Genomic DNA, 56,849 nt, shown 5'->3' with positions numbered 1-56,849 from the left:
GCTCAATCCCAAGAGCATCACGTTTTTCGTGGCTTTCCTGCCGCAGTTCCTCGATCCGAACCTGGATTTCATGACGCAGCTGGCGATCTTCGAGGCGACGTTCCTGGTTCTGGCTTTCGTCAACGCGTTCGGTTATGCGCTTGCGGCGACGCGGGCGCGGAGCGTCTTCCGCAGTCGGCGCGCCATCGGCATCTTCAACCGCGCCGGCGGAACGCTTTTGATCGGCGCAGGCGTTGCCACCGCCACGATGCGTTCATCTTGAAAACCGATCACGCGGTGAAGCCGCCGCGCTTCAACCTGTTAATGGCGAGGTCGAGCGCGGAGAGAAAGGCAGAACGGTCGCGGGCGGCAAAGGGCGGCGGGCCGCCGGTGATCTGCCCCGCGGAGCGCAGTTCCTCCATCAGATTGCGGGTGGCGAGCGTGTTGCCGATGGAGGCCTCGGTGAAGGCGCGGCCATTGGGCGCGATTGCCGCAGCGCCCGCATTGACGACCCGGCTGGCCAGCGGAATATCAGCGGTGACGACGATGGCGCCAGGACCCGCGCGCTCGGCAATCCAGTCGTCGGCGACGTCGAGACCGCTCGGCACGATCACCCGCTCGATCAGCGGATCGCGGGGGACTGCAATGAAGGCGTTGGCGACGACATAGACTTTCACCCCATGGCGTTCCGCGACGCGGTAGATCTCTGCCTTCACCGGGCATGCATCGGCATCGACATAGATGGTGATGGGGCGGGATCGATCACTCATGCGCCACCAGATGGCAGAGGCGGGCGGGTGTTGCAAGGCGCACGTTATTCTTCAAATGAATGCTGCGATCAAAATAATGAACTGGCCTGCAGGGCCGGAGCGGAATAAAGGCAGGGGCGAATCTCTGGAAGAAACCATGCCCGTCAAATATTTCCCCGCGCTTTTCGTCCTGCTCTGGGCCACCGGCTTCATCGGCGCCGGTTATGCGATGCCCTATGCTGAACCATTCGGCTTCATGACGGTGCGGTTTGCCATCGCGGCGGCCATTCTGGGCGTGTGGGCGCTGGTCGGCGGCAGTCCCTGGCCAAACCGCCGCGGTGCGTTTCATGCCGCTGTCGCCGGCTGCCTGATCCACGGCATCTATCTCTCAGGCGTTTTTTGGGCGGTGCACCGCGGATTGCCCGCCGGCATGTCGGCGCTGGTCGTCGGGCTGCAGCCGCTCATCACCACGCTGATCGCCGGTGCGACGCTCGGCGAAAGGATCGAGCGGCGGCATTGGATCGGTCTCGCCATCGGCTTCATCGGCGTCGTCATGGTGCTGTGGCCGAAATTCTCGCTCGCTTCCGGCGGGATCAACGCCGTCACCATTGGTGCTGTGTTCCTGTCGGTGCTTGCCATCAGCACGGGCACGGTGTGGCAGAAGCGCTTTGTCGGGCAGGTCGATCTGAAAACCGGCGCGACCATCCAATATCTGGCCGCCGCCGTTCTGACCGGCATCGCCTCATTCTTCCTGGAGGACCATCAAGTCATCTGGTCGCCCTGGCTGCTTTTCGCCATGACCTGGCTGGTGCTGGTGCTGTCGATCGGTGCGGTGCTGCTCTTGATGGTGCTGATCCGGCAAGGCGCTGTGTCGAAAGTCGCCTCGCTGTTCTATCTCGTGCCGGGAACGACGGCGCTGATGGCCTATCTGCTCTTCGGCGAGACGCTGAGCCTTGTCCAGTTCATCGGCATGGCGATCACGACTTTCGGCGTGGCGCTGGCTACCGTCCGCGCATCGGCCCGAAAACCGGTGCCGGCTTTCGGAAAGCACGATGCGCAGATTCAATAAAGCTACAGCGCCCTTTGCGCGCCAAAGGGCGCGCGGCGCTGTAACGGCAATTTTCAATTCTTCCGTTTTGCACGCCAGGCCATGCGGTTGCGATAGCGCAGGATCGCGGCGTTGATTTCGGCGCCGAGGATGAAGATCGCCGCGATGATGTATAAGAAGACGATCGCCACCATGATCGATGCGAGGCCGGCATAGGTCGAGACGTAATTGGCGAAGCTCTCGAGATATTTGGCGAAAAGAATGGAGCCGGCCAGCCAGGCGAGCAATGTCAGGCCGATGCCCGGCAGGATATCGAGAAGACCGCGCTTGCCCGCGGGCAGCCAGATATGGACGCAGAGAAGGCCGGTCACCAGGACCGCAACCGCGATCACATAGCGCCAGATGCCGATGCTTCCGGTGTAGGGGGCAATGGCCGGAAACCATTGTTCGGCAAGCCGGACCGCGAGCGGGGCTAGAATGAGAAGCACGCTGATGGCCATCAGGCCGAGCGTGGCGATGATGACGAAGCCGAGGCTTTGCAGGCGGCAGAAGATGATCGAACGGGTATCGTTGACGCGATATGCCCGGTTGAGCGCGATGCGCAGCGCCTCGATGCCGTTGGAGGCGAAATAGGCGGCTGCGATGACGCTGACGGTCAGAAGGCCGCCGCGCTGGACGGTCAGCACGTTCATCACCTCGTGTGCGATCGGCCGGGCGATGGCTTCCGGCCAGGTGTCGAAAATGACGTGGACGGCGGTGTCGGCGAAGGCATTGGCGCCGAGGAAGCTGGCAAGCGAGGTGGCGAAGATCAGGAAGGGAAACAGCGCCATCAGCCCGGAAAGCGCTATATGACTGGCAAACGCCCAGCCGTCATCGGAACTAAAATGGCCGAATGCATCGCATAAAACCTGCCACAGGAACGTCCTTACTTTGCTCATTGGCAGATTTTTCCTTTCAGGTCGGCAATTGGGAGGCCGGCAACAGGGATGCGCAGATTGCAACGGGTGTTGCGATATGGGAAGCCTGCAATAGCTCCATCCACGCGAGATGCAAGAGAGGGTCCGGTGCACCAGACGATATCGACGCCTGAAGCGATCCCCAGAACGATCATTGTCACGGGATGTTCCTCCGGCATCGGGGCGTTTTGCGCCCGCGCACTGAAGGAGGCCGGATGGCGGGTCTTCGCCACTGCGCGCAAGCCGGAGGACCTGGAGACATTGCGGCGCGATGGCCTGGAGGCATATTACCTCGATTATCGCGAGCCCGAATCAATCGAGGCGCTGGTCGAAGCCGTCCTGACCGAGACGGGAGGCAGGCTCGACGCGCTCTATAATAACGGCGCCTATGCGCAGCCGGGCGCGGTCGAGGATCTGCCCGTCGACGCGCTGCGTGAACAGTTCGAAGCCAATTTCTTCGGCTGGCACGATCTGACGCGGCGGATCATTCCGGTCATGCGGGGGCAGGGGCATGGCCGCATCGTTCATTGCTCCTCCATTCTGGGGCTGGTGCCGATGAAATGGCGCGGCGCCTATGTCGCCTCGAAATTCGCGCTGGAAGGGCTGACGCTGGTCGAGCGGATGGAACTCGAGGGATCGGGCGTCCATGTCTCGCTGATCGAGCCGGGGCCGATCGAATCACGCTTTACCTACAATGCGGCGCAGTGGGTCGAGAAGAATATCGATACGGCGAATTCCGTGCATCACGCCGATTACGAGCGGCAGCTGGCGAAGCTGAAAAGCGGCGGCACGAAATCGAAGTCGAAGCTTGGCCCCGAGGCGGTTTATGCGGTATTGCGTGACGCGCTGGAAAATCCACGACCGCGGCCCCATTATCTGGTGACACGGCCGGCGAAATTCGGCGCGCTGGCGCGGCGGCTGATGCCCGCCCGCATGTTCTACCGGATGCTTGCGGACCAATCCTGAGCGGCAATGCATAACGGCTTCCAGAAATACTGGCCGGAAGTACTGAAAGGAAACGGAAATGGACTTCCTGTTCAAGATCGCAGCGATGGTCGCCATCGTCGCCGTCGCAGGCGTTCTCTTTGTCGGCTTGCGCAATATGATGCGCGGCGGTGACGCCAATTTTTCCAACAAGATGATGCAGCTGCGCGTGCTCCTGCAGTTCATCGCCGTCGTGCTGATCGTCGCTGCGATCTATTTCGGACGCCATGTGAGCGGTTGAGCCACGGAGGGGAGAGGGCAGATGGTCAAATTGAACAAGATCTATACGCGCACCGGCGATGACGGGACGACGGGGCTGGGCAATGGCGAGCGGCGCGTCAAAAGCGATCTGCGCGTTGCAGCCTATGGCACGGTCGACGAGGCCAATGCCTGTGTCGGCCTGGCGCGGCTTCATACGGGCGAGAGCCATCCGGAGCTCGACGCCATGCTGTCGCGCATCCAGAACGATCTGTTCGATCTCGGAGCCGATCTTTCGACGCCCGATGACGGCATTGCCCTCGATTACGAGCCGCTGCGCATCATCGAGGCGCAGGTGCTGCGGGTGGAAAGCGAGATCGACCAGCTGAATGCCGGCCTCAGTCCCCTGCGCTCCTTCGTCCTGCCGGGCGGCACGCCTGCCTCCGCCGCGCTGCATCTGGCGCGTACCGTTTCGCGGCGCGCCGAGCGCATCATGGTCGAACTCGCGCAGAAGCCGGGCGAGCGGGTGACCACGGAAGCACTGCAATATATCAACCGCGTTTCCGATTTCCTTTTCGTCGCCGCCCGCGTGGTCAACGACAATGGCGCGCGCGACGTGTTGTGGGTGCCCGGCCAGAACCGGTGAAGCCAGCAAAAGAACGGTGATTGACGTGCACGTCAATCACAATTACGGTCCCGCCCGGTTCAAACACGGATTGAGGGGCACGGATACATTCAATGTCGCATCCGCACCCCAGGACGGTCCATTTTCGGTGCCTTCATGTCGGCTTCCGGCAAGTGGGCGGTTGTCCAGGACGGTATATCCGTCAAAGAGTTCATTCGAGAGGGTCAGACGCATGAAGGTGCTCGTCGCTGTTAAGCGTGTAGTTGATTACAACGTCAAGATCAGGGTGAAGGGCGATGGTTCGGGCGTCGAGCTGGCCAATGTCAAGATGTCGATGAATCCGTTCGACGAGATCGCGGTGGAAGAGGCTATCCGCCTGAAAGAGGCCGGCAAGGTCGAGGAGATCGTGGCGGTGTCGATCGGACCGGCGCAGTCGCAGGAAACGATCCGCACCGCGCTCGCCATGGGCGCCGACCGCGGCATCCTGGTCAAGGTCGACGATGTGGTCGAGCCGCTGGCGGTGGCGAAGATCCTGAAGGGCGTCGTCGAGGCGGAACAGCCGCAGCTGGTGATCCTCGGCAAGCAGGCGATCGACGACGACGCCAACCAGACGGGGCAGATGCTTTCGGCGCTGCTCGGCTGGAGCCAGGGCACGTTCGCTTCCAAGGTCGAGATCACAGACGGCTCGGCGAAGGTCACCCGCGAAGTCGACGGCGGCCTGCAGACGGTCGAGATCAAGATGCCGGCCATCGTCACGACGGATCTGCGCCTGAACCAGCCGCGCTATGCCTCGCTGCCCAACATCATGAAGGCGAAGAAGAAGCCGCTCGATGAAAAGACGGCGGCCGATTACGGCGTCGATACCGCGCCGCGCCTGAAGGTCTTGAAGACCGAGGAGCCGGGCGGCCGCAAGGCGGGCGTCAAGGTCGCCTCCGTCGCCGAACTGGTCGACAAGCTGAAGAACGAAGCAGGCGTTCTCTAGGGAAACCCGTGAGGCCCGCCTGCAAATGGTGTGGCGCTGCGCTTCCGGTGCTCACGTACCAAAAGTACGCTCCGCTCCGGTTCTCGCGCCCCACCATTTTCGGCAGGCCCTGACAGGTTTCCGGGACAGAGCAATTTAAAGGATAAAACAATGGCCATTCTTCTTTTTGCCGAACACGACAACCAGCACCTTTCCGACCAGACCGCCAAGGCGCTGACCGCGGCTCTTGCCATCGGCTCCGACGTGCATGTGCTGGTGGCAGGCCGGGGCGCGAAAGCCGTTGCCGACCAGGCGGCGAAGCTCAAGGGCGTCACCAAGGTTCTGCTTGCCGACAGCCCCGAGCTGGAAAACCGCCTGGCCGAGCCGACCGCGGCGCTCATCGTTTCGCTCGCCGGCAATTACGACACGATCATCGCGCCGGCGACCACCAACGGCAAGAATATCCTGCCGCGCGTCGCGGCCCTTCTCGACGTGATGCAGATTTCCGATGTCATCGAAGTGGTGTCGTCAGACACCTTCAAGCGTCCGATCTATGCCGGAAACGCCATTCAGACGGTGCAGGCAAATGACGCCAAGAAGGTGATCACGGTGCGCACATCGTCGTTCCAGTCCGCGGAGACAGGCGGCTCTGCTGCGGTCGAGAGCGTCAGCGCTGCCGGTGATCCGGGTCTTTCGTCCTTCGTCGAGGCAAAGCTTTCCGGCGGCGACCGTCCGGAACTGACATCGGCCAAGATCATCATCTCGGGCGGGCGTGCGCTCGGCTCGTCGGAGAAATTCAAGGAAGTGATCCTGCCCGTCGCCGACAAGCTGGGCGCTGCCGTCGGCGCGTCGCGCGCCGCCGTCGATGCGGGCTATGCGCCGAACGACTGGCAGGTCGGCCAGACCGGCAAGGTGGTTGCGCCCGACCTCTACATCGCCTGCGGCATCTCCGGCGCGATCCAGCATCTCGCCGGCATGAAGGACAGCAAGATCATCGTCGCCATCAACAAGGACGAGGAAGCGCCCATCTTCCAGGTTGCCGATTACGGCATTGTCGGCGACCTCTTCGAAATCCTGCCGCAACTCGAAAAGGCGCTTTAGGGGCGCGCTTTAGCGCAAGCCTTGGGAAAACCGCTTCACACTTTTCCTGGACTTGCTTTGAGGCTTTAATAATCGATCGATTAAATTATGATGGCCGGGGTAGACGAACTCTACCCCGGCCATTTACTTTGCACTGCACAAAACAAAACAAGATGGGTGGAAATATGGGCGCGACAATCAAGAAGATCGGGATCATCGGCGCGGGGCAGATGGGTAGCGGCATCGCCCATGTCTGTGCGCTTGCCGGCTATGACGTGCTTCTGCACGATGCTTCATCGGAACGGCTGGAAAACGGCATCGCGACGATCAACGGCAATATGGCCCGGCAGGTTTCCTCCGGCAAGCTCGACGAGAAGGACCATCGCGAAGCCATGACGCGGATCCGCATGGCGGACCGCATGGAGGATCTCGCCGGCGTCGATCTCGCCATCGAGGCGGCGACCGAGGACGAGACCGTCAAGCGCAAGATCTTCGCGCAGCTTTGCCCGAGCCTCAATCCGGAAGCGTTTCTGGCCACCAACACCTCCTCCATCTCGATCACCCGCCTTGCCTCCACGACCGATCGCCCCGAACGCTTCATCGGCATCCATTTCATGAATCCGGTTCCGGTGATGAAGCTGGTCGAACTGGTACGCGGCATCGCCACCGAGGATGTGACATTCGAAGCCGCCCGCGCCTTTGTCGCCAGCCTCGACAAGACGATCACGGTTGCCGAGGATTTCCCGGCCTTCATCGTCAATCGCATCCTGCTGCCGATGATCAACGAGGCGATCTATACGCTTTATGAGGGCGTCGGCTCGGTCGACGCTATCGACACGGCGATGAAGCTGGGCGCCAACCATCCGATGGGGCCGCTGCAGCTCGCCGATTTCATCGGGCTCGACACCTGCCTGTCGATCATGCAGGTGCTCTATGAGGGACTGGCCGATTCGAAATACCGGCCATGCCCGCTCCTGGTGAAATATGTCGAGGCCGGATGGCTTGGCCGCAAGGCCGGCCGCGGCTTCTACGACTATCGCGGCGAGCACCCCGTGCCGACGCGATAGGGGCCGCTGACGGCATTCACGATATTTTAACCCTCCGCGTTCACGCCGTATTCACCTTTATCCGTTAAATTTGTCTTTAAATCAGTCTTGGAGCCAGCCGCTCCAAGACGGCAGATATGAATTACAAATTTCAGGTACAGGCCGATGAGCATTCTCGTTCAACTGCGTCACAGCGCGACCCTCATTCGTGAATTTCTGGTGCCGACTTATCGGCCCGAGCGCCACTATATGCGCGGACCGGGCCCGGCCTGCGCCGGGCGTTTGCGTCACTGAGCGGAGCATCCCGACGGAATAAAGTGGAAAAAGGCCGGAGCGGCAATGCTCCGGCCTTTTTCCATGAGAGCGGTTCCTGCTTTGGTGGAATCGTCTAGAGCAGTTCATTTTCAGGCGGAAACGATGCGTTCAGGCGTTCCTTACTCTTGACGGTGGCAAACACCCTATTCCAACCGTAGCAACAGCGGCATCGGTGAGGCATGGATTCCTGTGACAAGCACAGGAATGACGGAAATGAGATGTTTTTGTCCCTAGAAGCAACCGTTCTGCGGGCGGAAACGCCTGCAATTGATCGCCAATAACTAAACTGCCGCTGCTCCAGCGGTCAGCTATCCAGCCCCTCGAACAGCGCGGTCGAGAGATAGCGCTCGGCGAAGGAGGGGATGATGACGACGATATTCTTGCCCTTGTTTTCGGGACGTTTGCCGACCTCAACGGCGGCCGCAAGTGCCGCGCCCGAGGAAATGCCGACCGGGATCCCTTCCAGGCGGGCGAGAAGCCTTGCATTGGCGAAGGCATCATCGTTGGAAACCTGGACGACTTCGTCATAGACGGACGTGTCGAGAATCATCGGCGCGAAACCGGCGCCGATGCCCTGGATCTTGTGCGGGCCGGGATTGCCGCCGGAGAGAACCGGGGAATCCTTCGGCTCGACCGCCACCACCTGGAAGGAAGGCTTGCGGGCCTTGATGACCTGCCCGACGCCGGTGATCGTGCCGCCGGTACCGATGCCGGAAATCAGGATGTCGGCCTCGCCATTGGTGTCGTTCCAGATTTCTTCCGCCGTGGTGCGGCGGTGGATCTCCGGGTTGGCCTGGTTCTCGAATTGCTGCGGGATGATGGCATCAGGATTTTCCGCAACCAGTTCCTCCGCCTTGGCGATGGCGCCCTTCATGCCCTTGGCGCCTTCGGTCAGCACCAGTTCCGCGCCGAGCAGCTTGAGCAGTTTGCGCCGCTCGACCGACATGGTTTCCGGCATGGTCAGAATCAAATGATAGCCTTTGGCGGCGGCGGCAAAGGCAAGCGCGATACCGGTATTGCCGGATGTCGGCTCGACAAGCGTCGTCTTGCCGGGGATGGCCTTCCCCGCTTCTTCAAGCGCCTCGATCATCGCCAGACCGATGCGGTCCTTGACGCTCGCCAGCGGATTGAAGAATTCGAGCTTGGCAAGCAGATTGGCCTCGACGCCTTTTTCCCTGGCGAATTTGTCGATGCGGACGAGCGGTGTGTCGCCGATCGTGTCGAGAATGGAATCATAAACGCGGCCGCGACCCGGTACGCGCGCATTTTTTGAGGCTACGGGCTTGTTCATGAGGTCGTCTCCCTGATTTTTTCTGTTCCGATAATATGGCGAATGCGCGGAAAAACCTAGTTGCGGCTGTTCGCATGTGAAGCATCCTTTGGAATAAAAATCCAAAAGATGGTCCAGATGAAAAAAGAACGCTGAGTTGACGAGACAAGAACGGTCTCAGCTATTTTGCGGGACCAGTCGCCCCTGCAGGGAATTTCCCATTTTCCTGCCGAGCGCGATCATCGGCGTTTCCAGAAGCCGGAACGGCATTGGTGGAGCTGAGGGGGATCGAACCCCTGACCTCGTCATTGCGAACGACGCGCTCTCCCATCTGAGCTACAGCCCCGTCCACCGATGCGAGCGGCATTTAGGGGCGGTGACGGGGCGCTGTCAAGAATGATGTGTGTCGATCGGGCAGTGGCGGAGTGAATAGTGAGTAGGGATCGGCGAGCCGTGTTTTTGCTCTACTCATTGATCGCAATTCCCTATCTGCCTTTCCCGCGGGCTTTAATTTCCCGATAAGCGTTCTCTCCGTTTGGCCTTGTCCTCGAAACCCGCAGCCGCTACATGTCGATGACTTCAAGGAGATATTCATGCTCGCACTGATCCGCACCGTCGACCTGGCTCTCAGCATCTATACCTGGATCATCATCGCCAGTGCGGTGTTTTCGTGGCTCTATGCCTTCAATGTCATCAATTCCAGCAACCGCTTCGTGGCATCTATCGGTGATTTCCTCTACCGGGCGACGGAGCCGGCGTTCCGGCCGATCCGCAATCTCCTGCCCAATCTGGGCGGGATCGATATCTCACCCATCGTCCTTCTCCTGATCATCTTTTTCATCCGCCAGCTTCTTTGGACGACGATCGCGCCGATGCTGATTTGACGGAAAGCTGCTTCCGCGCGACAAAGGACGGCATCACCGTCTTCGTGCGGCTGACGCCGAAATCAGCCAGGGATGCGGTGGAAGGGGTCGGAGAGGCCGCGGACGGGCGGCGCCATATTCTGGCGCGGGTCCGCGCCGTGCCCGAGGACGGCAAGGCGAACAAGGCGCTGGAAAAGCTGCTCGCCAAGGCGCTCGGCGTGGCCGGCGGCAGCGTCGCGGTGACAAGCGGGGCGACGTCCAGGCTGAAACAGGTGCGTGTGACGGGGGATTCCGCCGTGTTGCTCCGGAAGCTTGAGGCGCTTGGCTTGACCGAAGCAGCAAGGAATCAAACAGGCTGAAAAAGCGAAAAGCCCGTCGTTAGACGGGCTTTATACAAATCAGCCGACAAGAACGCTCAGGCCTGCTTGGTCTTGGCGCGCTCGATGGCTTCGGTGATGAACTGGCGGGCATAATCCTCATCGCCCCAATCGCCGATCTTGACCCATTTGCCGGGTTCCAGATCCTTGTAGTGCTCGAAGAAATGAGCGATCTGCTTGAGCGTGATCTCCGGCAGATCGGTATAATTGTGCACCTTCTCATAGCGCTGCGTCAGGTGCGGCGCGGGGACGGCGATGATCTTCTCGTCCTTGCCGGAATTGTCTTCCATGACGAGCACGCCGATGGGGCGCACATTGATAACGCAGCCCGGCACTAGCTGGCGCGTGTTGCAGACCAGAACATCGATCGGATCGCCATCTTCGGAAAGCGTATGCGGCACGAAGCCGTAATTTCCCGGATAAGTCATCGGGGTGTAGAGAAAGCGGTCGACGATGAGCGCGCCGGCCTTCTTGTCCATTTCGTACTTGATCGGCTGACCGCCAACCGGCACTTCGATGATGACATTGACGTCATCGGGAGGGTTGGAGCCGATTGAGATGGCATCGATATTCATGGAGACATCCTTTCGTTTCGCGCCCTGATAACGGGTTTCATGTCGCGGCGCAACAAAAACGAAACGGGCTGGAAAGGGGATAAAAAGGGATTAGGGGCATAGGGGAGTAAGGGAATAGGTTAAAAGAAATATACTCCCTTAATTCCAGACGAAAGCGATCTTCTTCAGCGTCTTGCCGTCGAAGCATTCGACACCTTCGGCAATATCGCGGCCGCCGGCGCCGCGATAGAAGGAAAGGGCGAGCGTGTTGTCCTCGAGCGCCCAGACGACGGTGCCTTTGAGGCCCATATCGGCAAGGCAGCGGCGGGCGGTGCCGAGCAGCCGGCCGCCAAGGCCGATGCCCTGATATTCGGGCTTGATGTAAAGCTCGTAGATCTCGCCCTTCTGGGCGAGCTGGCGCGCCCGGTTCGGGCCGAGCGTCGCGTAGCCGACGACTTCGCCGCCGACCTCGGAGACCAATATCTGCGTGGAACGGCGGATGGCGCGCGCCCACCATTCCGCCCTGCGGCGCTGCAACATGGTGTTGAGCGCCTTGTGCGGGATGATTCCGGCATAAGCGCCGCGCCAGGCTTCAACGTGCACGTCCGCGATCGCTATCGCGTCGTTGAGGGCGGCTCGCCTTATATCGATGGACAGTGTCGTCATGGCTCCTAACCATACGCACAGCCGCCATGAGCGGCAATGAAAAAGACAATGCAATCCCCAAGCTGGTGAAGCTGCCGTAAAGCAGGGACGGTATCGGGACAAAAGAAAACGGCGCCGGATCATGGCGCCGTCGTCTCTTATTCATGTCGTCATGCTGCGATTTATGCGGCGCCGGCGGTGCGGCTCTTTCCGAAGCGCTTGCGGTCGTTGGCGTCGAGATAGGTCTTGCGCAACCGGATGTTCTTCGGCGTCACTTCCATCAGTTCGTCATCCTGAATCCAGGACAGCGCACGATCGAGCGTCATGCGGATCGGCGGGGTCAGCCTTACGCTCTCGTCCTTTCCGGCAGAGCGGATGTTGGTGAGCTGCTTGCCTTTCAGCACGTTGACTTCGAGGTCGTTGTCCCGGCTGTGAATGCCGATGATCATGCCGGCATAGACCTTTTCGCCCGGCTCGATGATCATCGGGCCGCGATCTTCCAGGTTGAACATGGCATAGGCAACCGCCTCGCCCGACGCGTTGGACAACAGCACGCCGTTGCTGCGGCCGCCGATCGGGCCCTTATAGGGCTGATAATCGTGGAACAGACGGTTCATGATCGCCGTGCCGCGGGTGTCGGTCAAAAGCTCCGACTGGTAGCCGATCAGGCCACGGGTCGGCGCGAAGAACACCAGGCGAACGCGATTGCCGCCCGAGGGGCGAAGCTCAGCCATTTCGGCCTTGCGTTCGGACATCTTCTGCACGACCACACCGGAATGCTCTTCATCGACATCGATGACGACTTCCTCGATCGGCTCCATCAGCGTGCCGTTTTCGTCCTTGTGCATGACGACGCGCGGACGGGAAACGGCGAGCTCGAAGCCTTCGCGGCGCATGGTCTCGATGAGAACGGCCAACTGCAATTCGCCGCGCCCGGAAACGTAGAACGAATCCTTGCCCTCGGCTTCTTCGATCTTCAGCGCGACATTGCCTTCGGCTTCCTTGAACAGGCGGTCGCGGATGACGCGGCTCGTCACCTTGTCGCCTTCGGTGCCGGCCAGCGGGCTATCGTTGACGATGAACGACATGGTGACGGTGGGCGGATCAATCGGCTGGGCATGAAGCGCCTCAGTGACTGTAGCGTCGCAGAACGTGTCGGCGACGGTGCCCTTGGACAGGCCGGCGATGGCGACGATATCGCCCGCGTGCGCTTCATCGATCGGCGTACGCTCGATGCCACGGAAGGCGAGAATCTTGGAGATACGCCCGGTTTCGACGGTCTTGCCGTCCTGGGCCAGTACCTTGACCGGCTGGTTCGGCTTGATGGAACCGGAATGGATGCGGCCGGTAATGATACGGCCGAGGAAAGGGTTGGCCTCGAGCAGCGTGCCGATCATGCGGAACGCGCCGTCTTCGTCGCCGACATCAGGCTCCGGAACGTGCTTGAGCACGAGATCGAGCAGCGGGGCCAGGCCCTGGTCCTTCGGTCCCTCGGGGTTGACGTTCATCCAGCCATCGCGGCCCGAGCCGTAGAGGATCGGGAAATCGAGCTGGTCGTCGGTGGCGTCGAGATTGGCGAAGAGATCGAAGACTTCGTTGATGACTTCTTCATGGCGGCCGTCCGGACGGTCGATCTTGTTGATGGCGACGATGGGTTTCAGGCCGACCTTCAGCGCCTTGCCGACCACGAATTTGGTCTGCGGCATCGGGCCTTCGGACGCATCGACCAGAACGATCGCGCCATCGACCATCGAGAGGATACGCTCGACTTCGCCGCCGAAGTCGGCGTGGCCGGGGGTGTCGACGATATTGATGCGCACACCCTTCCACTCGACCGAAGTCGCCTTGGCGAGGATCGTGATGCCGCGCTCCTTTTCCAGATCGTTCGAATCCATGACGCGTTCTGCAACGCGCTGGTTCTCGCGGAACGAGCCGGACTGTTTCAGGAGCTCGTCGACGAGGGTGGTTTTCCCATGATCGACGTGGGCGATGATCGCGATGTTGCGCAGTTGCATAAAGGTTCTCTGTATGGGGTTAGGACGCCGCCATGCGAACGCCATTGTCATTTGCCGCGCTGCATACAGGGTTTTACGCGTCTGCGAAAGGGGGCGGCGCATTTATAGGTTAGCGGGAACTTGCCCGGCGCATGGAGCATCCGGGGAGATCGGGTTTTTTCTTGGGTAAGATCCCCCTGGGGGAGCCGTTCCCGCTTTTCCTGAACTGACCTTAAAGTAATGTGCCGGACAGAAAGATCAAGGCCACGCTGAAATAGATGACCAGTCCGGTGACGTCGACCAGCGTCGCGACGAAGGGCGCCGAAGCACTTGCGGGATCGAAACCCAGCCTTTGCAGGATGAAGGGCAGCATCGATCCCGACAGCGAGCCGAAGGTGACGATGCCGACCAATGCTGCGGCGATGGTGGCGGCGATCAGCATCCAGTGCGGCCCGTAATCATAGAAGCCGAGCATCTGCCATGTGGCGATGCGGATCACGCAGATGATGCCGAGCAGCGCACCGAGCGCGACCCCGGTCGGCAGTTCCCGCAGCGCGACTTTCCACCAGTCGCGCAATTTGATGTCCTGAAGCGCCAGCGCGCGGATCAGCAGCGACGTCGCCTGGGACCCGGAATTGCCGCCCGAGCTCATGACGAGCGGGATGAACAACGCCAGCACCACGGCTTTTTCCAGCTCCACCTCGAAATATTGCATGGCGCTCGCGGTAAGCATCTCGCTGAGGAAAAGCACGCAGAGCCAGCCGCCGCGCTTTCTCAGCATCTCGACGAAGCCGATCTCCATATAGGGCTTGGTGATCGCCTCGAGACCGCCGAACTTATACGCATCCTCGGTCATCTCCTGGGTCATGGCGTCGAGCACGTCGTCGACGGTGACGATGCCGATGACATGATTGTCGTCACCGACCACCGGCACGGCGAGCAGATCATGCTTGCGGAAGAGCCGGGCGACGTCCTCGCGATCGGTCAGGGGCGAAATGGCAACGGGCTTCTCGTCGCGTCCAACCGAGATGATGGGAGCATCCGGTTCGCTGGTGATGAGGCGGCGCAATGTCACGACGCGCTGCAGCACCTTGGTCTCGGGGTCGACGACATAGATGGCGTAAACCGTCTCGCGCGTGCGCTCCACCTCACGGATGTGTTTCAGCGTCCGGGAAACCGTCCAGATGGCGGGCACGGAGATGAATTCGGTCGTCATCAGGCTGCCGGCGGTATCGGGCGGATAGTGCAGCAGCTTTTTCAGCGCGGCCTTGGTCTCCGTGCCGAGAATGGCGAAAAGGCGCGTGCGGGTAGGGTCCTCCAGTTCCTGGAAGATATCCGTCACGCGGTCCGCCGACATGGCGTCGAGAAAACTGCCGGCCAGATGCAGCGGCAGATACTCGAGGATTTCGCCGGTCCTGCGAAGCTCCGGCTGGTCGAGCAGGCGTACGGCCTGCTCATGTGGCAAATGGGCGATTGCCGCGATGGCGACGTCGATGTCGAGATCATTGAGGATCTCGATCGCATCGGCGGGACGCATTCCGGCGAGGCGGTGTGCCATCGCCGCCGCCGGAAGATCGGCGATATCGCGGAATTCCGGTGGGGTGACGTCCGGGGAGAAGCTATTTGGGGTCATCGGGTTGCCTTTCCGTCGATCCGCCGTCATGGGCAGATCGTGACAAACCGATCGCAGGCGATCAGATCACATCTGCCGATGACGGCTGAGACAATCGACTGTGACTGTCGCTTGGCATGAGAGTCGAACTCCGGTTAAAAAACGGCCACCACGGAACGCAGCGGCAGCACCGGCTTGATTTGCTCCCGAGCCCCGTCAAAGTCAAGGGTCGCATATCTGCCTGATGCTGCGGCATCGGGGCCTCGCGCGGCAGGCGTCCCATCTTGTGGCAGGGCCCAATCCGTTTTCAAACAGACTCTGAGATGGTAAAGCGCATCATATCCGCCGAACTGATTGGAGTCTCGCCCCATGTCCGACACGAAAGCCGCCGTCAATACCGCTCTCTCCAATTGGTCCGGGCCTCTCGGCCTTCCGGATTTCACCGCCTTTTCCGACGATGATTTCGGGCCTGCCTTCGATGCCGCACTTGCCGGGGATCTGGCCGAGATCGAAGCGATTGCCGCAGCCACGGAAAAGCCCGATATCGATAATACGCTGAAGGCGCTGCAGCTTACCGGCAAGGCGCTCGAACACGTCTCCGCGATCTTCTGGCTGCGCGCCGGGGCGTATACCAACGAGACAATCCAGGCCATGGAGCGCGAGATCGCGCCGAAGCTTTCACGGCATTATTCGAAGATCATGATGGACAGCCGCCTGTTCGGCCGCATCGATGCGCTTTACGCGGCGCGCGACACGCTCGATCTCGATGAGGAAACGCTGCGCGTCCTGGAAAAGATCTGGAAGCGCTTCGTGCGCAGCGGCGCGAAACTCGACGATGCGGGCAAAATGCTGCTCGCCGATATCAACGAGAAGCTGGCGGCGCTCGGCGCGCAGTTCGGACAGAATGTGCTGAAGGACGAGGCCGATTGGGCCTTGTTCATCACCGACGAGGCCGATCTTGCCGGGCTGCCTGACTTCGTGCGCCATGCGATGCGCGGCGCTGCCGAGGAGCGGGGACGGCCGGATGCCTGGGCGGTGATATTGGCGCGCTCCATTATCGAGCCGTTCCTGTCGTTTTCGGAAAACCGCACATTGCGCGAAAAGGCGTTCCATGCCTTTGCCAAGCGTGGCGAGAATGGCGGTTCATCGGATAACCGCGCCATCGTGGCTGAGACGGTGGCACTGCGGGCCGAAATGGCGAAGCTGCTCGGCTATGAAAGCTTTGCCGCCTACAAGCTCGACGACACCATGGCGAAAACGCCCGAAGCGGTGATGGAACTGCTCGAACCGGTGTGGGAAAAGGCGCGGGCACGCGCAGCGCAAGACGAGGCCGAACTCGAACGGCTGATCGCCGCTGAAGGCCGCAATCATAAGGTGGCGCCGTGGGACTGGCGCTATTATGCGGAAAAGCGCCGCGCCGAACGTTTCGCTTTCGATGAGGCGGAACTGAAGCCCTATCTCCAGCTGGAAAAGATCATCGAGGCGTCGTTCGCCGTCGCGACCCGGTTGTTCGGCATCCATTTCGAGGAAAAGAAGGACATCCCGACATGGCACCCGGACGTGCGTGTCTGGGAAGTGAAAAACCCCGACGGCAGCCGCCGCGGCCTGTTCATGGGCGATTATTTTTCCCGCCAGTCGAAGCGGTCGGGTGCGTGGATGAGCGCGCTGCAGTCACAGCACAAGCTCGATGGCTTTGCTGAGCCGATGATCTACAATGTCATGAATTTCGCCAAGCCACCGAAGGGCGAGCCGGCCTTGCTGTCGCTCGACGGGGCGCGCACGCTGTTCCACGAATTCGGCCACGCGCTGCACGGGCTGTTGTCCGATGTGACGTGGCCGGCCATATCAGGCACCGCGGTTTCGCGGGATTTCGTCGAACTGCCGTCGCAGCTTTACGAGCATTGGCTGACAGTGCCGGAGGTGCTGGAGACATACGCGCTGCACTACCGCACCGGCGAGCCGATGCCCAAGGCGCTTCTCGACAAGATGCTGGCGGCGAAGACATTCAATGCCGGTTTCGACACGGTGGAGTTCACCGCGTCGGCGCTGGTGGACATGGCGTTTCATGCGGGCGGCGAACCGGTGACGGACCCGCTGGCCTTCGAGGCCGAGACGCTGAAGAAACTCTCGATGCCCGATGCGATCATCATGCGCCACCGCACGCCGCATTTCACCCATGTGTTTTCCGGCGGCGGTTATGCGGCGGGCTATTATTCCTACATGTGGTCGGAGGTGCTCGACGCCGACGCGTTCAGCGCCTTCGAGGAGACCGGCGACGCTTTCAATCCGGAACTCGCCGCGCGGTTGAAACAATATATCTATTCGGCTGGCGGTTCACGCGACCCCGAAAACCTCTACAAGGCCTTTCGCGGCAAGATGCCGACACCGGACGCGATGATTGCGAAACGTGGGTTGGGTTGAGGGCGTAATGCCCTTCACCCTCGTGGTTCGAGGCTCCGCTTCGCTTCGCACCTCACCATGAGGGTGAAGGAAGGCGGCGCTCCAAGTAGCTCTCATCCTGAGGTGCGTAGTGGAGCGAAGCGAAATGAAGCCTCGAAGGACGAGGGCGCTCGGCGCCATTCTAACTTAATATTCGCCCAACCTAATCTCCGGCGTATAATCGACACCTTCGACTTCCTTCATCACGGCCTGGCCGCAATGCAGCGTGCCGGTTGCGGCGTTGAAGGTGTAGGCCGGCGTTCCATGCAGTTGCCAGCCCTTGTTCAAGGCCGCCGTGACGCGGTGGCAGAACTGGGAATCGTCGGGTCCGGTGATAAATCGGTAGAGCTTCATCTTCTCTGGATATCCTTATCTGGCGTTGCGATCATATTTGCCTTTGCCAGGAGCCTTTCGGCCTGGGCGAGATGCAGCCGCTCGACCATCCGGCCGTCGAAAGACAGGACGCCCTTATCGGCGTTTTCCGGCCGCATGAAAAGTTCGACGATGGCGCGGGCCTCGGCGATCTCCGTTTCATCGGGCGAGAACGAACGGTTCGCCGCATCGACCTGCGAGGGGTGGATGAGCGTCTTGCCGTCAAAGCCCATCGCGGCACCCTGCCGGCACTCGCGCGCGAAACCTTCGGCATCGCCGAAATCATTGTAGACGCCATCGAGGACATCGAGCCCGCCGGCGCGCGCGGCCAGCACGATCTGCATCAGCCAGGGCACCAGGAACATGCGCCCGCCGGTGAGATCCACGCCTGTCTCGCGGGCGATATCGTTGGGACCGATGACGAAACAGCCAAGCCGTGCCGAGGAATGCGAGCCGAGCCGCGCCACCTCGTCGGCGTTGAGTATGCCGCGCGGCGTCTCGATCATCGCCCAGAGCTCCATCGTGTAGGCGGCATCGGCTTCGTCGAGTGCGGTCGCCGCCTCGATCAGGTTGCGCGGATGATCGACCTTGGGGAGCAGGATCGCATCCGGATTGCAGGCGCGCGCGGCGAGAATGTCTTCCCCGCCCCATTGCGAGACAAGGGGATTGATACGGATGATGCGCTCAAAGGCAGCGACGGGGTGCTCGCGGAAATGCGCCCGCAGCGCTTCGCGGGCCTCGGCCTTCGCTTCGGGCGCCACCGAATCCTCGAGATCGAAGATGATGGCATCGGCCGCAAGCGTGACGGATTTCTGCATTGCCCTTGGATTGGAAGCTGGAACATAGAGCACGGAACGGCGCGGACGCGAAATCTTCTTCATCATTGCTTTTTGCCTTCATCCGTCGTGCTGCGCAAGCGTCGAGCCGATGGATTCCGCTCTCTTGAAAGCGTGCGCCTGTTCGTCTATCTGACCGTGGGGCGGGAAAGCGCCCGCCGCCGGACCCCACGAATCCTCGCCAGCGTTGCCGCCGGGCGCTTGGGACTTTTACTCCGCGCCAAGCTGGTGTAAAGCGTTGCGCTTGGAAAGAATATCAAGCCGACAGGTCAGATTATGGACAAGTTCACCAAGCTCACCGGCGTTGCCGCTCCGTTGCCGATCATCAATGTCGATACGGACATGATCATCCCCAAGGATTACCTGAAGACGATCAAGCGCACCGGGCTCGGCACGGGGCTTTTCGCGGAAATGCGTTATCTCGACGACGGTTCGGAAAACCCGGATTTCGTGCTCAACAAGCCCGCCTACCGCAAGGCGCAGATCCTTGTCGCCGGCGATAATTTCGGTTGCGGCTCGTCCCGCGAGCATGCGCCATGGGCGCTTCTCGATTTCGGCATTCGCTGTGTCATCTCGACCTCGTTCGCCGATATCTTCTACAATAACTGCTTCAAGAACGGCATTCTGCCGATCACCGTCACCCAGGACGATCTCGACAAGCTGATGGACGATGCCTCGCGCGGCGCCAATGCAACGCTGACCATCGATCTGGAAACCAAGGAAATCAGCGGCCCCGATGGCGGCTCGATCACATTCGATCTCGACGATTTCAAGCGCCATTGCCTGCTCAATGGTCTCGACGACATCGGCCTGACGATGGAAAAGGCGCCCAGCATCGCCCGGTTCGAGGTGCAGAACGCCGAAAAACGGCCTTGGGCCTGAGTTTGGGGCCTGAGCTTGGGGCCTGATTTTTTGGCATGAGCTTTTCATCGCCACATTCCTGGCACCGCCACCGATATGTGAGCGGTGCCAGACGAAAAGGAGAATACATGGCCCGCTCCGATCAGACCGGCGATTGGGCTAAGCGGTTTTCACCCTCGCTCGATGAAATGGAATCATTGACGATCGAGGCTTTGGCGCATCTGCCCGAGCAGTTTCGCAGCCTTTGCGGCGATATCGTCATCCAGATCGCCGATTTCCCCGAAGACCAGATCGTCGACGATATGGGGTTGGAGACGCCGTTCGATCTCCTGGGCCTTTTCGAAGGGCGCGGCATCGGCGAACGCTTCACGATGATGACCGGCGACGACCCGAACAAGATCACGCTCTATCGCCGCGCCATCCTCGACTATTGGGCCGAAAACGAGGAGGCCCTGGGCGATATCGTCACGCATGTGCTGATCCATGAGATCGGCCATCATTTCGGCCTTTCCGACGACGACATGGAAAAGATCGAGGCAAGCGCGGAGTAATCGGATTTCGTTGGAACATCGGCAAGGCAGCGCTCCCGCAAATCCGCCGTCATCCTCGGGCTTGTCCCGAGGATCTACTGTCCTTGCAATTTCAAGGGCTTACCGCCACTCTGCCCGATTTTCTCCGTCATCCTCGGGACAAGCCCGAGGATGACGGAGAAACGTTTTATGCGGCAAGCGCCTTCGGCTTGACCAATCCGCGGGTGATCAGCAGTTCGGCGATCTGGATGGTGTTGAGGGCGGCGCCCTTGCGCAGATTGTCCGAGACGATCCACATGGCAAGGCCGTTCTCCACCGTGATGTCCTCGCGGATGCGGGAGATGAAGGTGGCATCCTCGCCGGCGGATTCGTAGGGCGTGATATAGCCGCCGTCTTCATGCTTGTCGATCACCTGGCAGCCCGGCGCATCGCGCAGGATTTCCCGTGCCTCCTCGGCCGAAATCGGCTTTTCGAACTCGATGTTGACGGCTTCGGAATGGCCGATGAAGACCGGCACGCGCACAGCCGTTGCCGTCAGCTTGATCTTCGGATCGAGCATCTTCTTGGTTTCGGCCACCATCTTCCACTCTTCCTTGGTATAGCCGTCCTCCATGAATTCGTCGATATGCGGGATGACGTTGAAGGCGATGCGCTTGGTGAACTTCTTCGTGGTGATCGGATCGGCCACGAACACGCCGCGCGACTGCTCGAACAGCTCGTCCATGCCTTCCTTGCCGGCGCCCGATACCGACTGATAGGTCGAGACGACGACGCGCTCGATCGTGGCCGCGTCATGCAGCGGCTTCAGCGCCACGACGAGCTGCGCCGTCGAGCAGTTCGGGTTGGCGATGATGTTGCGCTTGCGGAAGCCCTCGATGGCGTCGGGGTTCACTTCCGGCACGATCAGCGGCACATCCTGATCGTAGCGCCAGGCCGACGAATTATCGATGACGACGCAGCCCTGCGCGGCGATCTTCGGCGACCATTCCTTTGAAATCGATCCGCCGGCCGACATCAGGCAGATGTCGGTATCGGAGAAATCATAGGCGTCGAGCGCCTTCACCTTCAGTGTCCGGTCGCCATAGGAGACTTCCGTGCCCTGGCTGCGGCGCGAGGCGAGCGCCACGACCTCATCGGCGGGGAAGCCGCGTTCATCGAGGATATTGAGCATTTCGCGGCCCACACTACCGGTGGCGCCGACAACCGCAATCTTGAAACCCATTTGCTTTCTCCTGTCCCTCTCCGCTTTTCAGACACGAACCCGGTGGCCATGCGGGTTGCTCTTGTCCCCAAGACCAGACCCGGGGAGAGGGCGAGCAGGCCAAGGGAAATCAGACCGTTTTGGCGGTCGTTTTCGTGGTGGTTTTGGCCGTGAAGTTCGTGGAAAGGGAGAACATGCGCCCACATCCGGCGGCAAGGCCGGAGAGATGAGACATAGCTGGCGCAGCAATTACGCGATACACGCGGGAGTTCTCCTTGTCCGTTGGTGCTTGTACCCCGTTTCTGGAAAGAGTCAATTGCCCTCTTGCTCGCCGATCGGCCGGGCTTCAAACTGGGTTGAGCAGCCCTGTATGGCATTGGTCTCCAGCGACCGATCGCCAAATCCGCTGATAATAGAGCGGTTCCTGTTTTGATGGAATCGTCTAGCCTTACCATTCTGCACCGCCGGAACTGTGGAGATGACGAGGCATGGAATCCTGTGACGAGCACAGGAATGACGGAAGTTTAGGTGCGGGCAGTCAATCGCAGGCGTTTCCGCTGCAGAACGGTTGTTATAGGGGCGAAGCCATCTCCATTTCCGTCATTCCTGTGCTTGTCACAGGAATCCATGTCTCAACAATGCCGCTGTTGCTACGGTTGGAATAGGGTGTTTGCCACCGTCAAGAGTGAGGAACGCCTGAACGCATCGTTTTCATCTGAAAGTGAACCGCTCTAAAAGGCCCGGTGCGATCGTTCGCGCCGGGCCTTCTGTTTCATGGAAGGAATTACGCGGAAAGCGCCTTGAACTTGCCAAGGATCGCGTCGCCCATTTCAGTGGTGCCGATCTTTGTCGAGCCTTGCGACCATATGTCAGCGGTGCGCAGGCCGTCGTCGAGAACGCCGGAGATCGCAGCTTCCAGGCGGTCGGCCTCGGCGATCAGGTTGAACGAATAACGCAGGCACATGGCGAGTGAGGCGATCATGGCGATGGGGTTGGCGATGCCCTTGCCTGATATATCCGGGGCGGAGCCGTGCACCGGCTCATAGAGCGCCTTGCGGGCGCCGGTCTTGGCGTCGGGCGCGCCCAGCGAGGCTGACGGCAGCATTCCGAGCGAGCCGGTGAGCATGGCCGCCACATCCGACAGCATGTCGCCGAACAGATTGTCGGTGACGATGACGTCGAACTGCTTGGGCCAGCGCACGAGCTGCATGCCGCCGGCATCGGCCAGCATATGGTCGAGCTGGACGTCGGAATAACGCGCTTTATGCGTAGCGGTGACCACCTCGTTCCACAGAACGCCCGATTTCATGACATTGCGCTTTTCCATGGAGGTGACCTTGTTGCCGCGCGCGCGGGCAAGCTCGAAGGCGACGCCGGCGATGCGCTCGATCTCGAAAGTGTCATAGATTTGCGTGTCGATACCGCGCTTCTGGCTGTTGCCGAGATCGATGATCTCCTTCGGCTCGCCGAAATAGACGCCACCGGTCAGTTCGCGGACGATGAGGATATCGAGACCCTCGACGACTTCCGGCTTGAGCGAGGAAGACGCGGCGAGGGCTGGATAGCAGATCGCCGGGCGCAGATTGGCGAACAGCGCCATGTCCTTGCGCAGGCGCAAAAGCCCGGCCTCGGGGCGCACATCGTAAGCGACGCTGTCCCATTTCGGGCCGCCCACCGCGCCGAACAGCACGGCGTCGGCGGCGAGCGCCTTGCCCATGTCTTCTTCCGAGATCGCCTTGCCATGCGCATCATAGGCGGAGCCGCCGACCAGCCCCTCATCGAGTTCGAAGTCCAAGCCCAGATCCGCATTGAAATAGGCAATGATCTTGCGGACCTCCGCCATTGCTTCGGGGCCGATGCCGTCGCCAGGCAGGAGGAGAAGTTTTCTGGATGCCATGATGTCGCGCCTTCGCTGGAGAAAAGGATTTCCGGCGTGTCATAGACCAAGCGGCGGCGGCATTTCAACTGCGCTGGATGTGAGGATTGAGATGGAGCAATAACAGCCCCCATATTTCCATCGCAGCAATCAGGGCATCGTTGAGGCATGGCAACTCAAAATCGAAACGGCTGTAGCGGCGCTCCGTCATTCGATGCTGCGGGCTTCCGAAGGCAGCATGATGGGAATGCCGTCGCGTACGGGATAGGCGAGTTTGGCTTTTTCCGAAATGAGCTCGCCATGCTCCTTATCATAGGTGAGGCGCCCCTTGGTCAGGGGGCAGACAAGAAGGTCGAGGAGCTTCGGGTCGATGGCGTGTGGTTGTCTGGCTGGGCTCATATCGATGTTTCCTTGAGGAACGGTGCCGTCACTGCATGCCGGTTTATTGAAGGCCGGCTATTGGAGACTGGAGCCGAAATCGTCGTTTTCCCTGGCCAGTGCGATTTCGGTGAGCGCGATCAGCGTTTCGGCGCGCGTCTTGAGATCGGCGGCTTCGAGCAGCGCCTGCTTTTCCGCTGGCCCGAAGGGCGACATCATCGCCAGCGCGTTGACCAATGTCTCGTTGCCGGCGCGCGAGATGCCGTCCCAGTCGGCGTCGAGATTGTTGGCGTCGAGATAGTCGCGAAAGGCTTTGAGCAGTGCCTGGCGGTTTATCTCCTCGGCTCCGGCAGTCTCTTCGAGATCGGCAAGGAAAGGCGCGATGCGGCATTGGCGGAAGGGCAGGCGGTTCACCATCTCGTCGAGAACGCGAAACCGGCAGATGCCCTGCAGAGTGATCAGAATGCGGCCGTCGCCGGTCTCGGCATAAGTGGTGATCCTGCCCATGCAGCCGACTTCGCAGAGATCGGGCACTTTGCGTTCCTTTCGCGCGCCGGCTTTCCGGTCGCCATCGAGGCAGGGCTGGATCATGCCGATGATGCGTTTTCCGGCCATCGCCGCATCGAGCATCTCGAGATAGCGCGGCTCGAAAATATTGAGCGGCATCTGCCCGTTGGGCAAAAGCAGCGCCGCCTTCAGCGGAAAGACCGGAATGATTTCCGGGATATCCTTCATTGTGCGGTAATGGGCGTTGCCCGCCTGCATGAATGCCACTCCCAAAGCCGCCGGCCCGATCGTTTCGATCGTTCGAGCGGCATATCCGTGATTTCTACCCAAGAGATGGGGCGCAACGGCACAAACTCAAGCCGTATCGTCCATCGGTTTTCCACTGTCTTATCCGTGCCTGTCAGGAGAAAAGCAGCGAAGACAATTTCCGGCGTGCACTGAGCGTTGCCGCGTCGGTCGGCCCCCAGGCATCGAAGAACTGTAGCAATTGCTTGCGTGCGCCATCATCGTTCCAGGCGCGATCCGCCTTCATGATCGCCAGAAGCGCGTCGGCGGCTTCCATGCGGTTGCCTTGCGCATTGCGGATCATGGCGAGGTCGAACCGCGCCTGATGGTCGCCCGGGTCCTTTGCCAGCCTTGCTTCGAGCGCGACGGGATCGCCAAGGGTGGCGACCTGTTCGGCCAGCGCCATCTTGGCTTCCACGGCACGGATCGCCGCGTCCTCCTTCTTGTCGTCAGGTACCTGGTCCAGCACCTGGCGCGCCTTTTCGGTATCGCCTGCTTCAAACAGGCAGTTCGCCAGTCCGGCCATGGCGGCGACATTGTCGGGCGCTTCCTGCAGAACGGCGGAATAGATCTGCGCGGCCTGGGCAAAATCCGCGTGGCCGGCAAGCTCGGCTGCGGCGGCAAGCGCTTCTTCTATCGCCGCTTCCTTTCCGCCGCCGGGGCCTGCGATCTTGGCGATGAATTCCTTCACCTTGGATTCCGGCAGTGCGCCCATGAAGCCATCGACCGGCTGGCCATCGACAAAGGCGATGACGGCTGGGATCGACTGGATGCCGAGCTGGCCGGCGATGGCCGGGTGATCGTCGATGTTCATCTTGACCAGCTTGACGCTTCCACCAGCCTCGGTGACGACCTTCTCCAGAACCGGCGTCAATTGCTTGCAGGGGCCGCACCATGGCGCCCAGAAATCGACGAGCACCGGCTGATTGCGCGATTCGGCGATGACATCCGCCGGAAACGCCGCTGTTGTCGTTTCCTTGATCAGACCGCCGGCGGGTGTCGCACCGTTTGCGGGCCCCGGTGCACTTCCATAGGAAACGCTTGCACTCATCTGGCCGCCCATGCCGGCGAACGGGTTGCTTTCACTGCTCATCGTCCATCCCTTTGCGGGTTGCGGGTTGCGGGTTGCGGGGAGCCGGGTGTCGGCGTTTATCGCGACCTCTCCGGCGCCGAATTCCTTCAACTGGTCAGTTCGTGTCCGGGCTCCGGCGTTTCAAGCCTCGCCCGATCGTTTTATTCCCGAATCCTACTGCGTCAGCGCATCCGCTGGGGTGGCGACCGGCAGGATTTCCGGCTCGTGTCCGGTGGCGCGCAGGAAGCGGACCAGATCGTCGCGGCCGATCGATGTGGTCGCCTCATTGGTCAGCGGATGGGCATTGATGATATCATGCCGCATCAACGCCTCGTCGAGAATGATTTTCACCTTCTCCTGCGTATCGTTGATGGCGCCGAGCGTGCTGACCGAACCCGGGAGCAGGCCCAGATATTCCATCAGCTTCTCGGGTCTGCCGAACGAGACGCGGCTCGCCGCGCCGATCAGCGTATGCACCGTCTTCAGGTCGACGACGGCGTCTTCCTCGACCGTGACGAGGAAGAAATTGTCCTTCTTGTCCTTGAGGAAGAGGTTCTTGGTGTGCCCGCCTTCGATCTCGCCGCGCAGCGATTGCGAATCGGCGACAGTGAAAAGCGGCGGGTGCGTCACCGTTTTCACCTTGATCCTGAGTTGGTCGAGGAAGGCGAAGAGTTCATCAGGTGTTTTGGGCATGGGAACTTGCGGTCTTCATCAGGGGAATGGTCGGATGTGACAGGTCTACAGCATGATCCGGCAAAACGGAATCATTTTCCGGCGGAGTCTGTGGGATTGAGGACCGCCATTTATGCGGATGCCCGCCATTTCGGCGCGATTCCGGCGATTGCGGGAACCGATATGCGTGTCGGCGCATATGGCTGCTGCATTTTTTCGGGCAAATTCCGGGGAATTCACGACAGGCGAAACAATTGCATTTCCCTGTCGATTTTCTGTTGCATTCGGCAGGTTGTTGCGCCATATAGGCCCGGCTTAGGCGACTAGCTGGCGCGAGCGGGTGTAGCTCAGGGGTAGAGCACAACCTTGCCAAGGTTGGGGTCGAGGGTTCGAATCCCTTCGCCCGCTCCAGTTTCTCGCACTTCAAAAGCCCCGCATTGCGGGGCTTTTTGCTTATCTGGAGTTCATTTTCCCACCATTTTGGGCTGTTGCGGGATCACAATGGTATCCTCAGGCAACAGCAATTTTGCCTGAATTAGACGGTCGGGGGCGACCATAGAGGGGGGGACCATGTTTCAGGCGGTTAGGCATTCGATCTTGACATGGCTGGGGATTTGCGGTGGCGCTCTGACGCTGGTTTCAAATCTGCAGGGGATTTTAGATTTAGCTCAATGGGCTAATTGGCTTACCGCTAAATGGAGCGCGCTTATAACACCGCTGATATCAGGACTGGTTGGGCTTTCAGGTATTCAAGTCACAGCAGGGGCAACCGCGATGATAGCAATGGCGATATTTGTCAGCACCATTGCGATTGGTGCGCGGGTCGAAAATCAGTTTAGGCAAAATGCTTACGAGGACTGGCCAATTCGCCGGAGTAACCTCCTTAACATTAGGGTGCTTTTGGGTGTAGTTGTATACATCGCGGATGGAATTCTAGTAGCGCTTGCTCTTTCAACACCGACGATAGCTCCCATAATCGCTCGTTTTCCGTATGGGTTCATTATTTTTGGCCATGCGATGTATTGCGTGGCAATTATCATTGGCTTGCGGGGATGGCCGTTATGGTGTTCTCTTATGGTAGCGGCTTGTATGCTGGTCTTCAGCTATATCTTTGGATATTCCGTACATGCAGGAGGGCAATCCAATGTATCTGAGGCAGCCTCAATTGTGATCGCCGGTGCATTTGCGGTTATTTGTGGCTTGATTGTCGTAATGGTGGCTCCTCCTCTCGCCTTCACTAAGCGCCTAGTCTTTATGATAGTAGGGGTACTGTTTGTGCTCGCCCTGAGCAGGCTAAGCCAATTAGGAGTGTCGGCTACTCCGTGAGCCTCTCCGTGGTCATTAGTATTTCAAGAGGTGCAACGAGACGCAGAAGGCGCCAGCCTGCGGAGCTAATGCCTCCCCGTAAGATTCCGGATGCGGTTGCGGACGATGCGGGCGAGGTCGAGCGTGCGCCGGTAGAGATGGATCTGCGATGCGGCCTGCTGCGCTGCGCGATTAGCTCCGGGATGGAGGCCGATCACCAGCGTCTCGATGGGTTCACGCTCGTGGAAGAGACGCGACATGACGGGGTGATCGGGGACGGCGCAGGAATCGGTGCGGGCGATATTGGGATCGTCCAGATGGTTCTTCAGCACCTCGATCATCAGCAATGTGCCGGGTGAATAGGCGCGCAGGCTCTCGTCATAGGCGGTTTTCCATGTCCAGGCCTCGCCCGATTCGATGAAGACGATGAGGATGGCGATGACCTTGCCTTCGAATTCGAGCGTATGGATGCGGGCGAGGTCGCGCTCGGCCAGACGGTTGACGGCCTCGCGGGCAAAGGCGGCGCGGTAGCGGTCGACGGCCATGGCGCTGCCGCGCTTGCCCTTCCAGCCCTTGGCTTCGAGCGCGAGGAAATCCTCGAAACGCTGGCGGATCTCGTCAGGGCTGCGGGCGACGCTGTAGGTGAGGGTTCCCTGGCCGGCGAGCTTTCTCCACAGCCGCTTGTAGTCGCGGCGATGATGCGAGCCGACGGCGTTCTGCAGGTAATTGTCGCCCTCCATCTGACTTTCCAGGAAGGGACGCTGCGCGCGCTCGATGGATGCGAGCGGCAGGTTGCGGCCGATGGCGATGCTGCGGATGAGCTGCGCGACCGGGCCGTTGGCGCGCATATCGGGCAGGACCAGCACTTCGGGCATCTTGAGATGCTTGCGCGAAAGGATGTCGAACAAATCCTCCAGGACGCTGACCGGATCGTCGCGGTCGATCAGCGGCGTGCCTTGCGGGCCGAAAGGCGTGGCCCAGGCGCGGATGATCGGTGCCGAAACGGTGATGCCGGGGCGCTCGATCGTATAGGGCATCAGGAAGCGCAGACGGCTTCTCACCTCGTTTTCGTCGCGCATGACCATGAACCGCACCTGGCGGTCATCAAGGCGCGGCATGGCCGGTGCGAGGAAGCTCGGATTGAAGAAGATGTTGGGCTCGATCGTGCGGTAGGTGAGATATTCGAGCTCTTCGAGAAGCTCGAAGCCGGCCGATGCGCCATAGATCGAGAGTTTGCGGGGGATGTCGCGCGGCCCGAGGCTTTCCTCCAGCTTCTTGGCGACATCGCCCATTGCATCGGTCTCGGCGAGTTCGGAGACGAGACGTGCGGTGGATCCTCCCGCTGCTTCTTCGAGAATGGGAATGGCTACCATCAGAATTGTTCCTCCGGTCGGGAGATTTTCGCCGCGGGGGCGAAGATGAACATGGGAACGCCGAGGCGGCGATACACCGTCAGGGAAAGGGACGAGGCCTCGAATGCCATGGCGACCGCCGTTGCGATCGCCGCGCCGAACAGGCCGAAACGCGGAATGAGCAGAATATTGAGCGCGACGTTGATGCAGAGCGCGACGGCATAAAGTGCTGCGCAGATATTCTGATTGCCCGACATGTTGAGCAGGCTTTCGGTCGGCCCGACGCTGGCGCGCGCGATGACGCCGATGATCAGCACGAAGAGCAGCGGATAGCCCTCAGCGAAGGAGGGGCCGAACAGCCACAGGAGCGGTTTGCCGAGGAGGAGCAGGACGACGCCGATGACGAGTGTCGGCCAGAAGGTCCATTTGACCGAATCCCGGACGAACCGGGCGAAACGATCATGGTCGCCGCCATGCAGCAGCTGCGAATAGCGCTGGGCGACGCCGGCCTTCACGGCGAAATAGACGAAATGCGCCAGCGCCAGGATCTTGACGGTGGCGAAATAGACCGCGACATGGCCGGGGTCCATGAAATGGCCGACCATCAGCACGTCGACATTGATGAGCAGGAAGAAGAAGCCTTCGACCAGGAAGATGGGCACGGAGACGACGAACCACTCGCGCAGATGCAGGCTGCGCGCGCCGGCCGGGATGATCCTGGCAAGGCTGCCGCTGACGATGGTGAGCTGGCAGACCGTCGTCACATAGGTTGCCAGGATCGCGGCGAGGAGTGCGGTCACCGCCGTCGGCGCGAAGCCGATCAGGACCGCTGCCACCATGAACAGGAGGGAGAGGAGGGGCCTTGCGATATAGGTCGGCGTCAGCGCCGTCAGCACCCATGAGCGCGACCGCGCCGTGCCGTCCAGCATGTCGCCGAGCGCGATCATCGGCACGCAGACCAGCCCGAGATAGAACGGCACGACATAATAGTTCTCCATGTGGTCGCGCAGGAGAAAAACACCGAGAGCGCCGGCGAGCGCCACCAGGGTCGAGGCTGCGATGCCGAAGACCCGACCGGTCCACAGGATGCCGCGGACCTCATCGACCAGGTTGCGCTCGAAATATTCGGGTACGTAGCGGATGATGGTGGTGTGAAAGCCGAGGCAGGACAGATTGCCGATGATGATGGCGGTGAGCCAGACCAAGACGAAGATGCCGTATTCGAATTCGCCCATCCAGCGGGCCAGGATGATCTGCGCGGCAAGCGCGATCGCCGCGCTGACGATGCGCACGGAAAAGGCCGTCAGCGAGGAGCGCTGGGCGGCCGCCTGCGGGTTGGAGGCAGCCAACAGCATATCGACGCGCTCCGTCAGCGGACGGAGGCGCAACGAGAATCTTTCCGGCAGGAGCCGGTCTGCTGCTGTAGCCGCAGAAAAACGCAAAGGAATAGTTCTCCGCCAGTCGAACCGACACAGGCTAGGGCAAGAATCTTTAAAAACGGTTCGCCAGGTTTCCGCCCGTTTGACGCCGCGACGATAAGGTGATCATAGGGCGGCTATATACAGGGCAACCATGGCAAAAAGCCGCCCATCATACGCGGCTTTTCATTGCGTCGAACGGGCGTGTCAGGCGAACGTGCCGTGACAATGCTTGTATTTCTTGCCCGATCCGCAGGGGCAGGGCTCGTTACGCCCGACCTTGCCCCAGGTGGAGGGATCGGTCGGGTTGCGTTCCGCCGGATCGACGGTACGCGCATCTTCGTGCCGCACCAGCAGTTCGCCATCGCTGAAGTCGTTTTCGCCGGTGGTGCCGTCGATATGTTGGCCGAACATCGGCGGAGGGCTCGGCTCCGGCGCCTCTGCGGCCTCACGCACGATCTCGACACGCATGAGCTGTGCGGTGACGGCCTGCCTGAGATTGCCGAGCATGCTCTGGAAGAGCTCGAAAGCTTCGGTCTTGTATTCGTTCAGCGGGTCGCGCTGGGCATAGCCGCGGAAACCGACGACGGAGCGCAGATGGTCGAGATTGACCAGATGCTCGCGCCACAGATGATCGACGGTCTGCAGGATGACGGATTTCTCGACATAGGCCATGACCTGCGGACCGAAGCGTTCCGCACGCTCGGCGGCCGCCTTTTCCGTGGCCTCGCTCAGCCGGGTAAGGATCTCTTCCTCGGCGATGCCTTCCTCCTGGGCCCATTCATGGACCGGCAGGTCGAGATTGAGCTGGGTGCGGACGGCTTCCTTGAGCCCGTCGATATCCCACTTTTCCGCATAGGCATTTTCCGGAATATGGGTGCGAACCAGATCCTCGACCACTTCCTGGCGCATCTCCGCGACGGTTTCGCTGAGGCTCTCGCCATCCATCAGCTCCAGACGCTGCTCGAAGATCACCTTGCGCTGATCGTTCATCACATCGTCATATTTGAGCAGGTTCTTGCGGATTTCGAAGTTGCGCGCCTCGACCTTCTTCTGGGCCTTTTCCAGCGCCTTGTTGATCCAGGGGTGGACGATGGCCTCGCCCTCCTTGAGGCCGAGCTTCTGCAGCATGCCGTCCATACGGTCGGAGCCGAAGATGCGCATGAGATCGTCCTGCAGAGACAGGAAGAATTTCGAGCGGCCGGGGTCACCCTGGCGGCCCGAACGGCCGCGCAGCTGATTGTCGATGCGGCGGCTTTCGTGGCGTTCCGTCGCCAGGACGTAAAGTCCGCCTCCGGCAAGCGCCAGCTCTTTCAGCCTGGCGATATCGGCCTTGATCGCCTCTATCTTGACATCGCGCTCAGGGCCTTCCGGCATATCGGCCAGTTCCTGGCGAACGCGCATCTCGACATTGCCGCCGAGCTGGATGTCGGTGCCGCGGCCCGCCATGTTGGTGGCGATGGTGATGGCGCCGGGAACACCGGCCTGGGCGATGATGAAAGCTTCCTGCTCGTGGTAGCGGGCGTTGAGCACCTGGAAGTTCTCGATCCCATCCTGGCGCAGCCGTTCGGCCAGATGTTCCGACTTCTCGATGGAAGTGGTTCCGACCAGTATGGGCTGGTTCTTGGCACTCGCCTCGCGGATGTCCCTGACGATGGCCTTGTACTTCTCCTCGACAGTCCGATAGACCTCGTCGTCCTCATCGATACGGCGGACGGGAAGGTTGGTCGGGATCTCGGTCACTTCCAGGCCGTAGATGTTGCCGAACTCTTCCGCTTCGGTGTTGGCCGTGCCGGTCATGCCGGAAAGCTTGTTGTACATGCGGAAATAGTTCTGGAAGGTGATCGAGGCCAGCGTCTGGTTTTCCGGCTGGATGGTGACGTGTTCCTTGGCTTCCAGCGCCTGATGCAATCCCTCGGAATAGCGCCGGCCCGGCATCATGCGGCCGGTGAATTCGTCGATGATGACGATCTCGTCGTTGCGGACGATATAATCCTTGTCGCGCTGGAACAGGGTATGGGCGCGCAGCGCATTGTTGACATGGTGGACGATGGCGACGTTCTCGATATCGTAAAGCCCTTCACCTTTGAGGTGGCCGGCTTCCTGAAGCAGGTTTTCGAGCTTCTCGGTGCCTTCTTCGGTGAAGGTCGCCGTCTTCTGCTTCTCGTCGATTTCATAATCCGCAGGTTCGAGCCGCGGAATGAAGGTGTCGATGAGGTTGTAGAAATCGGAACGGTCCTCGAGCGGGCCGGAAATGATGAGTGGCGTGCGGGCCTCGTCGATCAGGATCGAATCGACCTCGTCGACGATCGCATAATTGTGGCCGCGCTGGCACATCTGGGCGCGCTCATACTTCATATTGTCGCGCAGATAATCGAAGCCGAATTCGTTGTTCGTGCCGTAGGTGATGTCGCAGGCATAGGCTTCGCGACGCTGATCGTCGTCGAGGCCGTGGACGATGACGCCGACGGTAAGCCCGAGGAAATTGTAGAGACGGCCCATCCATTCCGCGTCGCGGCTCGCCAGGTAGTCGTTGACGGTAATGACGTGGACGCCTTTGCCCTCGAGCGCGTTGAGATAGACGGGCAGGGTCGCCATCAGCGTCTTGCCTTCGCCGGTGCGCATTTCGGCGATGCCGCGATTATGCAGCACCATGCCGCCGATGAGCTGCACGTCGAAGGGGCGCATCTCCAGAACGCGCTTGGCGGCCTCACGCGCGGTGGCGAAGGCCTGCGGCAGGAGATCGTCGAGCTTTCGGCCATTTTCGAGTGCTGCGCGGAATTCCGCCGTCTTGGCCTTGAGCTCGTCGTCGGTCAGGGCCTCATAGTCCTTTTCGAGCGCGGTGATCTCATCGGCGCGCGGACGCAGGCCTTTGACGCGACGGTCATTGGAAGAACCGAAAATCTTGCGGGCTAGACCGCCGAAGCTGACCATCACTGGTCCTTTCTCATCCGTTCAGCCGGTATCCGGCATTGTCGAAGGCTTTATTCACTCTCATCGAAACATTTGCAAGAAAAGTGCTGGCCTGACCACTCATCCGGGCGCACGTCTTCCGGCAATCTCTCTGGACGCAAAGCCGATGGACAGATAAGAGGGGGGTCGAGCGATGTCAACGTTGAAGCATCGGGCGGAAACCTCTCCGCGCTTTGTTCCCTCGGCGCATTCCGGGCCGGACGAACCGTCCGATCAAGGGAAAATGCGCTCTCTCTATCCAACGATGGGACGTTTCCTTTTCGGTCGAACCGCCGTAACGGAAACGTTCCAGGCAAAATTCCGCCGCATTCATGGGGCCGTAAGGCCTTCGAAGGAGTGACCCTATGACCCATTATCGTAAAGCCCTTTCCGCTTTCGCTGCAACCGTTCTGATCGCGACCGCGACATATGGCGCATCCGCCCAGGACAAGGCGGCAGGCGCCGCCGACGCCGCCAACGATCCTGCCAAGGTTCTGGCGACCGTCAATGGCGAAACCATCACGCAGGGAGAGGTGGACCAGGCATCGAACGATCTCGATCCGCAGTTCTCGCGCCTGCCCGACGAACAGCGCCGGCTTGCCGCACTTGCCGCGCTCATCGACATCAAGGCGCTCGCCACCCAGGGCAAAGCCGAGAAGCTCGACCAGACGGACGCGTTCAAGCAGCGCATGGCTTTCCTCAACGACCGTGCCCTGCACAATGAATATTTCAAGAAAGAGATCGTCGACAAGATCACCGATGCGGATGTTCACGCCCGCTACGACAAGGAGATCGCCGCGACGCCGCCGAAAAACGAGATCCGCGCCCGTCATATCCTGGTGAAGACCAAGGAAGAAGCCGAGGCCATCATCAAGAAACTCGACGGCGGCGCGAAATTCGAGGATCTGGCCAAGGAAAGCTCGACCGACGGCTCCGCCGCGCAGGGCGGCGATCTCGGCTATTTCGGCCAGGGCCAGATGGTGCCCGAGTTCGAAAAGGCCGCTTTCGCGCTGGAGCCGGGTTCCTATACCAAGGAGCCGGTGAAGACGCAGTTCGGCTTCCATGTGATCAAGCTCGAGGACAAGCGCACCCAGCAGCCTCCGGCATTCGATCAGGTCAAGGATCAGGTGCGTTCGGTCATCATGCGCGAGCGCTATGTCGACCTGGTGAAGAAGCTGCGGGATGGTCTCAAGGTGACCTATGCCGATCCGGCGACCGAAAAGGCGATGAAGCAGGCAAATGGCGAAGGAGAGGCAGCCCCTGCCGGGGAAGCGCCGAAGCAGTAAGCCGCTTGGGCATTTCATCCTTTCGATATGCTTCTTGTCTTACCGTCATTCTCGGGACAAGCCCGAGAATGACGGTCTGAGAGGGAGTTGTTTCAAGTTAGTTCTGACAGCTTCTAGAGGCATTCATGTCGGCGTCCGTTTCTCCTCTTGCTCCAAAACACTATCCGGCGATGCCCGCCATAGAGGGCGTGCGCATCGCCACCGCCGAGGCGGGCATCAAATATAAGGGGCGCACGGATGTGCTGCTCCTCGTGTTCGACAGCGAAGCGGAAGCGGCCGGCGTGTTCACCCGCTCGAAATGTCCCTCGGCGCCGGTTGATTTCTGCCGGCGGAATCTTGCCGCCGGCAAGGCGCGCGCCGTGGTGGTCAATTCGGGAAACGCCAATGCCTTCACCGGCAAGAAGGGGCGCGAATCGACGGCTGCGACCGCCGCTGCCGCATCGGCTGCGGTCGGCTGCACATCCGGCGAGATCTTCCTGGCATCGACGGGCGTGATCGGCGAACCGCTCGATGCAGGCAAATTTTCCCATCTCCTCGGCGGTATGGCGAAGGACGCTGGAGCCGATCGCTGGCTCGATGCCGCAAAGGCGATCATGACCACCGATACCTATCCGAAGGTGGCGACCGAGACCGTGCTTTTCGGCGGTGTGCCGGTGACGATCAACGGCATCGCCAAGGGGGCGGGAATGATCGCACCCGATATGGCGACGATGCTGTCTTTCGTGGTGACCGACGCACCGATCGCGGCCCCGGTCCTGCAGGCGCTTCTCAACAAAGCGGTTGGCGGAAGCTTCAATTGCGTGACGGTCGACAGCGATACCTCGACCTCCGACACGCTGATGCTGTTTTCGACGGGAAGAGCGGCGACACGTGGCGCGCCCGCCGTCACCGAGCTCGGCGACAAGCGGCTTGCCGATTTTGCCAAAGCGCTCGGCCGCGTCCTGCATTCGCTGGCGCTGCAGTTGGTGCGTGACGGCGAAGGCGCGCGCAAGATGGTTGAAGTGCATGTGAGCGGCGCCAAATCGGCGGCATCGGCCAAGCGCATCGCGCTCTCGGTCGCCAACTCGCCCCTGGTGAAGACGGCGGTTGCCGGCGAAGACGCCAATTGGGGCCGCGTCGTCATGGCGGTCGGCAAGGCCGGCGAACCAGCCGACCGCGATCTCCTGGCGATCTGGTTCGGCGATATCCGCGTCGCCCATCAGGGCGAGCGCGATCCGACTTATTCCGAGGCCGACACCTCCGCCTATATGAAGAACGAGGATATCAGGATCCACGTCGATATCGGGCTTGGCCGCGGCAAGGCGACGGTCTGGACCTGCGACCTGACGAAAGAATATGTGGCGATCAATGGCGATTACCGTAGCTAGGTCGTGGATCGCCAGAGCGGTTCCTGTTTTGATGGAAACGGGGAACCGCTCTCATTCTTTGTTTTTACGCAAATCCGGACGGAAAACCGCTTCGCACTTTTCCCGGATTTGCTCTAAGGGGACTTGCTGATGCCGGATCTCGCAACGGTGCGGCAGATCGAGGCCGTCGGCTTCCGCGCATGGCCGGCCACGTCGGTGCATTATGACGGAACATGGGCGATCCGCATGACCGCGGCGCACCCGTCGAAGCGGCTCAATTCGATCAATCCGCTCGACCCGGCCGATATCCGCGATATTCCGGTGCGTGTCGAACGCGCAGCGCAGCGGTTCCGGGCCTATGGACGGCGTCCGGTCTTCAGGCTGTCTCCGCTGTCTCCGCCGGAACTCGACGATTATCTCGCGAGCAAGGGTTGGGGGCGTTTCGATGAAACCATCGTGATGACCGCCGATCTGGCCGCAATGGATTTCACCGCGACGATTGACCAGATTCCCCTGCGGGACGTCGGACGCTTCGTCGATGCCTCGCTCAAGGTGCACGAACGCGACCCGGCGCTGCGCCCCGGGCTCTCGGAACTGCTCAACGGAATCCGTCCGGTCAAGGGCATGTTCGTGATCGAGGATGACGGGCGGCCGGTTTCGGTGGCGCTTTGCGTTCACGACGGCGCGATGGCCGGGCTTTTCGACATCGGCACCTCGAGCAAAAGCCGCAGGAACGGCCATGCACGCGCCGTCGTCGCCTCCGCGCTCAAATGGGCGAGCAAGCATGGCGCGAAGACCGCCTGGCTGCAGATCGAGACGGCCAATGCACCGGGCCGGGCGCTCTATGAAGGCTTCGGCTTTGGGGAAATCTATCGCTATGCTTACCGGGAAAGCCCCGAATCATGAGCCGATCATGAAGGACGAAGCGATCATGAAGAGCGAAAGGCCGGCGCGCCGCATTCTCGTCGTTGCAGCCTGCGCATTGGTCGATGCGGATGGGCGCGTTCTTCTGGCGCAGCGCCCCGAAGGCAAGCCGCTCGCCGGGCTCTGGGAATTTCCGGGCGGCAAGGTCGAGCATGGCGAGACGCCTGAGGCGACGCTGATCCGAGAACTCGAGGAAGAGATCGGCATCATCACCAAGCCCGCCTGCCTGGCGCCGCTTACCTTCGCCAGCCACTCCTATGACGATTTCCATCTCCTGATGCCGCTCTATATCTGCCGGCGCTATGAAGGGATTGCGCGTCCGCTGGAAGGCCAGGCGCTGAAATGGGTGCGGCCGCGCGACATGCGCGATTATCCGATGCCGCCGGCCGACGAGCCGCTCATCCCGTTCCTGATCGATCTTCTCTGAATTTCCACCGGTTTTCTGACTGAATTCCGCTCTGAAAGCCGGCTTCCGTTAATCGATCTTTCACCAGGATACGGCATCTTCAGGGCCGGACGGGACCGGAGTTTGCCAGTATGGGTTTTGACGACCATTCCTTTAAAACGGATCACAGTGAATATTACCCGAATTCCATTGCGGGAGCGCGTTCCGGCGCATTGCGGATCGCGCTGCTGTTCGGTTCCGCCGCGATCGCGCTGGCGCTGATCCTCGTTCCCATTCTCAACAACCGTTCCAATGACGTCGCGTCGCAAACGCTGTTCCCGAGTGGCGTGGATTCGATCTCGACGGGATCGATCCGGAATTCGCGTGCCTATACCGTGCGCAAGAGTGTGCTGCAGGCTTCGCCGCAGACCGTCTGCATCATCCATTCGGACGGTACCAAGAGCGATGATTGCTGAGAAACAGGACGCCGTTTTCTTCCCATAACTCGAAGAAAACCAAGCCTGATTCAGGTGTTTTCGTCGGGCTTTTCCGATTTTTCCGCCTCTTCGAGAGCCGCGGCCAGCGATGCTTTGGCTGAGCCGGGCTTCAGGGGCTTCTGCTGTGAAGCATGCGGCGCCCAGCCGGACATCCAGACGATGGAGAAGGTGGCGCGGATGCGTCCATCCGGATCGCTGAACCGTTCGGCATAGATATCGGCGGCGCGCAGGAAGAAGCGCTGCGATACCGGCTTGCGCGACCGCCCGAGAAGGCTGTTCTGCATGCCCATGGCGCGCAAATCGGCGATCAGCGCGAACATGTTATCGTAGCGGACCGTGAAGCTTTCGACATCGGTGACGGGAAGGGCGAAGCCCGCCCGCTGCAAAAGGCTACCTACATCGCGCACATCGGCGAACGGCGCGACGCGGGGCGATGCACCGCCGGCCTGCTCCACTTCCGCTGCAAGCAGGCTTTCACGCAGTTCGCCGAGCGTGCCGCCGCCGGCCATCGCACCAAGGAAAAGCCCGTCCGGCTTTAGCGCATGGCGGATCTGGAAAAATGCGCCTGGTGTGTCGTTGGTCAGTTGCAGGGACAGGAGCGAAACGATCAGATCGGCGCTGGCGGCCCCAAGCGGCAGCGCTTCGTCATCGGCGACGATGGCGGGGAAGGGTCCGCGCAGAAAGGCTCGATCCTGTTCGATGCGGATGATCTCGTCGGCCTTGCCGGACCGCGCGATGGCTTGCGCGCCAAGTCCCGTATGGCCGCCCAGATCGACAGCGATGGGAAAGCGGCGTTCGACGGGGGCAAGGCGGTCTTCGAGATCGTCCGCCGCGCGCGCCAGCAGGAAATCCGTGCCGGGGGCGAATTTCGCCAGGGCGCGCCTGCGGTGAAGCTGGATCAGCTTGCGGTCGAACAGAGCGTTTTCCTGCATGCGATTGCCTGTCTTTCCCTTGTCCGTGCATTCCGGCATGATGCGTGCACGCATTTGCGTGCGTGACGAGCACTAAATGCGTCCGAACGGGGGCGATTGCAATGCATGATGGGCATGATGGGCATGATGGGGGTGAAGGGCAATGAACGGCCCGGGGAAGGCCCCGCGCGGGATTGCCGGGTTTTTGGCGGAGCAGGTGGCGGGGCTGCTGTTTCCGCCGCAATGTTCCGGCTGCGGCCGCGAAGTGTCTGATCCGGGAACGGTGTGCGGTACATGCTGGTCGCGGCTGCGCTTCATCGATCGTCCCTATTGCGCGGTGATGGGGACGCCGTTCGCGCATGATCTCGGCGAGAATTTCCTGTCGGCGGAGGCCATCGCCGATCCGCCGCCCTTCCAGCGGGTGCGGGCGGCAGTTGTTCATGACGGCGTGCCGCGCCGCATGGTCGTCGGGCTTAAATATCACGATCAGACCAATCTGGCGCCGTGGATGGCAAGATGGATGGTGCGTGCCGGCGGCGAACTGATCGCGGATTGCGATGTCATCGTGCCCGTACCGCTCCACGCTTTCCGCTTCTGGGCGCGGCGCTTCAACCAGGCGGCGGAGCTTGCCCGTGCAGTTGCCCGCCAGACGGACAAGCCGTTCGAACCGGAGGCGTTGTTGCGCGTCAAGCGCACGCGCCAGCAGGTCGGCCTTGCCACCACCGAGCGGCAGCGCAATGTGAGCGGGGCCTTTCGCGTTCCGCAAGCCGAGGCAATCAAGATCAGCGGCCGGAACATATTGCTGATCGACGACGTCTATACCACAGGCGCTACGGTGAAGGCGGCGACGCGGGCGCTGTTGCGCGCCCATGCCGCTTCCGTCGATATCCTCACCTTCAGCCGGGTTCTGCCCGATATGTAGGCGCGATATGGAGAGGGGCGATCTTCGCCCGAACTTGTTAGCCGGGGGGCTTTCGGCAAAGACTTCCGGCGCTTATATAGACTGTCGGAAGTTGGAGAGTTTCATGGTTGATGTGACGATCTATACGCGCCAGATGTGCGGTTTCTGCACGGCGGCCAAGCGCCTGCTCGAGAAAAAGGGCGTGGCCTATACCGAACATGACGCGACCGTGTCGCCTGAATTCCGCCAGGAGATGATACAGCGGTCGGGACGAATGACGTTTCCGCAGATCTTCGTCGGCGACGTGCATGTGGGCGGCTGCGACGAGCTTCATGCGCTGGAGCGCGAGGGCCGTCTCGGTAATCTCCTGATCACGGGCGAACTTGTTTAAAGGATTGAAAGCATGAGCACTTTCCGCGCTGCCGCCATCCAGATGCGTTCGGGCATCGATCCGCAAGGCAATGTAGCGACACTCGACCGCCTTGTCGGCGATGCCGCGGCACAGGGCGCGCATTACGTGCAGACGCCCGAGATGACGGGTGCCGTGCAGCGCAGCCGCGAGGGGCTTGCCGCCGTGTTGCGCGACGAGGAGAACGATCTCGTCGTCAAGGCGGCGTCGCAGCTTTCGGCGCGCCACGGCATCTATCTGCATATCGGCTCGACGGCGATCGCGGCCGACGACGGCCGGATCGCCAACCGGGCTTTCCTGTTCGGCCCGGATGGAAAGAAGATCACCAGCTACGACAAGATCCACATGTTCGACGTCGATCTCGACAATGGCGAGAGCTGGCGTGAATCGGCGGTCTATGCGGCGGGCGTCGATACGGTGCTTGCCGATCTGCCTTTCGGACGGATGGGGCTGGCGATCTGCTACGATATCCGTTTTCCGCAGCTCTTCCGGGCGCAGGTGGAAGCGGGCGCTTCGATCCTGACGGCGCCGGCGGCCTTCACCCGGCAGACCGGCGAGGCGCATTGGCATGTCCTGCAGCGCGCCCGCGCCATCGAGAACGGCGCGTTCGTCATCTCCGCCGCGCAAGGCGGGCTGCATGAGGACGGACGCGAGACCTATGGCCATTCGCTGATCGTTTCGCCATGGGGCGAGATCCTGGCCGAGGCCGACCATGACGAGCCGGCGGTGATCGTCGCCGATATCGATATTGCCCAAAGTGCTGCGGCACGGCGCAAGGTGCCCAATCTGAAAAATGCGCGTGCCTTCGGCCTCCGCATCGCTGAGGCGCAGGTGGAAAAGAAGAAAGAGAGCATTGCGGCGTCATGATTCATTTCACGCTTCTTTGCGATCAGGAACACGAATTCGAAGGCTGGTTCCGCAACAACGAGGATTTCGACGCCCAGGCGGCGCGCAAGCTCGTTTCCTGTCCGGTCTGCGGTTCACTGAAGGTCGAGAAGGCCCTGATGGCGCCTTCCGTTTCGACGTCGCGGGCTAACGAGAAGATCGCCGTCGGCATGGGCGAGGCGCAGCGCGCGCTCATCGAGCAAATGCGCGAGTTGAGCCGGAAGGTGCGCGAGGGTGCTGATTTTGTCGGCGACAAATTCGCAGAGGAAGCGCGCAAGATTCATTTCGGCGAAACCGATCCGCGCGGCATCTATGGCGAGGCGACACGCGAGGAGGTGACGGCGCTGGTCGACGAGGGCGTCGAGATCATGCCGTTACCGGTGTTTCCCGAGGATCGGAATTGAAAGAGAGTGAATGGTGAATGGTTAAATAGTGAATAGTAAACAACTATTGCCGTGCACGGCGTTGGTGATTTTCTTCCATTCACCATTCACCATTCACCATTCACCATTCACCATTCACCATTCACCATTCACCATTCACTCTTTCCTCGCCAGCACCATATAATTGACATCCATGTCGCGCGAGCGGCTCCAGCTGTCGGTCAGCGGATTATAGGTGACGCCTTGCCGGTCGGTGATCTTCAGTCCGGCGGTCTGGAGGGCCTTTTCCAGCTCTTCCGGACGCACCAGCTTTTCATATTGATGGGTGCCGCGCGGTAGCCAGCGCAGGAGATATTCCGCGCCGATGATGGCGAGGCCCAGCGCTTTCAGCGTGCGGTTGATCGTGGCGACGAACATCAGGCCGCCGGGTTTGACCATCGCGCCGCAGGCGGAGATGAAGAGATCGACATCGGCGACATGCTCGACCACTTCCATGTTGAGGACGACATCGAACATCTCGCCCGCCTCGGCCAGCGCTTCCGCCGTGGTGGCGCGGTAGTCGATATCGAGGCCGCTTGTCGCGGCATGGATTTTGGCCACCTCGATATTGGTCTGCGAGGCGTCGGCGCCGATCACGGTTGCGCCCAGCCGCGCCATAGGCTCGCAGAGAAGGCCACCGCCGCAGCCTATATCGAGCAGGCGCAGACCTATGAGCGGGCGGGGAGCAAGCGGATCGCGCCCGAATGCGGCGCAGATCTCTTGCTTGATGTAGGTGAGGCGGGTCGGGTTGAATTTGTGCAGCGGCCGGAACTTGCCTTGCGGGTTCCACCATTCGGCGGCGATGCGTGAAAAACGTTCGACCTCGGCGGAATCGATGGTGGTGCGGGCGGTCTCGGCCATGGCGGTTTCCTTCCTGTCGCTCCTGGAGTCGACCGCGTCAGCAGTAAAGTCAAGTCGCAAATCATCGCGTCTGCTTGCGGTTTGTCCGCATTTTGGCTATGTGACGCGCGGTTCCTCTGCTGGGTAATCCGGCAGAGATTGGTAGCAATTCTCAAGCCTCTCGGGACAAATCCTATAATGGCGCGCATCGTGATGAAATTCGGCGGCACTTCGGTGGCCGATATCGACCGCATCCGGAATGTGGCGCGTCACGTCAAACGCGAGGTCGAGGCAGGCCACGAGGTCGCCGTCGTCGTCTCGGCGATGGCCGGAAAGACCAATGAACTCGTCACCTGGACGCGCGCCGCGTCGCCGATGCACGACGCGCGCGAATATGATGCCGTCGTGGCGTCCGGCGAGCAGGTGACCGCGGGGCTTCTGGCGATCACGCTGCAATCGATGGGCATCCATGCCCGCTCCTGGCAGGGCTGGCAGGTCCCGATCCGTACCGACAATGCGCATGGCGCGGCGCGTATCATCGAGATCGACGGTTCGTTCCTGGTTGAGCGCTTCGGCGAAGGCCAGGTGGCGGTCATCGCCGGCTTTCAGGGACTGGGGCCGGACAACCGCATCGCGACGCTGGGGCGCGGCGGCTCGGACACCAGCGCGGTGGCGATCGCGGCGGCAGTGAGAGCAGACAGGTGCGATATCTATACCGATGTCGATGGCGTCTACACCACCGATCCGCGCGTCGAGCCGAAAGCGCGGCGTCTTGCCAAGATTTCCTTCGAGGAAATGCTGGAGATGGCCTCGCTCGGCGCCAAGGTGCTGCAGGTTCGCTCCGTCGAGCTTGCCATGGTACACAAGGTGCGTACCTTCGTACGCTCCAGTTTCGAAGACCCCGATGCGCCGGGCATGGGTGATCCGATCAACCCGCCCGGAACGCTCATTTGCGACGAGGAAGAAATCGTGGAACAGCAGGTCGTCACCGGTATCGCCTATGCGAAGGACGAAGCGCAGATATCGCTGAGGCGCGTGGCCGACAGGCCCGGCGTGTCGGCGGCGATCTTCGGGCCGCTCGCCGAAACGCACATCAATGTCGACATGATCGTGCAGAACATCTCCGAGGACGGCTCGAAGACGGACATGACCTTCACCGTGCCGACCGGCGACCTCGACAAGGCGGTCGCCGTTCTTGAAAAGGCGAAGGTCGAAGTCGGCTTCGATGCGATCCAGTCGGAAGCGGGCCTGGTCAAGGTTTCGGTTATCGGCATCGGCATGCGCAGCCATGCGGGCGTCGCCGCCACCGCCTTCATGGCATTGGCTGAAAAGGGCATCAACATCCGCGCCATCACCACGTCGGAAATCAAGATTTCGATCCTGATCGACGGGCCATATGCCGAACTGGCCGTGCGCACGCTCCACTCGGTATACGGGCTGGATAAACATTAATGCCCGCATAGGGTTTTATACCCTAGACGCACGCATTAAAAATGCTCACAAAGAATAAGCCGGAGGTTGTTCCGGCCCTAAAGCAGGATGCAATTAAGTCGAAGCGGGTATCCTGCTTTAAGGTGTTATTTTAGCCGCATGATCTTACCTGGAAGTCTGCAACTTTTCGGGATCATGCTCTAGCGCGAATCGTCCGATCCCATCCTGGGCCGGCGGCATGAAGGAGCAATCGACTGTCCATGCGTGAGCTGACCACCGGCCCCCGTGTCCTGCTCAGACGTCTCCGCGAATTGATGGCGGAGGTGCTCGAGCCACAGGAGCGGCTTGACCGGATCGTCCGAGAGATCGCGCAGAACATGGTCGCGGAAGTCTGCTCCTTCTACGTGTTGCGTTCCGACGGCGTGCTCGAACTCTACGCCACGGAAGGCCTCAACCCGCAGGCGGTGCATCTGGCGCAATTGCGTCTCGGCCAGGGTCTGGTCGGCACCATCGCGGCGAGCGCACGGCCGCTCAACCTGACCGACGCGCAGACGCATCCGGCATTCACCTATCTGCCCGAGACGGGTGAAGAGGTCTATAATTCCTTTCTCGGCGTGCCGATCCTGCGCGCAGGCCGCACGCTCGGGGTACTCGTCGTGCAGAACCGGACCAAGCGGGCCTATCGCGAGGATGAACTGGAGGCGCTCGAAACCACTGCCATGGTTCTGGCCGAAATGGTCGCTACGGGTGATCTCACCAGGCTGACGCGGCCTGGCGTCGAACTCGATCTTGGAAAACCGATGAGTTTCTCCGGCAATTCGTTCAATGACGGCGTCGGCCTTGGCCATGTCGTGCTGCACGAGCCGCGCATCGTCGTCACCAATCTGTTCAATGAGGATTCGCAGCGCGAACTGGAACGGCTGCAGGAAGCGATCGGATCGCTGCGCATCTCCATTGACGACATGCTGTCGCGCCGCGATGTCGCGGCCGAGGGCGAGCACCGCGCCGTGCTCGAAGCCTACCGCATGTTCGCGCATGATCGCGGCTGGGTGCGGCGTCTCGAGGAAGCCATCCATAACGGGCTGACGGCGGAAGCGGCCGTGGAGAAGGTGCAGAGCGACACCCGCGCCCGCATGATGCACCTGACCGATCCCTATATGCGCGAGCGGCTCAGCGATTTCGACGATCTGGCCAACCGGCTGCTGCGCCAATTGATGGGGCGCGACGTCAAGACGGTTGCCGAATCGCTCGTCAAGGATGCGATCATCATCGCCCGCTCGATGGGCGCCGCCGAATTGCTCGATTATCCGCGCGAGCGGCTGCGCGGCGTGGTGCTCGAGGATGGCGCGCCGACGAGCCATGTGGTCATCGTCGCGCGGGCCATGGGCATTCCGGTCGTCGGCCAGGTCAAGGGCGTGGTCTCCATGGCGGAGAACAATGATGCGGCCATCGTCGACGGCGACGACGGCAAGGTACATCTGCGTCCGCAGGTGGATATCGAGACCGCCTATGCGGAGAAGGTACGCTTCCGGGCAAGGCGGCAGGCGCTTTACCGTGAGTTGCGCGACGAGCCTTCGGTTACCAAGGACGGGGTCGAAATCTCGCTGCTGATGAATGCCGGGCTTCTGGTCGACCTGCCGCAATTGGTGGAATCGGGCGCTGTCGGCATCGGCCTCTTCCGCACCGAGCTGCAATTCATGATTGCCTCGACCTTTCCACGCGCCGAACAGCAGGAGCGTCTCTACCGTTCGGTACTGGATGCCGCCGATGATCGCCCGGTGACCTTCCGCACGCTCGATATCGGCGGCGACAAGGTGCTGCCTTATTTTCGCAATTCCGGCCGCGAGGAAAATCCGGCGATGGGCTGGCGCGCCATCCGCCTGACGCTTGATCGTCCGGGCCTGTTGCGCACGCAGTTGCGCGCGCTTTTGAAGGCCGCCGGCGGACGTGAATTGCGGCTGATGCTGCCGATGGTGACGGAGGTCGGCGAAGTTCGCGCCGCACGTGAGATCATCGAGCGCGAGGTACGGCATCTGTCGCGCTTCGCCTACAGCCTGCCGACCCGTCTGCGGCTGGGAGCCATGGTCGAGGTGCCGTCGCTGCTCTGGCAGCTCGACGAACTGATGGCGGTGGTGGATTTCGTCTCGGTGGGGTCGAACGATCTGTTCCAGTTCCTCATGGCGGTGGACCGCGGCAATTCGATCATCTCCAACCGTTTCGATCAGCTGTCGCCACCTTTCCTGCGGGTACTCCGGCAGATCGTCGAAGCAGGGACACGCAACGATACGCCGGTGACATTATGCGGCGAGATGGCCGGCAAGCCGCTGACCGCCATGACGCTGATCGGGCTCGGATTCAGGCAGATATCGATGTCGCCTGCCTCGATCGGCCCGGTGAAGGCGATGCTTGGCGCGCTCGACATGGCCAAGCTCAATGCGCTTCTCCTCGAGGCGCTGCACAAGCCGAACGGCTCCCACTCGCTGCGCGAGGTCTTGAGCGGCTTCGCCGAGGATAACGGCATACCGCTTTAGGGTTGTTATGGCTTAATCGAACGCTGGCAGGACAACGCACCTTCTCCTGCCGTCATTCTCGAGCTTGTCCCGAGAATCTGCGACAAGGAAAAGAAAAGCAATTTCCGTTCTGACAGATCGTGCCGTTGTAGATTCTCGGGACAAGCCCGAGAATGACGGCCAGAGTGGAAGCTGTTTCAAGTTAGTTCTGACAAGCTTTAGGAAATCTACCGAATGATCGCATTGCCACAGGACCGGATGGACCAACTGCTGAAGCGCTTCTCGTTGATCGAGGCGCAGATGGCGGGGAACCCGGATTCCGACACCTATGTAAAGCTTGCTTCGGAATATTCCGATCTGGAAGAAGTCGTCGCCAAAATCCGCGCGCTGATGGCTGCGCGCCAGGAGGCGGCCGATCTCGTCGCCATGCGCGATGATTCGTCAGTCGACGCCGAAATGCGGTCGCTGGCCACGAGCGAATTGCCCGAGGTGCAGGAGCGCATCGAGGAGATGGAGAAGGATGTGCAGATCCTGCTCCTGCCGAAGGACGAGGCCGATGAAAAGAATGCCATCCTCGAAATCCGTGCTGGAACCGGCGGCTCGGAAGCAGCACTCTTTGCCGGCGATCTCTTTCGCATGTATGAACGCTATGCCTCCCTCAAGGGCTGGCGTGTGGAGGTCGTCTCGGCGAGCGAAGGCGAGGCCGGCGGCTACAAGGAAATCATCGCCATGGTTTCCGGCAGGGGCGTCTTTTCAAAGCTGAAGTTCGAATCGGGCGTGCACCGCGTGCAGCGCGTGCCGGAAACCGAGGCGAGCGGACGCATCCATACCTCCGCGGCCACCGTTGCTGTTCTGCCGGAGGCGGCAGATATCGACATCGACATCCGGCCTGAAGATATCCGCATCGATACGATGCGGGCATCCGGATCGGGAGGGCAGCACGTCAACACCACCGATTCGGCCGTGCGCATCACCCATATCCCGACCGGCACCATGGTCGTCCAGGCGGAAAAATCGCAGCACCAGAATCGGGCCCGGGCCATGCAGATCCTGCGCGCCAGGCTTTACGACATGGAGCGGCAGCGGGCCGACAGCGAGCGCTCGGCGCGGCGGCGCAGCCAGGTCGGTTCCGGCGATCGTTCCGAGCGCATCCGCACCTATAATTTTCCGCAAGGGCGCGTCACCGATCACCGGATCAACCTGACGCTCTACAAGCTCGACCGGATCGTGGAAGGGGATCTGGACGAATTGGTCGATGCGCTGATCTCCGATCATCAGGCGGCGCTGCTTACCGAAATGGGCGAAAACGCCTGATGGGCGGCGAGACACTTGCCGCGCTTCACGCCCGGGCACGCAAGACCTTGCGTGGCTCTGGAGCCGCGACGCCCGATCTCGATGCGCGGTTTCTCGTCGAATGGGCGACCGGCACCACCCGCCTCGATGCGCTGAGCGCGCCGGAGCGAATCATCCCGGATGAAGCAGCCGGGATACTCGATGGGGCGATCGAGCGGCGGCTGGCGGGAGAGCCGGTGCACCGGATCATGGGCGAACGCTCGTTTTATGGTCTCGGATTCCGGCTTTCGCGGGAAACGCTGGAACCACGTCCCGACACGGAGGCCCTCGTCGATCTGGTCCTGCCTTTTGTGACGCAGCGGATCAAAGAGAACGGCATAGCCGACGCCATCGATCTTGGAACAGGGACAGGGGCGATCGCGATCGCGCTTTTGAGCCGGTTGGAAAAGCTGCGCGCCATCGGCGTCGATATCGCGCAAGGTGCGCTCGACACCGCGTGGGAGAATGCACGAATGGCCGGTGTTTCCAGGCGTTTTGCGACGCTGAAGAGCGACTGGTGCGCCGTGGTCACGGGCAAATTCGATCTGATCGTCTCAAATCCGCCCTATATTCCGCGGCATGTGATCGCCACGCTCGACAGGGAAGTGCGCGAGCACGATCCGCTTGTGGCATTGGATGGCGGCGAGGACGGGCTTGATTTTTACAGGGCTCTTGCAAGCGACAGCGGTTCTCACCTATATGGTAGGGGTGCAGTTGGCGTCGAGATCGGCGCAGGGCAGCTGGCCGAGGTGAAAAGCATTTTTGCGGAGCGGGGTTTTCATCTGGCCGAAGTCGCGCAGGATCTTGGTGGACACGACCGCGCTCTTCTTTTCAGGCTTTGAGTTTTTGATTACCAAGAGCGCCAAAAAAAGCTTGGAATTTATGGAGAAGGCGTTTAGTTTCCACGCACCGTATAAAGCCAAGCAGGCTTTTGTTTCGCGTATCGCCAAGGCGGTAAATCTGCTTTGTGGTGTTTGACACCGTTACTCCTGTCGGAGTGGTTCGTACGGCAGCACGCAACTTTTAGAGATTTTATACGATGGTAGTGCGGGGCGCGCTCCAGTTCGTCACATAACAAGCGAGACCCAAAGGCCAATTCAGGCCGTGGGGATCTGCGCCCCTTAATCTGAAAAGAGAAGAGTATGAGGCCAGGACAGCAGAACAGGCGCATGCGTGGACGGGGGAACAACAACCGCAAGGGACCGAATCCTCTATCGCGCAACTATGAGAGCAACGGACCCGATGTGAAGATCAGGGGCAATGCCCAGCACGTCGCGGAAAAATACACGACTTTGGCCCGGGATGCCCAGGCTTCCGGCGATCGTGTCATAGCCGAAAACTATCTCCAGCATGCCGAACATTATAACCGCATCATCATGGCGGCGCAGGCGCAGGCGGCAACGCAGTTCCAGCGCGACGACAATTTTGATGACGATGGAGACGATGACGAGGAAGGCTTCGAGCAGCCAGCCGCCGCAGCAGCGGCGCCCGCGCCGAAGCCCGTCAACGGAACCGGACCGCAGCCGGTCATAGACGGTACGCCTGCCGAAGTGGTATTCGGCGAGGGCGGAGCGGAAAACCAGAAGCAGCCTGCGGATCGCGGACGCGGCCAGGGCCGCAACCAGAACCGTCCGCGCCGTCCGCGCAATGAGCGCCCTGAGGGCGCCGCGCCCGCTCCGATCGAAGCTGAGGCAAACGCTGAACCAACGCAGCCGACAGCCGCCTCGGACGAGACCCCTGCTCCGGTCAAAGCCGGGACGAATGGCGCAGCAAACGCTGAAGCCGATGCAACGCCTGCAGCGGAAACCCGTCGCCCGCGCCGTCCGGCGCGTCCACGCCGCACGGCGAGCGCTGCTGCCGCTGAAACCGGCGATAGCGGCAACGATGCCAAGGACGGCGATGCCGCAAAGCCCGCGGAAACACCGGCTGCCCGCGTCGAGGCCAGTTCCGACGCCTGATCGGCTACCGGATGCTTTCCGGATTATTGACGAGCGGCGCGGGAATCATCCCGCGCCGTTCGTTTTTTATTATTTTATTTCTGCTTCTTTTGATGCGTCTTGCGGGTTCTGATCGCCTTTCCCATATCATTCGGGACATTGGACTCGCCAAATTGTTACAGCGTCCTTTGCGCGTCTGATGAAGAGCGTGCGGTGTTGTAAATAAGGGAGTTCGTCACCAGTGCCTTCGCCGGTGCCTGTTAGATAGGGCCGGGTAGAAAAGGAGACAGATATGAATATTGAAAAATATACCGAGCGCGTGCGCGGTTTCATCCAGTCTGCCCAGACCTTCGCGCTTTCTGCGAACAATCAGCAATTCACGCCGGAGCATCTGCTCAAGGTTCTCGTCGATGATGAGGAGGGGCTTGCCACATCGCTGATCGAGCGGGCCGGCGGGCGGATCGCCGATGTGCGCCTCGGACTTCAGGCCGCACTCGATGCCCTGCCGAAAGTGACGGGCGGCAACGACCAGCTTTACCTGTCGCAGCCGCTGGCCAAGGTTTTCGCCACTGCCGAGGAACTCGCCAAGAAGGCCGGCGACAGCTTCGTCACCGTCGAGCGCCTGCTGACCGCGCTCGCCATCGAGAAATCCGCCAAGACCGCCGATATTCTCGCCCGCGCCGGTGTCACCCCTGCGGCGCTCAACCAGGTCATCAATGAGGTCCGCAAGGGGCGGACTGCCGATTCGGCCTCGGCCGAGAGCAGCTATGATGCGTTGAAGAAATATGCGCGCGACCTCACCGCCGATGCGCGGGCGGGCAAGCTCGATCCGGTGATCGGCCGCGACGACGAAATCCGCCGCACCATCCAGGTCCTGTCGCGCCGCACCAAGAACAATCCGGTGCTGATCGGTGAACCGGGCGTCGGCAAAACCGCCATCGCCGAAGGGCTGGCGATCCGCATCATCAATGGTGACGTGCCCGAATCACTGAAAGACAAGCAGTTGATGGCGCTCGATATGGGCTCGCTGATCGCCGGCGCGAAATATCGCGGCGAGTTCGAAGAGCGGCTGAAGGCCGTGCTTTCGGAAGTCACGTCGGCTGCGGGCCAGATCATCCTGTTCATCGATGAAATGCACACGCTGGTCGGCGCGGGCAAGGCGGATGGCGCCATGGATGCCTCCAATTTGCTGAAGCCGGCGCTGGCGCGCGGCGAACTGCACTGCATCGGCGCGACGACGCTCGACGAATACCGCAAATATGTGGAGAAGGACGCGGCGCTTGCCCGCCGGTTCCAGCCGGTCTTCGTCGATGAACCCAGCGTGGACGATACGATTTCCATCCTGCGCGGGCTCAAGGAAAAATATGAGCAGCACCACAAGGTGCGCGTCTCCGATTCGGCGCTGGTGGCGGCGGCGACGCTGTCGAACCGTTATATCTCCGATCGCTTTCTGCCCGACAAGGCCATCGATCTCGTCGACGAAGCCGCATCGCGGCTGAGAATGCAGGTCGATTCCAAGCCGGAGGAACTCGACGAAATCGATCGCCGCATCATGCAGCTCAAGATCGAGCGCGAGGCGCTCAAGGTCGAAAAGGACGAAGCGTCGAAGGACCGTCTCGGACGGCTGGAAAAGGAACTTGTCGATCTCGAAGAGGAATCGGCGCGTCTGACCAGCTCATGGCAGGCGGAGAAACAGAAACTCGGCCTCGCCGCCGATCTGAAGAAGCAGCTCGACGAAGCGCGCAATGCGCTCGCCAGCGCTCAGCGCAACGGTGAATTCCAGCGCGCCGGCGAACTGGCTTACGGCACGATCCCGCAGCTTGAAAAGCAGCTTGTCGAAGCCGAAAGCAGGGATAGCCGCGGTTCCCTTCTCGAGGAAGCCGTGACGTCGGATCATATCGCCCAGGTCATCTCGCGCTGGACGGGCATTCCCGTCGACCGGATGCTGGAAGGCGAGCGCGAAAAATTGTTGCGTATGGAAGACGAGATCGCCAAGCGGGTCATCGGCCAGGGCGAGGCCGTGCAGGCGGTTTCGAAAGCGGTCCGCCGTGCGCGCGCCGGGCTTCAGGATCCGAACCGCCCCATCGGTTCGTTCATCTTTCTCGGCCCCACCGGCGTCGGCAAGACCGAACTGACCAAGGCGCTGGCGGCGTTCCTGTTTTCCGACGAGACGGCGATGGTGCGTATCGACATGTCGGAATATATGGAGAAGCACTCGGTGGCGCGGCTCATCGGTGCGCCTCCCGGCTATGTCGGCTATGAGGAAGGCGGCGCGCTGACGGAAGCGGTGCGACGGCGGCCCTATCAGGTCATCCTTTTCGACGAGATCGAGAAAGCGCATCCTGACGTGTTCAACGTGCTCCTGCAGGTGCTCGATGACGGGCGGCTGACCGATGGCCAGGGCCGCACGGTCGATTTCCGCAATACCGTGATCATCATGACCTCCAATCTTGGCGCGGAATATCTGGTCGGGCTTGGCGAGGATCAGGATGTGGAGGTTGTGCGCGACGAGGTGATGTCGGTGGTCAGGGCGGCGTTCCGTCCGGAGTTCCTCAACCGCGTCGATGAGATCATCCTGTTCCATCGGCTGAAGCGCAACGAGATGGGCGCCATCGTCGATATCCAGCTGCAGCGGCTGCAGTCGCTTCTGACGGATCGCAAAATCCAGATCGAGATCGACGACGAAGCCCGCAACTGGCTGGCGCAAAGGGGCTATGATCCCGCCTATGGGGCGCGGCCGCTGAAACGGGTCATCCAGAGGCAAGTCCAGGATCCACTCGCCGAGCGCATCCTGCTGGGCGATATCCTCGATGGTTCGACCGTGAAGATCACGGCCGGTTCCGACCGCCTCAATTTCCGCGCCAAGGCGCCGGCTGAAACGGTCGAAGCCGCCTGACCGGTCGGTCGAGGATTATTTATCCGAAAATGGCCGCCTGATTTTCCGCATTCGGGCGGCCATTTTCATGTCCAGTTCATCTGGCATGGAAAGAATCGGATAGAATCGTCAGGTAGACTACGATTCGTTCGCTCTTTTAGGTGTCATTCATGCCGCGTATCCCTTCATTCTTTCGCCTCGCATTGCTTGCTTCCACAACCGGTACAGCGCTTTCCGTGTCCGGCTTTTCAGCCCTGGGCGAGGCAGCACAGGCGGATCGGCTACGGGTGCGCGACGATGACGCCGGCGGCATCCAGCTCGCGCAACTCTACGATCCCGGCGAGGAGGTCTATCGCGATGGCCGCATCCGCATCTATATCGATCCGGCCGGGCGGCGGATCACGATGGACCGGCGCGGCCGCATCCTGTCGATCGAAGAACCGACGCGTCACGACAGGCGCGTGCGCCGCGTCCCGGCGCCGGAGGACAATTGGACGCTGGACGGCCCCGTCGACGGCGGGGCGCCTTATGACGGGTTCGGCAACGCCCCGGAAGATCCCTATGCTCGCTATCCGGACGCACCGCCTCCCGATCCCTATTATGACGACCCGGCTGTCGGGACCTATGATGGAAACCGCGACGGGCAGATAGAGCGTTCGGAATTGCCGCCAGCTGATACCTCCGCTTCGATCGAGGATGATTCGCGACGGCCCGCCATCGAACCACCCGCGGCAGCGCTGCCGGCTCCCGACGACATGGCTCCGGCGATCGAAATGCCGAAGGGCGCGGGTTCAAAGGCCAAGATAGCCGCTTATCAGGTCCTGCTCGACCGCACCGGCGCATCGCCTGGCGTCATCGATGGGCGTTCGGGCAGCAATGTCGACAAGGCGGCCGCGGCTTATGGCGAACTGACCGGCAAATATCTCGATCCCTCGAACGAGGCGGCCATCAACGCAGAACTCGAGGCGACGGGCGGGCCGGCCTTCATCGATTATACGATCACCGACGAGGATGCGGCGCAGCCTTATATCGCGTCGGTGCCGGCGGATTACAGCGAGAAGGCGCAGCTTCCCAGCATGGCCTTCACCTCGGTGCGCGAAATGCTGGGCGAGCGTTTTCATGTCGATGAGGCCTATCTGCAGGAACTCAATCCGGAAACCGATTTTCGCCGGCCCGGCACCGTGATCCGCGTCCCCAATGTCGGCAGGCTTGTGACCGCCAAAGTTGCGCGGATCGTCGCCGACAAGCGGCGAAAGCAGGTGCGCGGCTATGATGAAACCGGCAGGCTGGTCGTCGCCTATCCCTCGACCATCGGTTCATCCGACAATCCTTCGCCTTCCGGCGTCGTCCAGGTCGAGCGCATCGCGATCAATCCCAATTACACCTATAATCCGAAGATCAATTTCAAGCAGGGCAACAATGACAAGGTCCTGACCATCCCGCCGGGGCCGAACGGGCCGGTCGGCACAGTCTGGATCGCCCTGTCGAAGCCGACATACGGCATTCACGGCACGCCGGAGCCTAGCAGGATCGGCAAGACATCGAGCCATGGCTGCGTCCGCCTGACGAATTGGGATGCCCAGGAACTGGCAAAACTGGTGAAACCGGGCGTGACGGTCGAATTCATGGAATGAGAATGAATGGTGAATAGTGAATAGCTAGGGTGTGTTCATGGCTTAATTGAAACATTGGCGGGACAACGCTCCATGTCCTGCCGTCATTCTCGGGCTTGTCCCGAGAATCTGCCATAAGTAAAAGGAGAAGCAATACGGCCATGACAGATCAGCCATCGTAGATTCTCGGGACAAGCCCGAGAATGACGGCGAGGGGGAAGCTATTTCAAGCTAGCCCTGACAGGATACTCTAAGACGCTACTTTCATTCACCATTCACCACCATTCGGTTTTCAGCCGTTGGGCGAACCGGTTGCCGCAATTTTGGTGCCATTGTCCTTCTGGTCGTTCAGCAACCGGTCGATGCGCTCACGCTCACGCTTGAAAGCTTCCAGTTCCTCGCCTTTCAGTGCCTTGTTGTCCGGCAGGCGGATGCGCATCGGGTCGACCTTGGTGCCGTTGACGATCAGCTCGTAATGAAGATGGGCGCCCGTCGAAAGTCCGGTCGAGCCCACGAAACCGATGACCTGACCTTGTCGGACGCGAGCGCCGGGAGTGATGCCGCGCGCGATGGCGTTCTGGTGATTGTAGCTGGTCTCGTAGCCGTTGGCATGGCGAATGATCGTCTGGTTGCCGTAGCCGTTGGTCCAGCCCGCCTTTTCGACCACGCCATTGCCGGCGGCGATGATCGGCGTGCCGCGCGGCGCGGCCCAGTCGACGCCGGGATGCATCCTGAGATAGCCGAGAATGGGGTGGCGGCGCATGCCGAAGGGGGAGCTGAAGACGCCGTTGGGCACCGGCTTGCGCAACAGGAACTGCTTGGCGCTTTTTCCGTTCTCGTCGAAATAGTCGGTTGTGCCGTCCGGCGCCTGGTAGCGATAGAATTTGCGGGTCGTTCCGCCGAAGGTGGCGGCAACATAGAGAATTTCCGAATTCTCCCCCGCCCGCTCGGAATCTTCCGGCAGCGAGAAGAACGCCTCCAGCTGGTCGGTCGGCGTGACCGTTGCCTGCAGGTCGACGTCCGAAGCCAGCATCTTGACGAGTTGGGTGGTCATGGCTTCGGTCATGCCATAGGCAAGAGCGGCACGGCAGATGCCGTCGTAGACGGAAGGGAGATTTCCACGGATACGCGGCGGGGGAGCGCTGCCGTCGAAGGCGGTGCGCAGGAGCGGCGTCATTTCCGGTTCGTTCGACGGGACATATTGGTCGCGGTCATCGAGCGCGACGGTCAGGAGATGCGTCGTGCCATTATAGATGCTGGCGCGCACGATGCGGTCTTCGTCATTATGCGATTCGACGCCGACGCGCAGGACGCTGCCGGCCTTCAGGCGCGGCGAATTCATGAGCTTGCTCAGCGCTTCGGCCATATCGGCGGCATTGGCGCCGTCATAGCCCGCCTTGGCCAGCGTATCGGCTATCGCTTCATCGCTGTGGAACGGGATCACCTCTTCCGAAAAGCCGTTGCTGACGGCATCCGGTCCGGCGCGCGGGACGATGCTGACATTTTCCTGGGTGATGCGGACGTCCAGCGGCGGGGTCAGCGAATAGGGCGATTCGCTGTTGCCGAAGCGCAGCGGGTCCACATAATGCAGCGAAGCGACCTGCATGTCGCCGTCGGTGAGCAGCAGCCCCGTGTTGCGGACGACATTCTCCACCTCGTCGGCGGTGAGGTCGGCGGATGAATCGAACTTCGCCGTCGCCAGTGGGAAATCCTCTGTCCGCAGGCTGACTTCGCTTTCCACCTTGGCGCCATATATCTGACCGGTGCTTGCGGTCTGCGCCGGCGGCGCGCCTTCCGAGAAAATGGCGAGCGCGTTGAATGCGGGATATTTCCGGCTGCCCGGATGGTCGGCGGCAAGCGCCATGCGCACATATTCGAAGGGGCGCGTGCGGATGACTTCGCGCTCGCCGACCTTCTGCATCGTCGAGACGTCGAAGCGCCGCCGGTCGTGGTTCTTCTGTACGGCGGTGGTGGCGGCGACGCGATCGCCCTTGGATGTATCACTATCGGAATCCGGGCCCTGCATTTCGTCATGCGCGAGCAATTCCGGCGGCGTCGCCAATTGCTCTCGACCGTCGAGGGCGGCGAACAGCGCAACACCCATGAGCATGCAGGAGGTGATGCCGGTCAGGAAGGTGCCGGCGAGCCAGCGGGCGGAAATCTCGCGGCGGTCCGGCGGTCCCCGTCGCCCATCGGTGATGAGCGGCGGTTCGTTGCCGGGGTCGATCGCGTGCCGCTCGTATTCCTTCATCGTGTAAGCTGCCGGTCCTCTGGATCGTGCCGTGTGTGCGAACGTGCCCGATCGCGCGCCGGCCAGTCCTATAGGCTGGAAACAAGCACATGATGCTTGTGTGATGAGGGGCTCGCCCCGTGAGTGAACCCGAGTTTTGCCTGTCGCCAGCCCCGAAGTCAACGCGAAGCCAACGCCGAACCGGGGGTAAGGCGGCTTTCCCTGATATACCCCACAATTTGCTGACCATAATTTGCCGACACAGGTCCTGAACGTGACATCACGCGCAATCGAAGAAAGGGCTAGGGTTCGAATTGGGCAGGTTTGTGGCCACCCCCATGTCGGGCGGCTTCATTCCTATATGATACAAACGAGCGCCCATCATGTGAGCGATTGCATGTCCATATTCACGTATTCATGGGGAGCGATGACGGGACGAGGGGAACTGAAGATTTGGAGCCTGCGAGCAGGCCCCGAATTCGGATGGGCCGTGGTTGCCCTTGTAGCGCCGTGCTTCGTCCCTATATTATGCAAACACTCGCTTATCATCCGATCGTCCGCCTTCCTTGATCCAACAAGGTTCTTCCTGCGCAATATCCATGCGACGGAAATATGACGGAGCGGTTGCCCCTGAACGGCAACGCGGCGGGGCCAGAATAGGCGAGCGAATTTTTTTTGGAAAAAAGCGGTTTTATGGAGTTGACAGTTTGGGATTGGGGGCCGTATATAGCGCCACAACGAGGGCGGCGCGCCGCTGGCGGTTGCAGAGTTCGCCCTCGAGACAGGCTTTGAGTTTTCGACTT

At 61.0% G+C, this 56,849-nt stretch carries 53 protein-coding genes and 2 tRNA genes (1 of these 55 running past the window's edge); 32 read left to right on the top strand and 23 right to left on the bottom strand.

Features of this window, described 5'->3' with window-relative positions; all coding sequences use genetic code 11:
• A protein-coding gene (locus tag C5748_RS24260) for a LysE family translocator (RefSeq protein WP_105745158.1) crosses the window boundary here: on the top strand, positions 1-262 show its end. The gene continues 359 nt to the left of window position 1, outside the view; only the last 262 of its 621 coding nucleotides appear in the window; its start codon lies off the left edge, out of view; it ends in the stop codon at positions 260-262.
• Positions 263-269: 7 nt separating this feature from the next.
• On the opposite strand, the gene C5748_RS24255 is transcribed toward C5748_RS24260, so the two are convergent.
• Positions 270-749: a YaiI/YqxD family protein gene (locus C5748_RS24255; RefSeq protein ID WP_105745156.1), complete on the bottom strand. Its 480-nt coding sequence runs from the start codon at positions 747-749 to the stop codon at positions 270-272.
• Positions 750-885: 136 nt separating this feature from the next.
• Between C5748_RS24255 and C5748_RS24250 the strand changes: the two genes are divergently transcribed.
• Entirely contained in the window at positions 886-1,797 is a 912-nt protein-coding gene (locus C5748_RS24250) for a DMT family transporter (RefSeq protein ID WP_105745154.1), read from the top strand.
• 53 nt (positions 1,798-1,850) lie between these two features.
• On the opposite strand, the gene C5748_RS24245 is transcribed toward C5748_RS24250, so the two are convergent.
• Positions 1,851-2,714, bottom strand: coding sequence for a YihY/virulence factor BrkB family protein (locus tag C5748_RS24245; RefSeq protein ID WP_105745152.1), 864 nt, complete (start codon positions 2,712-2,714; stop codon positions 1,851-1,853).
• Between the two features lie 126 nt (positions 2,715-2,840).
• On the opposite strand from C5748_RS24245, the gene C5748_RS24240 reads away from it, so the two are divergent.
• From C5748_RS24240 to C5748_RS24215, 6 genes are all read left to right on the top strand, one after another.
• Positions 2,841-3,698, top strand: coding sequence for an SDR family oxidoreductase (locus C5748_RS24240; protein WP_425350299.1), 858 nt, complete (start codon positions 2,841-2,843; stop codon positions 3,696-3,698).
• A 58-nt stretch (positions 3,699-3,756) separates the two neighbouring features.
• Positions 3,757-3,957, top strand: coding sequence for a twin transmembrane helix small protein (locus tag C5748_RS24235; RefSeq protein WP_105745148.1), 201 nt, complete (start codon positions 3,757-3,759; stop codon positions 3,955-3,957).
• A 21-nt stretch (positions 3,958-3,978) separates the two neighbouring features.
• Positions 3,979-4,560 carry a cob(I)yrinic acid a,c-diamide adenosyltransferase gene (locus tag C5748_RS24230; RefSeq protein ID WP_105745147.1) on the top strand — a complete coding sequence of 194 codons (582 nt, stop codon included), beginning with the start codon at positions 3,979-3,981 and terminating at the stop codon, positions 4,558-4,560.
• 211 nt (positions 4,561-4,771) lie between these two features.
• Complete coding sequence (locus C5748_RS24225) at positions 4,772-5,521, top strand: electron transfer flavoprotein subunit beta/FixA family protein (protein ID WP_105745145.1); 750 nt, start codon at positions 4,772-4,774, stop codon at positions 5,519-5,521.
• A 150-nt stretch (positions 5,522-5,671) separates the two neighbouring features.
• Positions 5,672-6,601 carry an electron transfer flavoprotein subunit alpha/FixB family protein gene (locus C5748_RS24220; protein ID WP_105745143.1) on the top strand — a complete coding sequence of 310 codons (930 nt, stop codon included), beginning with the start codon at positions 5,672-5,674 and terminating at the stop codon, positions 6,599-6,601.
• Between the two features lie 164 nt (positions 6,602-6,765).
• Positions 6,766-7,647 carry a 3-hydroxybutyryl-CoA dehydrogenase gene (locus C5748_RS24215; protein ID WP_105745141.1) on the top strand — a complete coding sequence of 294 codons (882 nt, stop codon included), beginning with the start codon at positions 6,766-6,768 and terminating at the stop codon, positions 7,645-7,647.
• A gap of 598 nt (positions 7,648-8,245) precedes the next feature.
• Here the strand turns inward: C5748_RS24215 and cysK are convergent.
• Positions 8,246-9,232, bottom strand: coding sequence for a cysteine synthase A (gene cysK / locus C5748_RS24210; protein ID WP_105745139.1), 987 nt, complete (start codon positions 9,230-9,232; stop codon positions 8,246-8,248).
• Positions 9,233-9,481: 249 nt separating this feature from the next.
• A tRNA-Ala gene (locus C5748_RS24205) sits at positions 9,482-9,557 on the bottom strand.
• Positions 9,558-9,804: 247 nt separating this feature from the next.
• On the opposite strand from C5748_RS24205, the gene C5748_RS24200 reads away from it, so the two are divergent.
• Entirely contained in the window at positions 9,805-10,095 is a 291-nt protein-coding gene (locus C5748_RS24200; protein WP_105745137.1) for a YggT family protein, read from the top strand.
• A complete protein-coding gene (locus C5748_RS24195; RefSeq protein WP_105745180.1) occupies positions 10,092-10,433 on the top strand; it encodes a DUF167 family protein in 342 nt (113 codons plus the stop codon). The genes C5748_RS24200 and C5748_RS24195 overlap by 4 nt, the downstream gene beginning before the upstream one ends.
• A gap of 56 nt (positions 10,434-10,489) precedes the next feature.
• Here the strand turns inward: C5748_RS24195 and ppa are convergent, their stop codons facing one another.
• From ppa to mgtE, 4 genes are all read right to left on the bottom strand, one after another.
• Complete coding sequence (gene ppa, locus C5748_RS24190) at positions 10,490-11,026, bottom strand: inorganic diphosphatase (protein WP_105745135.1); 537 nt, start codon at positions 11,024-11,026, stop codon at positions 10,490-10,492.
• A gap of 138 nt (positions 11,027-11,164) precedes the next feature.
• The gene (locus C5748_RS24185) at positions 11,165-11,671 is read right to left on the bottom strand and encodes a GNAT family N-acetyltransferase (protein WP_105745133.1); all 507 of its coding nucleotides are present in this window, start codon (positions 11,669-11,671) and stop codon (positions 11,165-11,167) included.
• Between the two features lie 161 nt (positions 11,672-11,832).
• Positions 11,833-13,665, bottom strand: a complete 1,833-nt coding sequence (typA, locus tag C5748_RS24180; RefSeq protein ID WP_105745131.1) for a translational GTPase TypA — start codon at positions 13,663-13,665, stop codon at positions 11,833-11,835.
• A 211-nt stretch (positions 13,666-13,876) separates the two neighbouring features.
• Positions 13,877-15,277 (bottom strand): magnesium transporter, encoded by a 1,401-nt coding sequence (mgtE, locus tag C5748_RS24175; RefSeq protein ID WP_105745129.1) that lies wholly within the window; start codon positions 15,275-15,277, stop codon positions 13,877-13,879.
• 348 nt (positions 15,278-15,625) lie between these two features.
• Between mgtE and C5748_RS24165 the strand changes: the two genes are divergently transcribed.
• Entirely contained in the window at positions 15,626-17,677 is a 2,052-nt protein-coding gene (locus C5748_RS24165) for a M3 family metallopeptidase (protein WP_105745127.1), read from the top strand.
• Between the two features lie 165 nt (positions 17,678-17,842).
• On the opposite strand, the gene C5748_RS24160 is transcribed toward C5748_RS24165, so the two are convergent.
• Together C5748_RS24160 and C5748_RS24155 are read right to left on the bottom strand one after the other, a co-directional pair.
• A complete protein-coding gene (locus tag C5748_RS24160) occupies positions 17,843-18,049 on the bottom strand; it encodes a DUF1737 domain-containing protein (RefSeq protein ID WP_105745125.1) in 207 nt (68 codons plus the stop codon).
• Positions 18,046-18,951, bottom strand: coding sequence for an HpcH/HpaI aldolase/citrate lyase family protein (locus C5748_RS24155; RefSeq protein ID WP_342588381.1), 906 nt, complete (start codon positions 18,949-18,951; stop codon positions 18,046-18,048). The genes C5748_RS24160 and C5748_RS24155 overlap by 4 nt, the downstream gene beginning before the upstream one ends.
• A 228-nt stretch (positions 18,952-19,179) precedes the next feature.
• Between C5748_RS24155 and leuD the strand changes: the two genes are divergently transcribed.
• Both leuD and C5748_RS24145 read left to right on the top strand, forming a co-directional pair.
• Positions 19,180-19,785 carry a 3-isopropylmalate dehydratase small subunit gene (leuD, locus tag C5748_RS24150; protein ID WP_105745123.1) on the top strand — a complete coding sequence of 202 codons (606 nt, stop codon included), beginning with the start codon at positions 19,180-19,182 and terminating at the stop codon, positions 19,783-19,785.
• Positions 19,786-19,892: 107 nt separating this feature from the next.
• Positions 19,893-20,315, top strand: a complete 423-nt coding sequence (locus tag C5748_RS24145) for a metallopeptidase family protein (protein WP_105745121.1) — start codon at positions 19,893-19,895, stop codon at positions 20,313-20,315.
• 166 nt (positions 20,316-20,481) lie between these two features.
• Here C5748_RS24145 and C5748_RS24140 read toward each other — a convergent pair whose 3' ends face one another.
• The 7 genes from C5748_RS24140 to C5748_RS24115 all read right to left on the bottom strand — a co-directional run bounded on the left by C5748_RS24140 (position 20,482) and on the right by C5748_RS24115 (position 26,306).
• Entirely contained in the window at positions 20,482-21,516 is a 1,035-nt protein-coding gene (locus C5748_RS24140; protein WP_105745119.1) for an aspartate-semialdehyde dehydrogenase, read from the bottom strand.
• 763 nt (positions 21,517-22,279) lie between these two features.
• Positions 22,280-23,392: a 3-isopropylmalate dehydrogenase gene (gene leuB, locus C5748_RS24135; RefSeq protein ID WP_105745117.1), complete on the bottom strand. Its 1,113-nt coding sequence runs from the start codon at positions 23,390-23,392 to the stop codon at positions 22,280-22,282.
• 64 nt (positions 23,393-23,456) lie between these two features.
• On the bottom strand, positions 23,457-23,582 hold the full coding sequence (locus tag C5748_RS29260) for a hypothetical protein (RefSeq protein WP_280953501.1): 126 nt from the start codon (positions 23,580-23,582) through the stop codon (positions 23,457-23,459).
• Complete coding sequence (locus C5748_RS24130; RefSeq protein WP_105745116.1) at positions 23,579-23,770, bottom strand: Trm112 family protein; 192 nt, start codon at positions 23,768-23,770, stop codon at positions 23,579-23,581. The genes C5748_RS29260 and C5748_RS24130 overlap by 4 nt, the downstream gene beginning before the upstream one ends.
• A gap of 57 nt (positions 23,771-23,827) precedes the next feature.
• Complete coding sequence (locus C5748_RS24125; protein ID WP_105745114.1) at positions 23,828-24,514, bottom strand: LON peptidase substrate-binding domain-containing protein; 687 nt, start codon at positions 24,512-24,514, stop codon at positions 23,828-23,830.
• Between the two features lie 142 nt (positions 24,515-24,656).
• Positions 24,657-25,634, bottom strand: a complete 978-nt coding sequence (gene trxA, locus C5748_RS24120; protein WP_105745176.1) for a thioredoxin — start codon at positions 25,632-25,634, stop codon at positions 24,657-24,659.
• A gap of 153 nt (positions 25,635-25,787) precedes the next feature.
• Entirely contained in the window at positions 25,788-26,306 is a 519-nt protein-coding gene (locus C5748_RS24115) for a prolyl-tRNA synthetase associated domain-containing protein (RefSeq protein WP_105745112.1), read from the bottom strand.
• Positions 26,307-26,621: 315 nt separating this feature from the next.
• Between C5748_RS24115 and C5748_RS24105 the strand changes: the two genes are divergently transcribed.
• Positions 26,622-26,696: transfer RNA gene (locus C5748_RS24105), tRNA-Gly, on the top strand.
• Positions 26,697-26,855: 159 nt separating this feature from the next.
• Positions 26,856-27,611, top strand: coding sequence for a hypothetical protein (locus C5748_RS28675; protein ID WP_105745108.1), 756 nt, complete (start codon positions 26,856-26,858; stop codon positions 27,609-27,611).
• Between the two features lie 65 nt (positions 27,612-27,676).
• Here the strand turns inward: C5748_RS28675 and bspF are convergent, their stop codons facing one another.
• From bspF to secA, 3 genes are all read right to left on the bottom strand, one after another.
• Positions 27,677-28,963, bottom strand: coding sequence for a type IV secretion system effector crotonyl transferase BspF (bspF, locus tag C5748_RS24095; protein ID WP_105745106.1), 1,287 nt, complete (start codon positions 28,961-28,963; stop codon positions 27,677-27,679).
• Entirely contained in the window at positions 28,963-30,384 is a 1,422-nt protein-coding gene (locus C5748_RS24090) for a lipopolysaccharide biosynthesis protein (RefSeq protein ID WP_105745104.1), read from the bottom strand. Before C5748_RS24090 ends, bspF begins: the two co-directional genes overlap by 1 nt.
• Positions 30,385-30,567: 183 nt before the next feature.
• On the bottom strand, positions 30,568-33,294 hold the full coding sequence (secA, locus tag C5748_RS24085; RefSeq protein ID WP_105745102.1) for a preprotein translocase subunit SecA: 2,727 nt from the start codon (positions 33,292-33,294) through the stop codon (positions 30,568-30,570).
• A 383-nt stretch (positions 33,295-33,677) separates the two neighbouring features.
• Between secA and C5748_RS24075 the strand changes: the two genes are divergently transcribed.
• From C5748_RS24075 to C5748_RS24055, 5 genes are all read left to right on the top strand, one after another.
• Entirely contained in the window at positions 33,678-34,598 is a 921-nt protein-coding gene (locus tag C5748_RS24075) for a peptidylprolyl isomerase (protein WP_105745100.1), read from the top strand.
• 125 nt (positions 34,599-34,723) lie between these two features.
• The gene (argJ, locus tag C5748_RS24070; RefSeq protein ID WP_105745098.1) at positions 34,724-35,965 is read left to right on the top strand and encodes a bifunctional glutamate N-acetyltransferase/amino-acid acetyltransferase ArgJ; all 1,242 of its coding nucleotides are present in this window, start codon (positions 34,724-34,726) and stop codon (positions 35,963-35,965) included.
• A gap of 126 nt (positions 35,966-36,091) precedes the next feature.
• Positions 36,092-36,850, top strand: a complete 759-nt coding sequence (locus tag C5748_RS24065; RefSeq protein ID WP_199194889.1) for a GNAT family N-acetyltransferase — start codon at positions 36,092-36,094, stop codon at positions 36,848-36,850.
• Between the two features lie 25 nt (positions 36,851-36,875).
• Entirely contained in the window at positions 36,876-37,295 is a 420-nt protein-coding gene (locus C5748_RS24060; protein WP_105745174.1) for a (deoxy)nucleoside triphosphate pyrophosphohydrolase, read from the top strand.
• 110 nt (positions 37,296-37,405) lie between these two features.
• The gene (locus tag C5748_RS24055; protein ID WP_105745094.1) at positions 37,406-37,729 is read left to right on the top strand and encodes a hypothetical protein; all 324 of its coding nucleotides are present in this window, start codon (positions 37,406-37,408) and stop codon (positions 37,727-37,729) included.
• Positions 37,730-37,779: 50 nt separating this feature from the next.
• On the opposite strand, the gene C5748_RS24050 is transcribed toward C5748_RS24055, so the two are convergent.
• A complete protein-coding gene (locus C5748_RS24050) occupies positions 37,780-38,682 on the bottom strand; it encodes a methyltransferase domain-containing protein (protein ID WP_105745172.1) in 903 nt (300 codons plus the stop codon).
• Positions 38,683-38,824: 142 nt separating this feature from the next.
• On the opposite strand from C5748_RS24050, the gene C5748_RS24045 reads away from it, so the two are divergent.
• From C5748_RS24045 to C5748_RS24030, 4 genes are all read left to right on the top strand, one after another.
• A complete protein-coding gene (locus C5748_RS24045) occupies positions 38,825-39,583 on the top strand; it encodes a ComF family protein (RefSeq protein ID WP_105745092.1) in 759 nt (252 codons plus the stop codon).
• Positions 39,584-39,686: 103 nt separating this feature from the next.
• Positions 39,687-39,953: a glutaredoxin 3 gene (gene grxC, locus C5748_RS24040; protein ID WP_105745090.1), complete on the top strand. Its 267-nt coding sequence runs from the start codon at positions 39,687-39,689 to the stop codon at positions 39,951-39,953.
• A gap of 12 nt (positions 39,954-39,965) precedes the next feature.
• Complete coding sequence (locus C5748_RS24035) at positions 39,966-40,838, top strand: carbon-nitrogen hydrolase family protein (protein WP_105745088.1); 873 nt, start codon at positions 39,966-39,968, stop codon at positions 40,836-40,838.
• Entirely contained in the window at positions 40,835-41,260 is a 426-nt protein-coding gene (locus tag C5748_RS24030; protein WP_105745086.1) for a DUF1178 family protein, read from the top strand. The genes C5748_RS24035 and C5748_RS24030 overlap by 4 nt, the downstream gene beginning before the upstream one ends.
• 135 nt (positions 41,261-41,395) lie before the next feature.
• On the opposite strand, the gene ubiG is transcribed toward C5748_RS24030, so the two are convergent.
• Entirely contained in the window at positions 41,396-42,139 is a 744-nt protein-coding gene (gene ubiG / locus C5748_RS24025; protein ID WP_105745084.1) for a bifunctional 2-polyprenyl-6-hydroxyphenol methylase/3-demethylubiquinol 3-O-methyltransferase UbiG, read from the bottom strand.
• A 177-nt stretch (positions 42,140-42,316) separates the two neighbouring features.
• Between ubiG and C5748_RS24020 the strand changes: the two genes are divergently transcribed.
• The 8 genes from C5748_RS24020 to C5748_RS23990 all read left to right on the top strand — a co-directional run bounded on the left by C5748_RS24020 (position 42,317) and on the right by C5748_RS23990 (position 53,837).
• The gene (locus C5748_RS24020) at positions 42,317-43,570 is read left to right on the top strand and encodes an aspartate kinase (RefSeq protein ID WP_105745082.1); all 1,254 of its coding nucleotides are present in this window, start codon (positions 42,317-42,319) and stop codon (positions 43,568-43,570) included.
• A 239-nt stretch (positions 43,571-43,809) separates the two neighbouring features.
• On the top strand, positions 43,810-46,080 hold the full coding sequence (gene ptsP / locus C5748_RS24015; protein WP_105745081.1) for a phosphoenolpyruvate--protein phosphotransferase: 2,271 nt from the start codon (positions 43,810-43,812) through the stop codon (positions 46,078-46,080).
• A 213-nt stretch (positions 46,081-46,293) separates the two neighbouring features.
• Positions 46,294-47,373, top strand: coding sequence for a peptide chain release factor 1 (gene prfA / locus C5748_RS24010; protein WP_105745079.1), 1,080 nt, complete (start codon positions 46,294-46,296; stop codon positions 47,371-47,373).
• Positions 47,373-48,233, top strand: a complete 861-nt coding sequence (gene prmC, locus C5748_RS24005) for a peptide chain release factor N(5)-glutamine methyltransferase (protein WP_105745077.1) — start codon at positions 47,373-47,375, stop codon at positions 48,231-48,233. Before prfA ends, prmC begins: the two co-directional genes overlap by 1 nt.
• A complete protein-coding gene (locus C5748_RS28335; protein WP_158259921.1) occupies positions 48,199-48,369 on the top strand; it encodes a hypothetical protein in 171 nt (56 codons plus the stop codon). Before prmC ends, C5748_RS28335 begins: the two co-directional genes overlap by 35 nt.
• Positions 48,370-48,533: 164 nt before the next feature.
• Positions 48,534-49,349, top strand: a complete 816-nt coding sequence (locus tag C5748_RS24000) for a DUF4167 domain-containing protein (protein ID WP_105745076.1) — start codon at positions 48,534-48,536, stop codon at positions 49,347-49,349.
• A 271-nt stretch (positions 49,350-49,620) separates the two neighbouring features.
• Positions 49,621-52,224 (top strand): ATP-dependent chaperone ClpB, encoded by a 2,604-nt coding sequence (gene clpB, locus C5748_RS23995; RefSeq protein ID WP_105745074.1) that lies wholly within the window; start codon positions 49,621-49,623, stop codon positions 52,222-52,224.
• A gap of 149 nt (positions 52,225-52,373) precedes the next feature.
• On the top strand, positions 52,374-53,837 hold the full coding sequence (locus C5748_RS23990) for a L,D-transpeptidase (RefSeq protein WP_105745072.1): 1,464 nt from the start codon (positions 52,374-52,376) through the stop codon (positions 53,835-53,837).
• A 271-nt stretch (positions 53,838-54,108) separates the two neighbouring features.
• Here the strand turns inward: C5748_RS23990 and C5748_RS23985 are convergent, their stop codons facing one another.
• On the bottom strand, positions 54,109-56,067 hold the full coding sequence (locus C5748_RS23985) for a M23 family metallopeptidase (protein WP_105745070.1): 1,959 nt from the start codon (positions 56,065-56,067) through the stop codon (positions 54,109-54,111).
• Between the last annotated feature and the right edge of the window lie 782 nt (positions 56,068-56,849).

This window comes from Phyllobacterium phragmitis, from assembly GCF_002980495.1.
Lineage (GTDB): Bacteria > Pseudomonadota > Alphaproteobacteria > Rhizobiales > Rhizobiaceae > Paramesorhizobium > Paramesorhizobium phragmitis.
This window is presented reverse-complemented; position numbering and strand designations above follow the sequence as displayed.

Coding starts and splice junctions, on each gene's coding strand:
- C5748_RS24255 (WP_105745156.1), bottom strand. CDS start 749: ATGAGTGATCGATCCCGCCCCATCACCATCTATGTCGATGCCGATGCA.
- C5748_RS24250 (WP_105745154.1), top strand. CDS start 886: ATGCCCGTCAAATATTTCCCCGCGCTTTTCGTCCTGCTCTGGGCCACC.
- C5748_RS24245 (WP_105745152.1), bottom strand. CDS start 2,714: ATGAGCAAAGTAAGGACGTTCCTGTGGCAGGTTTTATGCGATGCATTC.
- C5748_RS24235 (WP_105745148.1), top strand. CDS start 3,757: ATGGACTTCCTGTTCAAGATCGCAGCGATGGTCGCCATCGTCGCCGTC.
- C5748_RS24230 (WP_105745147.1), top strand. CDS start 3,979: ATGGTCAAATTGAACAAGATCTATACGCGCACCGGCGATGACGGGACG.
- C5748_RS24225 (WP_105745145.1), top strand. CDS start 4,772: ATGAAGGTGCTCGTCGCTGTTAAGCGTGTAGTTGATTACAACGTCAAG.
- C5748_RS24220 (WP_105745143.1), top strand. CDS start 5,672: ATGGCCATTCTTCTTTTTGCCGAACACGACAACCAGCACCTTTCCGAC.
- C5748_RS24215 (WP_105745141.1), top strand. CDS start 6,766: ATGGGCGCGACAATCAAGAAGATCGGGATCATCGGCGCGGGGCAGATG.
- cysK (WP_105745139.1), bottom strand. CDS start 9,232: ATGAACAAGCCCGTAGCCTCAAAAAATGCGCGCGTACCGGGTCGCGGC.
- C5748_RS24200 (WP_105745137.1), top strand. CDS start 9,805: ATGCTCGCACTGATCCGCACCGTCGACCTGGCTCTCAGCATCTATACC.
- ppa (WP_105745135.1), bottom strand. CDS start 11,026: ATGAATATCGATGCCATCTCAATCGGCTCCAACCCTCCCGATGACGTC.
- C5748_RS24185 (WP_105745133.1), bottom strand. CDS start 11,671: ATGACGACACTGTCCATCGATATAAGGCGAGCCGCCCTCAACGACGCG.
- typA (WP_105745131.1), bottom strand. CDS start 13,665: ATGCAACTGCGCAACATCGCGATCATCGCCCACGTCGATCATGGGAAA.
- mgtE (WP_105745129.1), bottom strand. CDS start 15,277: ATGACCCCAAATAGCTTCTCCCCGGACGTCACCCCACCGGAATTCCGC.
- C5748_RS24165 (WP_105745127.1), top strand. CDS start 15,626: ATGTCCGACACGAAAGCCGCCGTCAATACCGCTCTCTCCAATTGGTCC.
- C5748_RS24160 (WP_105745125.1), bottom strand. CDS start 18,049: ATGAAGCTCTACCGATTTATCACCGGACCCGACGATTCCCAGTTCTGC.
- C5748_RS24155 (WP_342588381.1), bottom strand. CDS start 18,951: ATGATGAAGAAGATTTCGCGTCCGCGCCGTTCCGTGCTCTATGTTCCA.
- leuD (WP_105745123.1), top strand. CDS start 19,180: ATGGACAAGTTCACCAAGCTCACCGGCGTTGCCGCTCCGTTGCCGATC.
- C5748_RS24145 (WP_105745121.1), top strand. CDS start 19,893: ATGGCCCGCTCCGATCAGACCGGCGATTGGGCTAAGCGGTTTTCACCC.
- C5748_RS24140 (WP_105745119.1), bottom strand. CDS start 21,516: ATGGGTTTCAAGATTGCGGTTGTCGGCGCCACCGGTAGTGTGGGCCGC.
- leuB (WP_105745117.1), bottom strand. CDS start 23,392: ATGGCATCCAGAAAACTTCTCCTCCTGCCTGGCGACGGCATCGGCCCC.
- C5748_RS29260 (WP_280953501.1), bottom strand. CDS start 23,582: ATGACGGAGCGCCGCTACAGCCGTTTCGATTTTGAGTTGCCATGCCTC.
- C5748_RS24130 (WP_105745116.1), bottom strand. CDS start 23,770: ATGAGCCCAGCCAGACAACCACACGCCATCGACCCGAAGCTCCTCGAC.
- C5748_RS24125 (WP_105745114.1), bottom strand. CDS start 24,514: ATGCAGGCGGGCAACGCCCATTACCGCACAATGAAGGATATCCCGGAA.
- trxA (WP_105745176.1), bottom strand. CDS start 25,634: ATGAGCAGTGAAAGCAACCCGTTCGCCGGCATGGGCGGCCAGATGAGT.
- C5748_RS24115 (WP_105745112.1), bottom strand. CDS start 26,306: ATGCCCAAAACACCTGATGAACTCTTCGCCTTCCTCGACCAACTCAGG.
- C5748_RS28675 (WP_105745108.1), top strand. CDS start 26,856: ATGTTTCAGGCGGTTAGGCATTCGATCTTGACATGGCTGGGGATTTGC.
- bspF (WP_105745106.1), bottom strand. CDS start 28,963: ATGGTAGCCATTCCCATTCTCGAAGAAGCAGCGGGAGGATCCACCGCA.
- secA (WP_105745102.1), bottom strand. CDS start 33,294: ATGGTCAGCTTCGGCGGTCTAGCCCGCAAGATTTTCGGTTCTTCCAAT.
- C5748_RS24075 (WP_105745100.1), top strand. CDS start 33,678: ATGACCCATTATCGTAAAGCCCTTTCCGCTTTCGCTGCAACCGTTCTG.
- argJ (WP_105745098.1), top strand. CDS start 34,724: ATGTCGGCGTCCGTTTCTCCTCTTGCTCCAAAACACTATCCGGCGATG.
- C5748_RS24060 (WP_105745174.1), top strand. CDS start 36,876: ATGAAGAGCGAAAGGCCGGCGCGCCGCATTCTCGTCGTTGCAGCCTGC.
- C5748_RS24055 (WP_105745094.1), top strand. CDS start 37,406: ATGGGTTTTGACGACCATTCCTTTAAAACGGATCACAGTGAATATTAC.
- C5748_RS24050 (WP_105745172.1), bottom strand. CDS start 38,682: ATGCAGGAAAACGCTCTGTTCGACCGCAAGCTGATCCAGCTTCACCGC.
- C5748_RS24045 (WP_105745092.1), top strand. CDS start 38,825: ATGAACGGCCCGGGGAAGGCCCCGCGCGGGATTGCCGGGTTTTTGGCG.
- grxC (WP_105745090.1), top strand. CDS start 39,687: ATGGTTGATGTGACGATCTATACGCGCCAGATGTGCGGTTTCTGCACG.
- C5748_RS24035 (WP_105745088.1), top strand. CDS start 39,966: ATGAGCACTTTCCGCGCTGCCGCCATCCAGATGCGTTCGGGCATCGAT.
- C5748_RS24030 (WP_105745086.1), top strand. CDS start 40,835: ATGATTCATTTCACGCTTCTTTGCGATCAGGAACACGAATTCGAAGGC.
- ubiG (WP_105745084.1), bottom strand. CDS start 42,139: ATGGCCGAGACCGCCCGCACCACCATCGATTCCGCCGAGGTCGAACGT.
- C5748_RS24020 (WP_105745082.1), top strand. CDS start 42,317: ATGGCGCGCATCGTGATGAAATTCGGCGGCACTTCGGTGGCCGATATC.
- ptsP (WP_105745081.1), top strand. CDS start 43,810: ATGCGTGAGCTGACCACCGGCCCCCGTGTCCTGCTCAGACGTCTCCGC.
- prfA (WP_105745079.1), top strand. CDS start 46,294: ATGATCGCATTGCCACAGGACCGGATGGACCAACTGCTGAAGCGCTTC.
- prmC (WP_105745077.1), top strand. CDS start 47,373: ATGGGCGGCGAGACACTTGCCGCGCTTCACGCCCGGGCACGCAAGACC.
- C5748_RS24000 (WP_105745076.1), top strand. CDS start 48,534: ATGAGGCCAGGACAGCAGAACAGGCGCATGCGTGGACGGGGGAACAAC.
- clpB (WP_105745074.1), top strand. CDS start 49,621: ATGAATATTGAAAAATATACCGAGCGCGTGCGCGGTTTCATCCAGTCT.
- C5748_RS23990 (WP_105745072.1), top strand. CDS start 52,374: ATGCCGCGTATCCCTTCATTCTTTCGCCTCGCATTGCTTGCTTCCACA.
- C5748_RS23985 (WP_105745070.1), bottom strand. CDS start 56,067: ATGAAGGAATACGAGCGGCACGCGATCGACCCCGGCAACGAACCGCCG.